Raw genomic sequence first — 44290 nt, 5'->3', positions numbered from 1 at the left:
GCCTGCCGTCGCGCCCCAGGTGGTGCCGATGGTGCAAGGCGCCGATCTGGACGCTTTGGCCGGGTTCATCCAGGCCTGTCAGCAATGTGCCCGACACGAGCAGCGCCTGCGGGCCGTTCCGGGCGCCGGGCGGACGGAGCGCCCCTATTACCTGATCGTCGCGGAACAACCGGGCATCGACGACGAAGTCGCCGGCCAGCCTTTCCAGGGGGATTCCGGTCGCCTGCTGGCCGCTATGCTGACTGCCGCGCGCTTGCCGAATGCGGATGAACGCTATGGCACCTACGTGATGAAATGCCGGGCGCCGGGCGGACACGAACCCGATCCGGCGGAGATCGCCGCCTGCAGGCCGTATTTGCACCGGGAAATCGATCTGCTGCGACCGCGCTGGATCCTGGCGCTGGGGCGGGTGGCGGCGCAGGCCGTGCTGGGCGGATCCGCCGATCTGGAGGCCTTGCGCGGCGCCTCGCACCCGTATCAGCCGGCCAATGGCCCCGCCATCCCGGTCTGGGTCACACATCAGCCGGCATCGTTATTGGTCCGATCGGCCCTGAAGGCCGAGGCCTGGCGCGATCTGGTCGGTCTGGCGCAGGCGGTCCGGGCAGCGGCGGAAAAATCCGACGCCTGATCCCCGGCTAGCGCAAGGCCGTGCCGTGCCCCGTCTGCCCGATCTGGCTTTCCAGTTCGGGGTGGGCGCGGTGGTTCAGGCGGTTCCACTGGATGAACACCAGCATCAGGCAGGCGACCAGGATGCCGAACAGGGCGATGATGGCGTTGATGGGCAGACCCAGCCACAGCATCAGGCTATAGACGGCCAGCATCAGCAAAATATTCAGTTGTTCGTTGAAATTCTGCACGGCGATGGAATGGCCGGCTGACAGCAGAACGTGGCCCCGGTGTTGCAGCAGCGCATTCATGGGCACCACGAAATACCCCGACAGACCGCCGATCAGCAGCAGCAGACAGTAGACGGCGAAGGGTTCGTAGACCAGGGGCATCAGCAGCACGATCAGCCCCATCACCACCCCGACGGGCAGCACCGACAAGGCGCGGCGCAGGGGTACGCGGCCAGCCAGCATGGCGCCGACGACGGTGCCGAAAGCGGCCACCCCCATCAGGACGGATGCCTGATCCAAGCGGTAGCCCAGGTGCTGGGCGCCCCATTCGATGACGATGAATTGCAGAGTGGCGCCGGCCCCCCAGAACAGGGTGGTGACCGCCAGGGAAATCTGCCCGAGCTTGTCCGACCAGAGAATCCGCACATAGTTGGCGAAGTTGCGGATCAAGGCGACGGGGTGGGTTTGCTGGCGCGGGTAGTAGGCGTGCGTGTCGGGGATCAGCAGATTGCAGATGGCGGCGGCGATATAGACCAGCCCGATCATCAGGATGGCGCATTGCGCGGTATTGTCGACCAGGCTGTCCACCCAGTCGAGGGACATCAGCCAGGCCGAAATAGCGGGACTGATCAGCGCGCCGCCCAGCACCGTGCCGACGATGACGGACAGAACCGTCAGGCCTTCGATCCAGCTATTGCCTTTGACCAGCAGTTCGGGGGGCAGCATTTCTGTGACGATGCCGTATTTGGCCGGGGAATAGGCGGCTGCTCCGATGCCGACAATCGTGTAGGCAGCGAAGATCAGGATCAGTTGATGGTCGTGGCTGAATCCGAAAGCCCCATAGCTGAACATCAGCAGACATCCCCAGGTCTTGAGCGCGTTGGAGGCGAACATGACCCGGCCCTTGGGGAAGGAATCCGCAAAGGCGCCGACAAAGGCCGCCAGCACGACGTAGGCCAGGGCAAACCACCATTTCATCATGGGGGCCATCCAGTCCGGGCCACTGAGATCGGCGATCAGGCCGATGGCAGCGATCAGCAAGGCGTTGTCCGCGATGGACGACAGCGCTTGCGCCGCCATGACCATATAAAAGCCTTTGTTCAATCGCAGACCCCGAAGTGGTTGATGATGGGTCGGCACCACAGTGCGCAACGGTAAAATCGAGTTGCAGTATAGCGGGTAACGGGGGGAAGGTCGGTCTGGACCGCACAGGCGGGACGGCGGGGGTCTTATCCCGGTGCGTTATCATACGCTGTTGCGATTCACCTGAATTTTGCCCACCAGACTTCCGTGCGCCTCACGCAGATAAAACTTGCCGGATTCAAGTCCTTTGTGGATCCGACCGTGATTCCCACGCCCAGTGAACTGGTCGGCGTGGTGGGTCCCAACGGCTGCGGGAAATCCAACATCATCGACGCCGTACGCTGGGTGCTGGGGGAAACCAAGGCCTCGGAACTGCGCGGCGCGTCGATGCAGGACGTGATCTTCAATGGCTCGGGCCAGCGCAAGCCCGCCGCCAGGGCATCGGTCGAACTGGTCTTTGACAACGCTCAGGGGCGGGCCGCCGGCCAATGGTCCACCTTTGCGGAAATCGCGGTGCGTCGCGTCCTGACGCGCGACGGCGCCAGCAGCTATTTCGTCAATAATCAGCCGGTGCGCCGGCGCGACATCCACGATATCTTCCTGGGGACCGGCCTGGGCGCGCGTGGCTACGCCATCATCGGCCAGGGCATGATCAATCGCCTGATCGAGGCTCGCCCCGAGGAATTGCGCGTCTATCTCGAAGAAGCCGCCGGGGTGTCCCGCTACAAGGAACGCCGCCGGGAAACGGAAAACCGGCTGCAGGACACGCGCGAAAACCTGACGCGCCTGGACGATATCCTGCGCGAACTGGCGGCACAGCTGGAAAAACTGGAATCCCAGGCGCAGGTGGCAGCCGATTACCGGGCGCTGCAGGCCGATGGCGAACTCAAGCAGCACGCTTTGTGGCTGCTGCGCGAGGAAGCCGCCCGCGCCAGCCGCCAGACTCTGGCGGTGGACACCGAACGCGCTCAGGCCGAACTGGAATCCGCCGTGGCCGGCTTGCGGTCCTTGGAAACCGACCTGGAATCCCGGCGCGAGGGGCATTTTTCCGCCAGCGAGGCGGTGCATCAGGCTCAGGGCCGGCTGTTCGAGGCCGGTGCTCAGGTCAGTCGTCTGGAAGCCGAGATCCGGCACGTGGTGGACTCTCGCCACCGCTTGCAGGCGCGTCGCACCCAGCTGCAGGCTCAGATGCAGGAATGGGGCGATCAGCAGACCCATAGCCAGGGCGCCATCGAAGACGTTCAGGAACAGATCGACGAAGCCCTGGCACGGGCTGAAATACTGGCTATCCAGGCGCAGTCGGCCCAGGACGGCCTGCCCGAACTGGATGCGCAGCTACGGGCCTTGAACCTGCAGCGCGATGAATGGCGGCGTGGCCTGTCGCGCACGGAACAAGATCTGGCGCTGGCTGCCCAGGCGCAGCGCGAAGCCGATCATCAGTGGCGTAGCCTGGATGACCGCCGTCAGCGCCTGCAAGCCGAACGCCAGGCGCTGGGCGCCCCCGATCCTGCCGAATTGCAGCGCTGGGAAGGCGAATGCAAGGTGGCCGATGCGCGCCTCGAAGAAGCCCAGGCCCGATTGCTGGAATTGGAAGCCCGCCAGCCGGATCTGGAAACGGCGCTGGCGCATACGCAGCAGGCCAGTCAGGCAGCGCGGCTGGATCTGGAAAGATTGGACGCACGCCGTCAGGCGCTGATCGCGCTGCAGGAAAAGATTCAATCCGAAGACGCGCTGGAACCCTGGCTGCAGCGCCAGGGGCTGCATCGTCTGGGCCGTCTGTGGCAGCAGTTGCAGGTGGATGCCGGCTGGGAATCCGCCCTGGAAGCCGTGCTGCATGAACGGATGAATGCGCTGGGTCTGCGCACGCTGGACCACGTGCAGGCCTTCGTGCAGGATGCTCCACCGTCCCGGCTGGCGTTTTACCAGACGCCTGATCAGGCGCCGGCGGCGCTGGCGGCGCCGAATGGCGCCGTGCCCTTGCTGGATCGGGTACGGACGCGGGATGCGGCCTTGCAGCCCTTGCTGGCCAGTTGGCTGCAGGGGGTGTTTGTCTCCGAAGGCTTGGGTCAGGCCCTGTCGCGTCGCCACGAATTGCCGCCTGCCGGCGTGTGGGTCGTCCAGGCCGGGCATCGGGTCGATGGCTGCAGCGTGCGTTTTTACGCCGCCGATTCCGAGCAGGCCGGCCTGCTGGCCCGCCAGCAGCAGATCGAAAATCTGGCGCGTGAGATCCGGGCGGCGCAGCTGATCGCCGACCAGGCGCTGGATGCCCATGCGCAGGCCGATGCCGAGCGCCGCGCCCTGGAACAGGCGCTGCAGCCGGCGCGTGTGCAGATTGCCGAGCGCATGCGGGCCCAGCACGACGCCAGGCTGCAGCATCACCAGATCAGCCAGCAGATGGCCCGCTCGGAAGAGCAAACCAACCGCCTGGATCGCGATCTGCAGGAAATCACGGCCCAGCAGATGGAACTGGCCAGCCGCCGCGACGAGGCCGAAGCGCGCTTTGAATCCTTGGATGCCGTGCTGGCCGAACAGCAGGAACGCCAGGCGGATCTGGATCTGCAGATCGAATCCCTGGCGCATCGGGCCGAACAGAGCCGTCAGCAGGGGCGAGACCAGGAACGTGCCGCCCAGGAAGCCGATTACGCGGTGCGGTCTTTGCGCCATCGTCTGGATGAGTTGCATCGCACCATGCAGCTGGCGTCCGAGCAAGCCCGGCGGTCCGGGGCCGAATTGGAATCCCTGCAAGGCGAATTGTTCGAGCTGGATGAGTCCGTCGCCCAGGCAGGTTTGCAGGACGCTCTGGAATCGCAGGCGGCCTGCGAAGAAGCCCTGCGCCAGGCGCGCCAGCAGCAGGACCACGCTGCCGCCGCCTTGCGCGAGGCCGACGAGGGCCGCCTGACGAGGGAACGTGCGCTGGACCCTTTGCGGGCGCGGATCACCGAACTGCAGTTGAAAGAACAGGCGTCGCGCCTGTCGGTGGAACAGTTCGCCGAACAGCTCGATGCCCGGCAGGTCGACCGCGCCGCTTTGCGGCGCCACTTGGCCGAACAGCCACCGCAATGGCAGCGGCTGGACTGGCTGCAATCCGAAGTCCAGCGGATTTCACGGCGTATCGAATCGCTGGGCGCCGTCAACCTGGCCGCGCTGGACGAACTGACCGCCGCCCGGGATCGCAAGGGCTTTCTGGACACCCAGCGGGCCGATTTGATGCTGGCCATCGACACCCTGGAAAATGCGATTCGCAAGATCGACCGGGAAACCCGCGAGTTGCTGTCTCAGACCTTTCAGCAGGTGAACCAGCATTTCGGTGAGCTGTTTCCGCAATTGTTCGGGGGCGGAGAAGCCCGCCTGACCATGACCGGTGACGAAATCCTGGATGCCGGGGTGCAGGTCATGGCGCAGCCGCCCGGAAAACGCAACAGCACGATTCACCTGCTGTCAGGGGGAGAAAAGGCCCTGACGGCAACGGCGCTGGTGTTCGCCCTGTTCAAGCTCAATCCGGCGCCATTCTGTTTGCTGGACGAGGTCGATGCGCCGCTGGATGATGCCAATACGGAACGCTATGCCAATCTGGTGCGGGGAATGAGCGGTCAGACGCAGTTCCTGTTTATCTCACATAATAAAATCGCCATGCAGATGGCGCGGCAACTGGTCGGTGTGACGATGCAGGAACAAGGTGTGTCGCGAATCGTGGCGGTGGATATGGATTCAGCCTTGCAGTGGGTCGCCGAGGCGGTCTGAACAGGATAACGAGGTCTTTATGAGCGACTTGCAGATTTTGCTGATTTCGATAGGGGCAGCCCTGATTGTCATTGTCCTGCTGTACAACGGCTGGCAGGAATGGCGGGCGCGACGCAGCATGCGGACGACGCTGCCTGAATCCGAACAAGATGTGCTCATGCAGGACATCCAGCCCAGGCGGGAACCCAGCCTTTGGGAATCTGCCCGCGCCGTTGCGGTGGACGAGTCCCCCGAAATCGACCCGGCCTGTGAAGCCGTGATCGATATCGCTCTGGTGCATCCGGTCTCGGGGGAATCCTTGAACGAGGCGGTGCAGTCCATCGTGCGAGTGGGCAAGAAGCCCGTGCGCGTCTTTGCCGAGCGCGAGGGCGGCGGTCATCGCACCCGGCTGCGACCTGAAGAATCCTACGTGGCGCTGCAGCTGGCCGTCGTGATGGCCAATCGGGGCGGCGCCCTGACGGCCATCGAATGGTCGAACCTGTGGACATTGGCCCAGAATCTGGCCGAGCGCTTCGATGGCCAGATCGAGGCCCCGGAACAGGACGTCGTCCTGAACCAGGCCGCCGAGCTGGATGCCCGATGCGCGGCCATGGATGCTCAGGTCGGCCTGATTTTGCAGTTGGCGGTGCCGCGTGCCCCCGCCGCCATTACCGCCGCCGCCGCCGAGGCCGGTTTTGTGCAGGCGCGCGGACAGTGGGCCTGGATGGCTGAAAATGGCTTGCCACGCTTTGTACTGCAGGTCGATCAGTCAGCTGGCGATCTCAGCCATCGGGCCGATCTGATTCTGGACGTGCCCAACAGCATTCCGGATGATCAGGCCTTCAGCCGCATGGTTGCCGTGGGGCGCGATCTGGCGCAGCGCCTGGAGGCCCACGTGCTGGATGATCAGGGCCGTACCTTTCAGGATGCCTCGGCGCCCGCCATCGACAAGCAGATCAGCGCGCTGTACGATCAGTTGGATCAGGCCGGTTTTCTGGCGGGCACCGAACGCACGGCCCGGGTGTTTTCGTGACCGATGATGCGCTGCGCCAGCGCCTGCTGGCCTTGCGGACCGAGATCGAGGCCCACAACCATCGTTATTACGTGCTGGATGATCCCTCGGTGTCGGATGCGCACTATGACCGCCTGATGGCGGACTTGCAAGCCATCGAACATGACCATCCCGATTGGGTGACCCCGGATTCTCCGACCCAGCGGGTCGGCGCGGCACCTGCCGGGCATTTTGCGCCGGTGCGGCACGCCGTGCGCATGCTGTCCTTGGGCAATGCCTTCGAAGATCAGGACATTCTGGCGTTTGATGAACGGGTGACGGGGATTTTGCTGGAATCCGGCCTGTTGACCCCGACCGGGCAGGTGGATCAGGCCGATGGGCCGCAGCATGAACTGTTCCCGGCGCCGGGCGCCGGCAAGCAGCCCGCGCACGGCGTGGCCTATGTGGCGGAATACAAATTCGACGGCCTGGCGGTCAGCCTGCGCTACGAGCAGGGCCGGCTGACGCAGGCGGCGACCCGGGGTGATGGCTCGGAAGGCGAGGACATCACCGCCAATATCCGCACGCTGCGATCCGTGCCGCTGCGTTTGCACGGCGACGCTGCGCCTGCGGTGCTGGAAGTGCGCGGCGAAGTCCTGATGGCGCGGGCGGATTTTGCCCGCCTGAACGAACAGCAGCTGGCGCGGCGAGAAAAGCCGTTCGTCAATCCGCGCAATGCCGCAGCCGGTAGCTTGCGTCAGTTGGACCCCCAGGTGACCGCACAGCGGCCTCTGCGGTTTTATGCGTACGGCTGGGGCCAGATTCAGGATGCTGCCGGTCATGATTTGCGGCCTCGGGCCACGCAGGCCGCCATGCTGGATTGGTTGGCGGGTTTTGGTTTTGCCGTCAGCCCCGGGCGGCAGCACTGTCGGGGGGCTGCGGAACTGCTGCGCTTTTATGCCGCCGTCGGCGCCGCGCGGGCCAGTCTGCCTTACGACATCGACGGGGTGGTCTACAAGGTCGATGATCTGCGGGCGCAGGAAGTCCTGGGTTTTGTCGCGCGCGCGCCGCGCTTTGCCATTGCCCACAAATTTCCCGCCCAGGAAGAAACCACCCGCTTGCTGGGCATCGATGTTCAGGTCGGACGCACCGGAGCGCTGACGCCGGTAGCCCGGTTGCAGCCGGTATTCGTCGGCGGCGTGACCGTGACGAATGCGACTTTGCACAACGAGGATGAAATCCATCGTAAAGACGTGCGCATCGGCGATACCGTCATCGTGCGTCGCGCCGGCGACGTGATCCCCGAGGTCGTCGGTCCGGTGCTGGAACTGCGCCCGGCGGACGCGCTGCCCTTTGATCTGCTGGCGGTCTGTCCCGTTTGCCCGGTCTGTGGTTCGGCCATCGAAAGGCTGGAAGGCGAGGCGATCACCCGTTGCACCGGCGGCTTGTTCTGCCCCGCGCAGCGCAAACAGACGCTGTGGCATGCCGCCAGCCGCAAGGCCCTGGACATCGACGGTCTGGGCGACAAATTGATTGAACAACTGGTGGATGGGGGGCGTGTCAGCACCCTGGCGGATCTGTATGGGCTGGGCGAACTGGAATTGTCCACTTACCCGCGCATGGGGCAGAAATCCGCGCAGAATCTGGTGCAGGCCATAGACCAGAGCCGCCGCCCGCCGCTCTCGCGGCTGCTGTATGCCTTGGGCATCCGCCATGTGGGCGACACCACTGCGCGCGATGTCGCCCGCCATTTCGGGTCCATGCAGGCCATCATGGATGCCTCCGAAGACGATCTGCTGCAGGTGCCGGACGTGGGGCCGGTGGTTGCGGCTTCCATCCGCCGCTTTTTCGCCGAAGCGCATAACCGCGAAGTGGTCGCTGCGCTGCAGGCAGCGGGGGTCGAACCGCAGGCCGATGTCGCCCCGGCTGGCGCCAAACCCCTGGCCGGTAAAACGCTGGTCTTGACCGGTACGATGCCCACCCTGACGCGCGACGAAGCCACGCGCCGGATCCTCGCGGCAGGCGGCAAGGTCAGCGGTTCGGTATCGCGCAAAACCGCCTGGGTGGTCGCCGGCGATGAAGCCGGCAGCAAGCTGGCCAAGGCAGAAGAGCTGGGTGTCCCGGTGCTGGACGAGGCCGGCCTGCTGGCGCTGCTGAGCGGGTGATCGGATTTCGTCCCGGACGGGGGCAATCATGAAAAAAGCGGCTTTCCGTGAAGGAAAGCCGCTCTGTCGGTGAGCCGAATGGGCCCTGGCGTGATTATTTCTCAGCGCTCTTGTCTACGATCTTGGCGTCCTTTATCAGGCCCTTCTGGTATTCGCTCAGGGCTTGCTGGCGCATCATTTCTTCCAGCTGAGGCTTGGCTTCGTCAAAGGATGGGAAAGTGACAGGCCGCTCGTCTTCGACCTGGATCACATGCCAGCCGAACTGGGTCTGGACCGGCGCGCTGCTGATCTGGCCTTTCTTCATGCTTTCCACTGCCTGGGCGAATTCGGGCACGTAGTTGCTGGTCGGGCCCCAGCCCAGTTCGCCGCCGTTCTTGCCGCTGCCGGTGTCGATGGAGTCTTTTTTCGCTGCGGCTTCAAAGGTGACCTTTTTCGCCTTGATGGACTTGATCAGGGCTTTGGCCTGGTCTTCTTCCTTGACCAGAATGTGACGCAGCTTGTATTCCTTGCGGTCGCCCTGGTCGGCCTTGATGGTGTCGTATTCTTTTTTCAGATCGGCTTCGGTGACGGGGTTGTCCTTCAGGTGCTTGGCCATCAGGGCGCGCACCAGGATGCTTTGCGAAGCCAGTTCGGTTTCCTGCTGGACGGCGGGGTCTTTTTGCAGCCCGGCCTTTTCGGCGGCCTGGACGGCGACCAAGCGGTTGATCATTTCCTGCTTGACCTGCGCGCGCAGCTGCGGGGAGTCCTGCGCGCCCTGGCTGACGAGCAGGCTGACGAACTGGTCGAATTTGGCTTGGGAAATCCCCTGGCCGTTGACTGTGACGAGATCCTTGGCATAGACCGGCAGCGCCAGAGAGCAGGCCAGAGCCACAACAGCAATACGTTTCATGAAAGTCCTTGGTTGGGGGGAATGCTGGCCTCAATGGCCAATGCGTGAATCGGATGAGGCATCAGGTCCCGCACGCAATCATACACAAGGCGATGGCGTGCCAGGGTTCCCAGCCCCTCGAACTGTTTGGACACGATTTTCACTCGAAAGTGCCGTGCACCGCCTTGGGCGCCCGCATGCCCGACATGCAGATGGGATTCGTCGATCAGATCGAGCGAGTCCGGCGCCAACTGCTGCAGCCGGTCCAGCAGTTGGCGGCGAAGGTCGTCAGCATCCGAAACGGGCGGCGTTCCGGCTGTCATGAGGGATCCGTGGGTTTGGCGGGGGGCGTGTCGGTCGAGGCATCGGCCTGAATGTGCCGACCCAGCCATACCGACTGCACGACCACGAAAAGCAGCAGCAGGATCATCAGGCCGAAGACCTTGAAATTGACCCATTGCGATTCCGTGAACCGCCCGGAAAAGGCGACATACAGGTTCAGCGCCCCGGAGGCGATGAAAAATCCTGCCCAACTGTCGTTCAGACGATTCCAGGCCTGGTCGGGCAGCGCGACTTTGTCGCCCATCAGGCGGCGCATCAGATTGCGACCGGTGAACAGACGCGCGCCCAGAAGAATCACGGCGAACAGCCAGTACAGGACCGTGGGCTTCCATTTGATGAAGGTGTCGTCGTGCAACAGCAGCGTCGCGCCGCCGAATACGACGATGACCGTCAGATTGATCCAGTGCGTGCCTTCGATGGTGCGGCGCGTCAGGCGCAGCCACAGGATCTGGGCGATGGATGCCGCCATGGCGACGCCTGTGGCGACGTAGATGTCGGCAAAGCGGAAGGCCAGGAAAAACAGGATCAGAGGGAAAAGGTCGAAAAGAAGCTTTTTCATTCGGCCGGAGTGAAGGTCAGTGAAAGGGAATTGATGCAGTAGCGCAGACCGGTCGGCGCGGGGCCGTCGGGAAATACATGGCCCAGATGCGCGCCGCAGGCGGCGCACAGGGTTTCGATGCGGATCATACCGTGGCTGGTGTCGCGTTCTTCGCGGATGCGGTCCGGGGCGATCGGTTCGAAATAGCTGGGCCAGCCGCAACCGGCGTCGAATTTGGCGTCGGAAACGAACAAAGGCGTACCGCAGCACACGCAAGCGTAGGTGCCCGCCTGAGAATGATCCCAATAGCGACCGGTGAACGGACGTTCGGTATGTTTGAGACGCGTGACGGCGAACTCGTCCGGCGTCAGCTGTTCACGCCATTGGGCGTCGGTGCGTGTGACCTTATCCACGGAAAGCCAGTATTCGGTCTCTAAATCAGTAACTTGCTTATCTTAAACGACTTTTCCGGCGCTGTCCCTGGCTTGTCATCTTGGGTTTCATTTTGGCGGCCGTCGGGTTTTTTGCCGATATTCAGCAGCAAATTGCGTGTGCCTGAGATAATATGGCGCGCAGTTATGATTCATGCTGAAAACGGGCGGATTTGTCATCAGGGATTGCATAAAACCACCCGATAGAAAATTTTGATCCGCTATTGCAGCGCTCAACTACACGGAGACCACCATGATATCTACCCGTTCCTTTCGGCTGACTGTGGGGGTTGCCGCCCTGCTGGCTGCCTTGCCGCTGGCCGCCACTGCTCAGATCAAGGTCGGCGTGACCGTATCGGCCACCGGGCCGGCGGCTTCACTGGGGATCCCGGAACGGGACACGGTTGCGCTGCTGCCCACGCAGATCGGCGGCGAATCCGTGCAGTACATCATCCTGGACGATGCCACGGATACCACGCAGGCGGTCAAGAACATCCGTAAGTTCACGGCGGATGATCAGGTGGACGTGGTGCTCGGCACCTCGGTGACGCCCGCCTCGTTGGCCATGTCGGACGTGGCGGCGGAAACCGGGACGCCCATGATCAGCGTGGCGGCCAATGCCAAGCTGGTCGAGCCGGTGGAAGGCCCGCGCAAATGGATTTTCAAGACTCCGCAAAACGATGCGCTGATGGCCGGCGCCTTGGCCGACGCGATGGTCAAACAGAACGTGAAAACGCTGGGCTTTATTGGCTTTAGCGATGCCTACGGCGATGGTTGGCTGCAGGAAATGAAGGCTGCGGCAGAAGCCAAGGGCATTAAAGTCGTGGCTGCGGAACGCTTCGCCCGACCCGACACCAGCGTGACGGGCCAGGTGCTGAAGCTGCTGTCCGCCAAACCGGATGGCATTCTGATTGCTGCGTCGGGCACGCCGGTGGCGCTGCCGCAGCGCGAACTGGTCGAGCGTGGCTACAAGGGCCAGATCTACCAGACCCACGGCGCAGCCAACAGCGACGTGCTGCGGGTCTGCGGCAAGGCCTGCAACGGCATGATCCTGCCCGCCGGCCCGCTGCTGGTGGCGGAACAGCTGCCCGACAGCAATCCCGTGAAAAAGAGCGCCCTGGTGTACGTGCAGGCCTACGAGGGCAAGTACGGCGCCGGGACCACGAACACCTTCGGCGGCCACATGTGGGATGCGGGCCAGCTGATCAACGACGCGATCCCGCGCGCCCTGAAGACCGGGGCCAAGCCGGGTACGGCGGAATTCCGCGCAGCGCTGCGCGACGCCTTGGAACAGGTCAAGGAACTGCCGGCTTCCCAGGGGATCTTCACCATGAGCCCGACCGACCACGCAGGCCTGGACACGCGTGGCCGGGTCATGGTCAAAGTCGTCGATGGCAAATGGACCTATCAGCCGGATCTGTGAACATGATGATGGTTGGCTGCAAGCGCACGGAGCTGGCGTGGATCTGACGATTGCCCTGATTCTGCTGCAGGACGGCATCCTGAATGGCGCCATCTATGCCTTGCTCGGGCTGGCGCTGGTGCTGGTGTTCCTGGTGACCAGAGTGATTCTGATCCCGCAAGGAGAATTCGTCACGTTCGGGGCGCTGTCGCTGGCTTTCCTGGCCAATGGCAGGGTACCCGGCACGGCGTATTTGCTGGTGTTGCTGGGCGGTCTGGTCTGTCTGGCCGAGGCTGTCTCAGCCTGGCGCGCGCATCAGTGGCGCGGGTATGGGCGCACCTTGGCCTGGGCCTTGGCCTTGCCGCTGGTCTTGCTGGCGCTGGCTCCCCAGGTGGCCGGGGCAGGGGTGCCTTTGCCGGTGCAGGTCTTGTTTGCCCTGATGCTGGTCATTCCCATGGGGCCGATGATCTATCGCCTGGTCTATCAGTCGGTGGAGCAGGCCAGCGTACTGGTGCTGCTCATCATTTCCGTGGCGGTGCATTTTGCGCTGACCGGCCTGGGCCTGCTGTTTTTCGGCGCCGAGGGCTGGCGCGTGCCGGCGCTGGTCGAGGGCAGCGTGCAGATCGGTCCGGTGGAATGGACTGCCCAGACCTTTGTCGTGCTGGGGCTGTGCGCTGTATTGATTCTTGCGCTGTGGCTGTTTTTCAGCCGCACTCTGTATGGCCGCGCTCTGCGGGCCACCGCCGTCAACCGCCGAGGCGCCCGGCTGGTCGGTATCAGCACGCGGGTGGCGGGCAGTCTGACGTTCACGTTGGCGGCTGCGATCGGCGCGCTGTCCGGCATGCTGATCGCCGCCATGACGACCATTTACTACGACACCGGTTTTCTGATCGGCCTGAAAGGCTTTGTCGCCGCCATTTTCGGCGGCTTGGCCAGCTACCCCGTGGCAGCGGCAGGCGCTCTGTTCGTCGGTGTGCTGGAAGCATTCTCTTCGTTCTGGGCCAGCCCCTTCAAGGAAGCGATCGTGTTCACGCTGATCATTCCGGTGCTGCTGTGGCGCTCGTTCGGCAGTGTGCAGCTGGACGAGGAGGACTGATTCCATGCATCGTTTCTGGATAAAGGGGCTGGCGCTGCTGGTCCTGGCGCTGCTGCCCTGGATACCGGGGGTGCCGGCGTTCTGGATCACGCAGATGAATTACATCGGGCTGTACAGTCTGGTGGTCCTGGGGCTGGTCCTGCTGACCGGTGTGGGCGGGCTGACGTCCTTCGGACAGTCCGCTTTTGTCGGCTTGGGCGCGTATGCCACCGCCTGGCTGACGACGGCCATGGGGGTCTCGCCCTGGCTGGGCCTGCTGGCCGGCCTGCTGCTGACCTGTCTGGTGGCCTATGGGCTGGGCGTCATCACCTTGCGTCTGTCCGGGCACTATCTGCCGCTGTGCACGCTGGCCTGGTGTCTGGCCTTGTACTACCTGTACGGCAATCTGGATTTTCTGGGACGCTATGACGGGATCGCCGGCATTCCGCCGCTGATGCTGGGCGGCTGGTCGCTGGCGGCCAGCGAGTCCATGTACCTGCTGATCTGGCTGGTGCTGCTGCTGGCGCTGTGGGCCACGCATAATCTGCTGGATTCCCGTGCGGGGCGTGCCATCCGCGCCTTGCGCAGCGGCTCGATGGCGGAATCCTTTGGCGTCGATCTGGCGCATTACAAGGTGGTGATCTTTGTCTATGCCGCCTTGCTGGGCAGTGTGTCCGGCTGGTTGTATGCGCATATGCAGCGGGCCGTCAGCCCCAGCCCCTTTGGCCTGGGTTATGGCATCGAATACCTGTTCATGGCGGTGGTGGGCGGCGCCGGCAGCGTCTGGGGGGCGGTCGCCGGCACGGCGGCGGTGCTGATCCTGAAGGACCAACTGCAGAACGTGCTGCCCAAACTGGTCGGCACCGGCGTCAACCTGGAACTGCTGGCATTTGGCGTGCTGATGATTCTGGTGCTGCAATATGCTCGCGACGGCCTGTGGCCGGTGCTGGCGCGGATTGGGCAATGGCTGGGCAGGTGGCTGCCTGCCGGAGTGCCGGATCGGCAGCAGCCGGGCAGGGCAGCCGATCTGCCGCGGCGCGCCTTGCCGCCGTCCGGGCAGCTTGTGCTGGACGTCGACCGGGTGCGCAAGGAATTCGGCGGACTGGTCGCGGTGAACGACATCAGCTTTCAGTTGCGGGCCGGCGAGATCATGGGGCTGATCGGCCCCAATGGCGCGGGCAAGAGCACGACCTTCAATCTGCTCAGCGGGGTGACGCCGCTGAGCGGCGGTCAGGTGCGGTTCATGGGCGACCGCATTGACGGTCGCCCGGCCCATGACATCGCCCGCCGGGGCCTGGCGCGCAGCTTTCAGCACGTGCAGTTGCTGCCGGACATGACGGTGCTGGACAACGTCGCCTTGGGCGCGCATTTGCGCAGCCGGGCCGGCGTGCTCGCAGCCGCCTTGCGGCTGGATCGGGCGAGCGAAGCGTCGCTGCTGCAAGAGGCCGCGCGTCAGCTGGAACGGGTCGGCCTGGGCGATGTCATGCATCAGCCTGCCGGCAGCCTGCCGCTGGGCCGCCAGCGCATCGTGGAAATCGCCCGCGCCCTGTGCGGCGATCCCCTGCTGCTGTTGCTGGATGAACCGGCTGCCGGTCTGCGTTATCAGGAAAAGCAGGCGCTGGCCGCCGTGCTGGATCAACTGCGCCGCGAGGGCATGAGCCTGCTGCTGGTGGAACACGATATGGATTTCGTTATGAAATTGACCGATCATCTGCTGGTCATGGATTTCGGCACCCAGTTGGCGGAAGGCGTGCCGGCGGACATCCAGACCAATCCCGCCGTGCTGGAAGCCTATCTGGGCGGTCTCGACGATGACTGGGATGTCGCCGTGCCGGCGGCGGATTCCGCCGTCGGCCTGCCTCGGGAGGCCGTGTCGTGACGGTGGATTCAGAGACCATTCTGTCGGTCCAGGGGCTGTCGGCGCAGTACGGCAAGGTCGCCGCGCTGGATCCGCTGGATCTGACGGTCGGGCGGGGCCAGATCGTGACGGTCATCGGCGCCAACGGAGCCGGGAAATCGACTCTGCTCAATGCCCTGATGGGAGCTTTGCCGCAGCGCGGACATAGCCAGGGCCAGGTGCTGTTCCAGGGGCAGGCCATCCAGGATTGGGACATCGAACGCCGGGTAGGCTTGGGGCTGACCCTGGTGCCCGAACGGCGTGAACTTTTCGCCAGCATGTCGGTGCACGACAATCTGCTGCTGGGCGGGTTCCGCCTGTATCGGGCGGGTGTGCGCGGGTGGCGGGATACGCTGGACGAGGTCTACGCCTTGTTTCCGCGCTTGCGCGAACGGGCCGACCAGGCGGCGGGAACCCTGTCCGGGGGCGAGCGGCAGATGCTGGCGGTGGGCCGCGCCCTGATGGCCCGGCCATCCTTGTTGATGCTGGACGAACCCAGCCTGGGACTCGCGCCCCGCGTCGTGCGGGAAATCTTCCAGATCATCGCTAAGCTGCGCCGCACCGGGGTTTCCATCCTGCTGGTCGAACAGAACGCGCGGGCAGCCCTGCACGTGGCCGACGCCGGCTACGTCCTGGAAACCGGGTCTGTCGTTTTGCATGGCGCCGCCTCGATGCTGGCCGGCCACCCCCGAGTCATAGAAAGCTATCTAGGGCTTTCTGGAGCGCCACAGAAATCTTGAGGGTTCTATCGCATTGACGCGCCCGCAGCACCGGCGATACGCTCGAAGGGCAGCCCGCTCGGGGTATCCTGATCCTGTGTCCAGGGCTACGCAACACACAAGCATAATCAAGGGAGGCATTCCATGAAAATGAAGAAGCTGTTGCTGTGTCTGGCGATTTCTGCGGCGATTCCCCAGTTCGCCGGTGCAGCCGAGCCCCTGCGCATCGGCATCCTGAACGATCAGTCCGGTCTGTATTCGGATTTTGGCGGCGCCACATCGGTGACGGCGGCCCGGATGGCGGTGGATGACTTCGGCGGCGAGGTGCTGGGCCGCAAAATCGAGGTGTTGTCCGCCGACCACCAGAACAAGACCGACATCGCCACGTCTGTCGCTCGCAAATGGTTCGATCTGGACCATGTCGAGATGATCGGCGATCTGACCAATTCGGCGGTGGCTCTGGCGGTGCAGGGGCTGGCCCAGGAAAAGGGCAAGATCACGATTGCCTCCGGACCGTTTTCGGCTGCCCTGACCGGCAAGGCATGTTCTCCGACCGGCTTTCACTGGACGTTCGACACGTATGCCTCATCGGTGGGAACCGCCACCGGCCTGGTCAAGGAAGGCGCCAAGACCTGGTTCATCCTGGGGGCTGACTACGCCTATGGCAAGCAACTGGCGGCGGACCTGACCAAGGTCGTGACCAAAAATGGCGGCCAGGTCGTCGGCGAAGTCTTCCATCCGGTGGGTGCGTCGGATTTCGCCTCTTTCCTGTTGCAGGCCCAATCCTCTGATGCCCAGGCCGTCGCCCTGGCCAATGCAGGGTCCGATACCAGCAACAGCATCAAGCAGGCAGCCGAATTCGGCCTGACCAAAGGGGGGCAGAAACTGGTGGCCTTGGGCATCGTGATCAGCGATGTGCATGCGCTGGGTTTGGAAAAGGCGCAGGGCCTGGTGGCGACCACCCCGTTCTACTGGGACAGGGACGATGTCAGCCGCGCATTTTCCGCAAAATTTGAAAAACTGACGGAACGCAAACCCGGGATGGTGCAGGCCGGTGTGTATTCATCCACGCTGCATTACCTGAAAGCGGTCAAGGCGGCGGGCACGACGGACGGCAAGGCGGTGGCGGAAAAGATGCGCGAACTGCCGGTCGAAGACTTCTTTGCGCATCACGGAGAGGTCCGCAAGGACGGCTGGATGGCCCACGATATGTATCTGGTCCAGGTCAAGACCCCGGCGGAATCCAAAGGGCCGTGGGATTACTACCGGATCCTGCGTACCCTGCCAGCCGAACTGGTCTCGGTGCCTTTGTCCGAAAGCGCCTGCCCGCTGGTGAAGGGCTGACTCTCTGGGCCGCCGCCAGCCTGGCCTGGCGGCGGACACCCCCGGCAGGTTGGGCTGGCGGCGGAAACGGTTCCAGATTTGCGAGCGCTTGGGATGCCCTCGGCAGAATCAGGTCTTGGCTTTGAGCAGCTGCCGCCGGTGCAGCCATTCGCCGATGATGCCCCGGCGGAAAGTCAGTACGCAGATGACGAAGATCAGGCCGATCACGATGGTGACGGATTCGCCCAGCACGCGAAACCAGGTCATGCCGGTTTCCTGCATCAGAAAGCGTCCGACGTCGCCCACCTTGTTTTCCAGCGCCACGACAATGACGGCGCCCAGCACCGGCCCCGTCAGGGTACCCATGCCGCCGATCAGCGTCATCAGGATCACCATGCCCGACATCTGCCAGGTGGCGTCCGACAGCGTGGCAGAGACGAAGACCAGGGATTTGGTGGCGCCGGCCAGGCCGGATAGCGCCGCCGACAGCACAAAGGCCAGAAGCTTGAAGCGGTCGACGTGATACCCCAGAGAGGTCATGCGGGCTTCGTTTTCGCGGATGGCTTTCAGCGCCTGGCCAAATGGCGAATGCACTGTGCGCCAGATCAGCGCATAGCCCAGTACGAAGATCGCCATCACCACGTAGTACAGATTGATGTCCTGGCTGAGATCCAGGCCCAGGATGCTGCCGCGCGGAATGCCCTGCAGGCCGTCTTCGCCGCCGGTGAAGGGCGCCTGCAGGAAATAGAAGAACAGCATCTGCGCCAGGGCCAGCGTGATCATGGCGAAATAGATGCCGCTGCGTCGGATGGACAGCAGCCCGAACACCAGGCCCAGCAGGGCGGCGCTGGCCGTGCCGAACAGCAGGCCGCTGAAGGTCGACCAGCCCCAGACGCTGAGCGCCTGGCCGCAGGCGTAGCCGGCCAGGCCCAGGAAGGCCGCATGCCCGAAGGACAGCAGGCCTGTATAGCCCAGCAACAGGTTGAAGGCGCAGGCGAACAGGGCATAGCACATGACCTTCATGATGAAGATCGGGTAGGCGCCCAGTTCGGGCAGCGCGGCGAGCAGTGCGATGGCGATCAGATAGGCAAGCAGTTGTCGATTCATGATTCTTTCCCGAACAGCCCCGCCGGGCGCAGCAACAGCACGATCACCATGATGATGAAGACCACGGTGCTGGAGGCTTCAGGCCAGAAGACTTTCGTGAAGCCTTCGATGATGCCCAGCCCCAGACCGGTGATGATGGACCCCAGGATCGAGCCCATGCCGCCAATGACCACCACCGCAAACACGACGATGATCAGATTGGACCCCATCAGCGGCGACACTTGCAGGATGGGAGCGGCCAGCACCCCCGCAAAGGCAGCCAGGCCCACCCCCAAGCCGAAGGTCAGAGAGATCATCAAGGGGACGTTGACGCCGAAGGCCTCGACGAGCTTGGCGTTTTCGGTGCCGGCCCGCAGCAGCGCGCCCAGGTGGGTCTTTTCAATCAGGAACCAGGTCAGCATGCAGGCCAGCACGGATGCCACCACGACCCAGGCGCGGTAGATCGGCAGGTACATGAAACCCAGATTGACGCCGCCGGAGAGCAGGGCGGGGGTGGAATACGGCTGGCCGGACACGCCATAGATGCTGCGGAACAGCCCTTCGATGATCAGTGCCAGGCCGAAGGTCAGCAGCAGGCCGTATAAGGGGTCCAGCTTGTACAGGCGTCGCAGCAGCAGGCGTTCCAGCAAAATGCCGAATATCCCGACCACAATGGGCGAGAGAATCAGCATCACCCAGTAGTTCAGTCCCAGGTATTGCAGGCCGAGCCAGGCGACGAAGGCCCCCAGCATATAGAGGGCGCCGTGGGTGAAGTTGATGATGTTGAGCAGGCCGAAAATAATGGCCAGCCCGAGCGACAACACGGCATAAAAAGAGCCGTTGACCAAGCCGAGCAGCAGTTGCCCGAGCAAGGCTTGGATGGGAACACCGAAAAGTTCTGTCATAGGGCTGCGGCAAAGGCGGGTGACTGGGGCGCCGAGGGACGCATGACCTGGCTCAGAGAGACGAGGTCATGCGTGTCGGGTGTCAAAATTAGCCCTTGAGCAGGGGGCAAGTGGAGGTCGATTCTGCGCCATAGACAGATTCGGCCGGCAAGTCGCGGATGATGTTGTAGTAATCCCAAGGCGCCTTGGACTGATCCGGACGTTTGACTTGTGCCAGGTACATATCGTGCATGAACAGGCCGTCCTTGCGGATATAGGCGTCCTTGGCGAACATGTCGTTGATCTTGTTGGACTTCAGCTGCTGCATGACGGTGTCGCCGTCATCCGTGCCGGTGGCTTTGACGGCCTTCAGGTAGTTCAGGGCAGCGGAGTAATCCGCCGCCTGGACAAAGGACGGCGCCCGGCCCAGCTTGTCGAAGAAGCGCTTGGCCCAGGTGCGGGCGTCGTCGGATTGGTTCCAGTACCAGGGGGTCGTCAGATACAGGCCGGCGGTGTTGTCCAGGCCCAGCGCATGGACGTCGTTGATGAACACCAGCAGGCCGGCCAGTTTCATGGTCTTGGTGATGCCGAATTCTTTGGCGGCCTTGACGGAATTGATGAAGTCTCCGCCCGCATTGGCCAGTCCCAGCACCTGGGCGCCGGAACTTTGCGCCTGCAGCAGGAAAGACGAGAAATCCGTCGTCGACAGCGGGGCGCGGACTTCGCCCAGCACCGTGCCGCCGTCCTTTTTCACGACCTTGGCGGTGTCTTGTTCCAGCGAATGGCCAAAGGCGTAATCGGCTGTCAGGAAGAACCAGCTCTTGCCGCCTTCGCGGATCACCGCCGACCCGGTGCCGTTGGCGAGCGCTGTGGTGTTATAGGCGTAGTGCACGGTATAGGGCGTGCATTTTTCATTGGTGAGCAGCGATGAACCCGCCCCGATGGCGATAAAGGGCTTTTTCTTTTCAGCCGCCACGCCGGCCATGGCCAGGGCCGTGGCGGAATTCGTGCCGCCCACCAGCATGTCCATGTGCTGGGTGTCGAACCAGTCGCGGGCCCGCGCCGAGGCGATGTCGGCCTTGTTCTGGTGGTCGGCGGTCAGCAGTTCGATTTTTTTCCCATTGATCTCGCCCCCCATGTCGGCGATGGCCATGCGGATGGCATCGGCCCCCCCGTTGCCATCGATGTCGGCGTATACCCCTGACATGTCCGTGATGAAACCGATGCGGATGACATCGTCGGAGATGCCGGCGGCGTGGGCGGAAAGACCGAGACCCATGCCAGCGATGGAAAGTGCTGCGGATAGGGTACGCAATTTCATGGGAAGTCTCCTGAGAAAGCCGGTTGTGCCGGCAATGTATGACGGGATCGGCCTTAGACGCCCAGCAAGCTGTCGAGCGTGGTTTGTTTTTCCGACAATCGTGCCGCCGGGAACTCTTCGACGATCTGGCCGTGTTCCATGATGTAGAAGTGATCGGCCAGCGGGGCGGCGAAACGGAAGTTCTGCTCGACCATGACAATGGTGTAGCCCTTGGATTTGAGCGTGGTGATCATGCGGGCCAGTGCCTGGACTATGACGGGAGCCAGGCCTTCGGAGATTTCATCGAGCAGGAGCAGGTTGGCGCCCGTGCGCAGGATGCGGGCGACCGCCAGCATCTGCTGTTCGCCGCCGGACAGACGGGTGCCCGGTGAATGCCGGCGTTCTAGCAGGTTGGGGAACATATCGTAGATTTCTGCCAGCGACATGCCCCCGCCCAGCGTGTTGCCCACGGTGGGCGGCAGCAGCAGGTTTTCCTCGCAGGACAGCGAGGCGAAGATGCCGCGCTCTTCGGGGCAGTAACCGATGCCCAGGTGGGCGATGCGGTAGGTGGGAAAGTGGATGGATTCTGTCCCCTGGATGCGGATGGAACCCGTGCGACGGCTGGTCAGCCCCAGCAGCGCGCGCAGCGTGGTGGTGCGTCCTGCGCCGTTGCGCCCCAGCAGCGTGACGACCTGGCCAGGCTCGACGCGCATGTTGACCCCGTGCAGCACGTGGGATTCGCCATACCACGCTTGCAGGTTGGAGATTTCGAGGGCAGGTGTGTTCGTGCTCATGCCTGTGCTCCTTCGAGTTCGCCTTGGGTGGTGCCCATATAGGCTTCCATGACGGCGGGATTGTTCGACACGGCGGCGTAGTCGCCTTCGGCCAGCACGGCGCCTCGGGCCAGGACCGTGATCCGGTCGGCGATGGAGGAGACGACCTTCATGTTGTGCTCGACCATCAGAATGGTGCGCCCCGCGCTGACCTGCTTGATCAGCTGAGTGACACGGTCGACGTCTTCGTGACCCATGCCCTGAGTGGGTTCGTCCAGCAGCATCAGGCTGGGTTCCATGGCCAGCGTCGTGGCGATTTCCAGGGCGCGCTTGCGGCCATAGGGCAGGTTCACGGTCAGTTCGTCGGCGAAATCGGCCAGGCCGACCTCGTCCAGCAATTCCAGCGCGCGGGCATCCAGGTGGCGCAGGCTGGTCTCGCCGCGCCAGAAATGAAAGGACAGACCGGTGTTGCGCTGCAAGGCGATGCGCACGTTGTCGCGGACGGACAATTGGGGAAAGACGGCGGAAATCTGGAATGAGCGGATGATGCCCTTGCGCGCGATGCCGGCGGGCCTGTCGCGCGTGATTTCCTGGCCGTTAAAGAAGATCTGGCCTTGGGTGGGTGTCAGAAATTTGCTGAGCAGATTGAAGCAGGTGGTCTTGCCGGCCCCGTTGGGGCCGATGAGGGCGTGGATGTGACCCCGTTGGACAGAAAGACTGACGTCATCGACGGCGATGAATCCCCGGAAGGCTTTGCTGAGGTGTCGGGTTTCGAGAATGACGGATTGATTCGTGTCCATAGTACCCAGGGGTCCTGTTGCAATGCACCGCTGCTTGATGGCTCAAGTATGAGACGGATCGACAGAGGCCTCTATAGGGGTTTCTCAGAGTTTCCCCGGCGTCAGATGAAAATGCCGCGCCGCAGCAATTCAGCCTAATCGGGCCGGGTCTTGTCCGGGTAGTCGCACAGATCGCTGATCGGACATTGCGGGCATTTCGGCTTGCGGGCCACACAGACATAGCGGCCATGCAGGATCAGCCAGTGGTGGGCATCCAGCAAATAGGCTTTCGGCACCCGCTTCAGCAGGGCCTGCTCGACGGCCAGCACGGTCTTGCCTGGTGCGATGCCGGTGCGATTGGAGACGCGGAAGATGTGGGTGTCCACCGCCATGGCAATCTGGCGGAACGCCGTATTCAGCACGACATTGGCGGTTTTTCGTCCGACGCCGGGCAGGGCCTCCAGGTCTTCGCGACGGTCGGGTACTTGGCCGCCGTGGCGTTCCAGCAGCAGCTCACAGGTACGGATGACGTTGCGGGCCTTGGTCTTGTACAGCCCGATGGTGCGGATGGCATCCAGCAGGCCATCCTCGCCCAGGGTCAGCAGACCTTCCGGGGTGCCGTGCTTGGGAAAGAACTTGCGGGTGGCCAGATTGACCGAACGGTCGGTGGCCTGGGCCGACAGCATCACGGCGATCAGCAGCTGAAACGTGTCGCCGTATTCCAGCTCGGTCTGGGGGCGGGGGTTAGCTTCCTGAAAGCGGCGGAAGCATTCCTCGATGGCGGCACGTTTCATGAGCGTCTGGCCCGCGCCCTGGCCAGGGCCTGGGCGATGCGGTCTTGTTTGTCGTGGGTGGTGGATGGCGTCGCCAGGGCTGGCTTGTTGGCCAGTGTGCGGGCCGCCAGCCCCGCCGATTCGGCGTGACGGGCGCTCAATCGCGCATTGCGCGATTGGTAGCGTTGACGGGCTGCCTGGGCGTCGGCGCGTGTCCAGTCGCGGTCGGCGGGCACCATGGTGATGCAGTCGACTGGACAGGGGGCAACGCACAGTTCACAGCCCGTGCAGTCGGCCTCGATGACGGTGTGCATGGACTGATTGGCCCCCAGGATGGCGTCCACGGGACAGGCCTGGATGCACAGGGTGCAGCCGATACAGTGTTCTTCGTCGATCAGCGCGATGCGAAATGGCTGGTGGACGCCGCAGGCCGGGTCCAGCGGTCTGGCCGGACGGTCCAGTCGTTGCGCCAGGGCGGCGATGGTCTGCGGGCCGCCGGGCGGGCAGCGATTGACGTCCGCCCGACCGTCGGCCATGGCTTGCGCATAGGGGCGGCAGCCGTCAAAGCCGCATTGCCCGCACTGCGTCTGCGGCAGCAGGGTGTCCAGATCGTCAACGAGAGAGGCCATGAGAAGAACGGATTGCGCTGAAAACACCGCTGCCTGGCTGCATTCAGCGCGGAGCAGGCCTGCGCCCGGGCCGAGGCCCGGGTGTGGCAGGCGGACGCGATGAATCAGGCGTGGGCGCGGATGAACGCCGAAATTTTAGGACAGATCTGCGAACGCCACCGGCGTCCGGAGAAAATCCCATAGTGGCCGCAGTCTTTGGCGGTGTGGATTTCCCGTTTTGAGGGCGACAGGTTGGCGCACAGGTGATGGGCCGCGTGGGTCTGACCAGAGCCTGAAATGTCATCGAGTTCGCCCTCGATGGTCATCAGGGCGGTCTTGCGGATGGCGGCGGGTTCGACCAGATGGCCATCAATGGTCCAGGTGCCCTGAGGCAGGCGGAATTCCTGGAACACGGTGCGGATGGTGTCCAGGTAGAAGCGCGCCGGCATGTCCAGCACGGCGTTGTATTCGTCGTAGAAGCGGCGGTGGGCCTCGGCGTCGTTGTCGTCGCCGCGCAGCAGATCCAGGTAGAACTCGTAGTGGGACTTCAGGTGGCGGTCGGGATTCATGGCGACGAAGCCCGCATGCTGCAGGAAGCCGGGATACACAAAGCGCCCGGCGCCGGGGTAGCGGGACGGCACGCGGTGGATCAGGTTGTCTTCGAACCAGGCATAGGGTTTGGTGGTGGCCAGGCGGTTGACTTGCGTGGGGGATTTGCGCGTGTCGATCGGGCCGCCCATCATGATCATGCTGCGGGGCTGGCAGGGGTCTTCGGCGCTGGCCAGCAAAGAAATAGCCGCCAGCACCGGCACCGTGGGCTGGCAGACCGAGATCACATGCGTATCCGGCCCCAGGTGGCGCAGAAAGGCCTGGATGTAGTGCACATAATCGTCCAGTCCGAACGTGCCGTCGGCGGCGGGCACCATGCGGGCGTCGATCCAGTCGGTGACGTAAATGTCGTGGTTGGGCAGCAGGGCGCGCACGGTGTCGCGCAGCAGCGTACTGTGATGGCCCGACAGGGGCGCCACCAGCAGGACACAGGGGCCCTGCCGTTTGGTGTCGCGCCGGAAATGCATCAGACGGCAAAAAGGCAGCGCCAGGGCGAGGTCTTCGGTGACGGCGACCTCGCGCTTGTTGATCATCGTGACGGGCAGGTTCCAGGCCGGTTTTTCGTAGTCTTTGCCCACGCGGTGGGCGAGTTCGTAGGTGGCGGCGAACTGCCGGGACAGCGGTGTGTAGGCAAGAGGGCTGTAGGGGTTGGAAAACAGCTGGGAACCCGTTTCCGTGAAAGCGGTGAAGGGAGCCAGAAGAGAGCGTTGCAGCTCGTGGAGGTCGTACAGCATGGATGGATGCTTCCGGTGGTCGGCGGCAGCGCAGATCGTGCGCTGCAATATCGATAGGATGGACTTAAAGTACCGTCAATCGTTACGATGCGCTACGGGAATTACCCGATGTGAGCGATTCCCCCTGGTGTATGTGGGGTTTTGCAAACAGATGCGCCGGCGCCGCTGATCAGGGGCGTTCCAGATATTTGAGTTTGTCGGCCACGCCGTTCCAGTCGTCTGCGCCGTCCAGCGGGGAAATCGACCGGTTGATGGGGCCGAAGATGGGGGACAGTTCGGCATTCAAGGGGATGTAATCCACCTGGTCCTGGGGCACGTCTTCTTCGGCGAAGATGGCATTGGCGGGGCATTCGGGCACACAGACCGCGCAGTCGATGCATTCTTCGGGGTCGATGACCAGGAAGTTCGGCCCTTCACGAAAGCAGTCCACCGGACAGACGTCGACGCAGTCGGTATATTTACATTTGATACAGTTTTCGGTAACGACGTGGGTCATGAACGGTACTCCGGCAGGCAAACGGGGGCCAACAAAGGCCAGGGGGGATTTTACCGAATTTATCAGGGAGAACCCGGGGAGCCCGATATGGGTATAGGGGTGAGCCATATCGAATGGTGATAAGGCGGCTGCGGGCGGGTGATGGCGTCCGCAGAGCGGGGGACTCAAGGTAGTATAGAGGGGTGGCCCGTTCGGGCTGTTTTCCTCGTCTGTCCTTGCCATGAGCGCTTCCTCGCAAACCTTCCTGACCGATCCCTTCGACCCTGCCTGGTTCCAGGCTGCGGTCCAGGGCCTGGATGCCGAGGGGGCCGCCCTGTTGCGCCAGGCGGTGGATTGGGTCAGCGAACCGTTGCGCCAGGTCAGAGCCAGCACGGGCGAGCCGCTGGATGCGCATTGCGCGGCGGTCGTGTTGATCCTGCGGGATCTGGGGTCCGATGCGGCCACGCGGGCCGGCGCCTTGCTGGCGGTCCAGCCGGTGCCTGCCGGCGAATTGTCGCGCACCGATCCTTTGCGCAAGGCCTTCGGGCCGGAAGTCGCCACGCTGGTGCAGGGCACCCGTGCTTTGTTGCATCTGGGCGCGGTCACCGGACGGGCGACGGACTCCTCCGGGGCCGACCAAAAGGAAATGCAGCGCAAGATGCTGCTGGCGATGGCGGCCGATTTGCGCATTGTCTTGATGCGGCTGGCCTCGCGCCTGCAGTCGCTGCGCTGGTTTGCGGCGACGCGCACGCCCTGCCCGCGTGAATTCGCGCAGGAAACGATGGCCTTGTATACCCCGCTGGCCAATCGTCTGGGCATCTGGCAGTTGAAATGGGAAATGGAAGACCTGGCCTTTCGCTTTCTGCAGCCCGATGTCTACAAATCCATCGCCAGCCAGCTGGAAGAAAAACGCGCCGAGCGCGAAGCGTTCATCGACGATGTGGTCGAGCGCTTGCAGGCGGCGCTGAACGATGCGCGTATCCAGGCCGAGATCAGCGGTCGCCCCAAGCACATCTACAGCATCTGGAACAAGATGCGCATGAAGCATCTGGAATTTCAGCAGTTGTTCGATTTGCGGGCCCTGCGTGTGATCGTGGATGACGAGCGCACCTGCTATGCGGTGCTGGCGCTGGTGCATGCCATGTGGACCCCCGTGCCGGAAGAATTCGACGATTACATCGCGCGGCCCAAACCCAATGGGTATCGTTCTTTGCATACGGTGGTGGCCGACGAGCAGGGCCGGGCCTTCGAGGTGCAAATCCGCACCCAGGACATGCACCGTTTCGCCGAATTCGGGATGGCGGCGCACTGGCGCTACAAAGAAGCGGGCGCGCGCGGCGGGCAGGTCGCCGCAGCGGGGGACTACGACCAGAAAGTCTCCTGGATGCGCCAATTGCTGGCCTGGAAGGAAGACGGCGGGGACGCCCCCGCCCCCGAAGCCCCGGCCAGCGAGCGGCGTATTTACGTGATGACGCCGCAGGCGCGGGTGCTGGAATTGCCGGAAGGCTCCACTGCGGTCGACTTCGCCTATCTGCTGCATACCGATCTGGGACACCGGTGCCGGGGCGCCCGCGTGGATGGCCAGATGGTGCCTTTGTCCACGCCGCTGCGTACCGGGCAGACGGTTGAAATCATCGCGGCCAAATCCGGCGGACCGTCACGAGACTGGCTCAACCCGCAGCTGGGCTACCTGGCCAGTCCGCGCGCGCGCTCCAAAGTCCGGGCCTGGTTCAATGCGGTGGAATTGCAGCAGCGTATCGCCCAGGGACAAGCGCTGGTCGAAAAAGAACTGCAGCGGCTGGGCAAAACCGCCATCAACCAGGAACAGTTGGCCCAGCAGCTGGGGTTCGCTCGCGCCGACGATCTGTATGTGGCTGCCGCCAAAGAAGAATTCAGTTTGCGGCAGATCGATCATGTGTTCCGTGAACCCGAACCCGCCCCCATTGATTCGGATGGCGCACGTGTCTATGCCAGCGATGCCGGCAGTGTGGCGCGCACCGGGAAAAGCGGGGTGCTGGTGGTGGGGGTCGATTCCCTGCTGACGCAGCTGGCCCGTTGCTGCCGGCCCGCACCGCCCGACGCCATCCAGGGTTTCGTCACCCGCGGGCGGGGAGTATCCATACACCGGCAGGATTGCGCATCCTGGGCCGCTTTGGCGCAGCGGCACCCCGAACGCTGCATCCAGGTAGCCTGGGGAGAAACCGGCCAGGCGCTGTATCCGGTCGACCTGAGCATTCATGCTCAGGATCGGCCCAATCTGCTGCGCGACCTGTCGGAAATCTTTGCTCGCCTGCGCTTGCGGGTGGTGCGAGTCACCACCCACAGCCGCCGGTCACTGGCCCATATGGTGTTCACCATCGAAGTGCGCGACGGCACGCAGATCCGCCAGGCGCTGGATGCCGTCAACGAGCTGCCGGGCGTCCAGGCCAGCCGCCAGTAGCCGTGCAGAACAGGGCGGCTGCAGCCGTCGGGCGCTGTCGTCGGCCTGCGCTGCTAAAATGCAGGATTGGCTGGCCGCGGTGGTCCGCCTGCCCGGATCGGGCACCTTACAAGCGAGTCTGGATGTGAAGCCCTATCATTTGCCGGATGCCCAGGGGCATTTTGGCCAGTTTGGCGGTTCGTTCGTGGCCGAGACCCTGGTGCACGCCCTGGATGCCTTGCAAAAGGCTTACCAGCAGTACCGGGACGATCCTGAATTCCTGCGCGAATTCGCCGACGAACTGGAACACTTCGTCGGGCGCCCCAGCCCGGTCTACCATGCGCGCCGCTGGTCGCAGCAGTTGGGCGGGGCCCAGATCTGGTTCAAGCGCGAAGACCTGAACCACACCGGCGCACATAAGGTCAATAATTGCATCGGCCAGGCGTTGCTGGCGCGCCGCATGGGCAAGCCGCGCGTCATTGCCGAAACCGGCGCAGGCCAGCATGGCGTGGCGACTGCGACCGTCGCCGCCCGTTATGGCCTGGAATGCGTCGTCTACATGGGCAGCGAAGACGTGCGCCGCCAGGCATCGAACGTCTACCGCATGAAGCTGCTGGGCGCCACGGTGGTGCCGGTGGAATCCGGTTCCCGCACCCTGAAGGACGCCCTGAACGAAGCCATGCGCGATTGGGTCACGAACGTCGAAGACACGTTCTACATCATCGGCACGGTGGCGGGGCCGCATCCGTATCCGCAAATGGTGCGTGATTTCCAGACCGTCATCGGTCGCGAATGCCTGGAACAGATGCCGCGCGATGCGGGTCGCCAGCCCGATTACGTGGTCGCGTCCGTCGGCGGCGGGTCCAATGCCATCGGTATTTTCCATCCCTACATCGAACACGAATCCGTGCGTCTGATCGGCGTCGAAGCCGCCGGGCGGGGCCTGGATAGCGGCCATCATGCGGCCTCGCTGAGCCGGGGCGTGGTGGGTGTGCTGCACGGCAACCGCACCTATCTGCTGCAAGACGCCAACGGCCAGATCACCGAAACCCATTCCATTTCAGCCGGCCTGGATTATCCGGGCGTCGGGCCGGAACACGCCTGGCTGAAGGATTCCGGTCGGGCCCAATACGAGGGCATCACCGACCAGGAAGCGCTGGCCGCCTTCCATCACTGCTGCCGCATCGAAGGCATCATGCCGGCCCTGGAATCCGCCCATGCCATCGCCTATGCGGCAAAGCTCGCGCCCACGCTGCCCAGGGACCAGATCATTCTGGTCAATCTGTCGGGGCGCGGCGACAAGGACATGCATACCGTGGCGGAAGCCGGCGGCATCGCGCTTTAGGAGTCTTCCTTGACTGTATCCAATCAACGTCTGGCCGCCGTGTTTGGCGCCCTGTCGGGGCGCACGGCGCTGATTCCCTATATCACCGCGGGCGATCCGCTGGTCACGTCCACGCCTGCCCTGATGCACGCTTTGGCGGCAGCCGGCGCCAATGTCATCGAACTCGGGGTGCCGTTTTCCGATCCCATGGCCGACGGCCCGGTCATCCAGAAGGCCGGAGAACGTGCCATCGCTGCAGGCGCCAGTCTGGCCCGCGTGCTGGAATTGGTGGCGGACTTCCGCCGCCAGGATGACCGGACCCCCGTCGTGCTGATGGGCTATGCCAATCCGATCGAATGCATGGGGCAGAAGGCATTCGTGCAACGGGCCGCCCAGGCAGGCGTCGACGGCGTGCTGGTGGTGGACTACACCCCCGAGGAATCCGCCGATTTTGCCGCCCGCCTGTCGGCTGCCGGCATTGACCCGATCTATCTGCTGGCGCCGACCTCCACCGAGGAGCGGATGGCCGAGGTGGCCCGCTTGGCCCGGGGCTATGTGTACTACGTGTCCCTCAAGGGCGTCACCGGCGCCGGTTATCTGGATACCGATGACGTCGCCCGACACTTGGCCACCATCCGTCGTCATATCACTATTCCCGTCGGTGTTGGCTTCGGCATCCGGGATGCTGCCAGCGCCGCCCGCCTGGCGCCGCATGCCGATGCTGTCGTGATCGGCAGCAAGCTGATTCAAATCATCGAGGAAGCGTCGCTGAGCGATGGCCCTCAGGCGGCGGTCGGCGCCGCCGCCGCATGGCTGGCCGACGTTCGGCAGGCCCTTGATCACATTCAGAAAGGTTGACCATGAGCTGGTTCGAAAAAATCCTGCCTCCGCGCATCAATCGTCAAAGCGATTCCGCCTCTAAACGGGTTCCCGAAGGGCTGTGGGTGAAATGCCCATCCTGCGAATCCGTTCTGTACAAAGAAGATCTGCTGGCGACTCTGAATGTCTGCCCGAAATGCAGTCATCACATGCGTATCGGCGCGCGCGCGCGTATCGACGCACTGCTGGACCCCGAAGGCCGGGTCGAAATCGGCAGCCAGACGCGCCCTATGGATCCCCTGAAATTCAAGGACTCGCGCAAATACCCGGAACGGGTGTCCGAAGCGGTCAAACAGACCGGCGAGTCCGAGGCCATGGTCGTCATGAGCGGCACGATTCTGTCGGTGCCGGCGGTGCTGGCCTGCTTTGAGTTCTCTTTCATGGGCGGGTCGATGGGTTCGGTAGTGGGCGAACGCTTTTCGCGCGGCGTCCAGGAAGCCATCGATCGTCGCATGCCCTTTATCTGCGTGTCGTCCTCCGGGGGCGCCCGCATGCAGGAATCCCTGTTTTCGCTGCTGCAGATGGCCAAGACGAATGCCATGCTGCATCAGTTGTCCGAAGCCGGTCTGCCGTTCATCAGCATCCTGACCGATCCCACCATGGGCGGTGTGTCCGCGTCCTTCGCCTTCATGGGCGATGTCGTCATAGCCGAACCCAATGCCTTGATCGGCTTTGCGGGCCCGCGCGTGATCGAGCAGACCGTGCGCGAGAAACTGCCGGAAGGCTTCCAGCGGGCCGAATTCCTGCTGACCAAAGGCGCCATCGATTGCGTGGTGGACCGCCGTGAGATGCAGGCCGAATTGGCGCACTTGCTGGCTTTGTTCACCCGCCAGCCGATCGAGGTCGTGAACAAGGCGGCGTAATCACCCGCCAGGGTGGCTGCCCTAGGGCAGCCACCCCTTTTGATTGCCGACGCCCATCAGGGCAGCTCTCGCATCAGTTCCGCAAAACGCGTCTGAACCCATTGCGCCGTGTCGCCCAGCGGGCGGCCCAGCGGCCAGAGCATGCGCACAGGCAGCGGCGGCAGGGCCAGCGACGGGCAGGACACCTGCCGTAGCGGACGCGGATAGTCATCGTAGGCGGCAATGTGTACCGGCAGGACGGCCCAGCCCAACTTGGCCGCCACCATCTCTGCGATCGTATAAAAGCTGTCAGAGCGCCAGATTCTGGGGCTGTAGGCGATGGCGTCGAGGTCCTCGGCGCACATCAGCAGCTGCCGGTAGCGTGCCAGGTCTCGCCGTTGGACGGTGTCGCCCTGCAGCAGAGGATGGCCGCCGGCGACAAAGACGCCCTGGGGGAGCGCCCCCAGGTGGCGTTGATCGAAACCATCGTGCAGCGGCCCGCGGGCAAAGTGAAAAGCAATATCGGCGCGGTCTTGTTCGACGTATTCCGTGACTTCCGTGGCGGTGCCATTCAGCAAGGTCAGTTCCAGTTCGGGGAAGCGCTCGGACAGCTCTCCGAGCAGGGCATTGAGCGCGGTGTAGGGCAGCGCCTCGTCGAATGCCAGAGACAGCCTGGGTTCGCTGCCCCGTGTGAGCGCCCGTGCCCGTTGGTCCAGTTCGTGCGCCTGGCGCAATAATTCCTGTGCTTCCCTGAGCAGCAACTGCCCGGCGTCGGACAGGATGGCGCGATGTCCGCTGCGGTCGAACAGCATCACCCCCAGGTCGGCTTCGAGCAGGCCGATGGCCGTGCTGACGGCGGACTGCGCTTTGCCCAATTGCCGCGAGGCCGCGCTGATAGAACCCTGTTCGGCTGTGGCGACAAACTGGCGCAGTTGATCGAGATTCCATTGCATTTCGCCACTCTATCTATAAATAAGATGGATATCAACTTTTGAAATCCATTAAATAGAATGAAAATGACCTCCAGTGCTCTATTTTTATGCAAAGAGGTTCATTGTGTTTTTGCGTCCTTGGTTGTTCTTGCTGGCGGCGGTGGCGGTCGAAGTCATTGGCGTCACCGTCATGAAGCGCGTCTCGCTGTCCGGTTCCGCCCCTGCCTTGCTGCTCATGTACGTCATGATCGGTCTGTCCTTCGTGTTTCTGGCGACGGCAGTCAAATACCTGCCCTTGGCCCTGGCCTATGCGGCCTGGGAGAGCATAGGCCTGATTTGCATCACCCTGATCGGCCTGCACTATTTCGGCGAATCCCTGGATCTGTTCAAGCTGCTGGGTCTGGGGGCGCTGCTGGCGGGGGTGGTACTGATCAATCTGGGCGCCTCCGGTTCAGCTGCTGACGATTCCGGCGGCGCAACAGCCGCTGTCGGGGAGTGCTGAGCCATGCAGCATGCCGAATGGATTCATTACGCTTTCATGGCGGTCGCCATCGTGCTGGAAGTCGCCGCCAACGTCCTTATCAAGTATTCCGACGGGTTTCGTCGCCGCGGCATGGGGATGCTGGGCATCGTCAGCATCCTGGCCTCGTTCACTGCGCTGTCGCAGGCGGTCAAAGGCATCGACCTGTCCGTCGCTTATGCCTTGTGGGGAGGCATGGGCATTTTGTTGACCGCCATTTCCGGCCTGGTGTTGTTCCGGCAGCGGCTGGGTCGTCTGGGCTGGTTGGGGATCGGCAGCATCGTGTCCGGCGTGGTGCTGTTAAAGCTCTCGCACTAAAACAAAAATCCCGGTATCTGTCAGACACCGGGATTTTTGTTTCCAGCGCGCTCGTCAAGAGCGGCTGGGCCGCACATTCATCAGTGCGTCGTTTCTACTTGCTGCAGGGGGTCGTCCTGTACGCGGGGAGTGGTCTTGCGCGCGCGGCCCAGAGGCTTGGGCGGTGCGCTGGGCAGGGCCGTGGCGGCGCTGGCCTGCGTTTCGATCAACTGCATGCCGGCGGCGCGCAGAGAATCATCGATGGACGGCAGGACGATGGGGGCGCTGTGAGGCGTTTGCTCGACCGCAGGCGTCGGTACGACGGGCGCGGCGGCTGCCGGCGGGACCTGCTCTGCAGCGACTTGAACAGGTTCCGTCACCACCTGGACGGCTTCCGTGACGACAGGGGCAGGCTCCGCCGCCACGTGGACGGGTTCCGCTGCCGTGTGGACGGGTTCCGCCGTGACCGGAACCGGCTCGACAGCGACCGGCGCCGGTGCAGCGTCGGTGTCTTCCATTGCGGCAGGCGCTTCTGCAGCGGGCTGGGAGACTTCGCGGATTTCGGGAGTGACGGGCGTATCGATCACCACCGGCGCCGGGACAGGGATCACGACGGGAGGCGCTTTCTGGACGGCGGCAGGGGATTCCTGCTGCACGGGCTGTTCCGCACCCAGGACTTCGGGGTCGAAGCGGGGCGTTTCGTGCGTTTCGATGTCGAAGGCGTCGGTGTCGGCGTCACCGGTATCCGGCGTGTCGATGCTGTTTGCGGATTCTGCGCCTTCTCCGGTGCGGCGGCCGCGACGACCGCGACGGCGGCGGCGCTTGCGTTCCGGGTCCGGGCTGTCCAGGTTGGCATCGCCTTCTGTGTCGACCGCAGGGCCGGCCACGGCGACATCCGCATCTGCGTCCGCATGGGTGACGCGCGCATCGTCGTCCGCGGGCGTCGGGGCGGGGGCGTCAAAGGATGCCTGAACCGGCGGGGCAACTGCCGCAGCGGCGGTCGTCAGTTCCACCGTATCGGTGACGGCTTGGTCCAGAGTGTCCTCGGTGCGGCTGCGGCCACGGCCTCGGCGGCTGCGGCTGCGGCGCGGTTCTGCCGTATCCTGGGGCGCGTCGACGGTCTGAGCCGGCGCCTGCTTGGCGGATTGGGCGGCGCGGTCCTCGGTATTGCGGTCGCGGCGCTGAGACGTCCGACCGTCATTGGGTTTTTCGCTGCGTTCCGCACGATCCGGGGAGTCGGCCTTATCGGCACGGCCCTGACGGTCGTTGCGGCCATTGGCGCGCGATTCCGGGCGACGGCCGCCATTGCGATTGGAGGAACCCCCGCGGCGGCGGCCTTCGTCTTCGCGGCGGGTCGGGCTGGCGGGCTTGGATTGCGTCGCGGCAGCCGGGGTAGTGCCGGCACCGGAGAGCCAGGCCAGGATGCGCTTGAACAGTCCGCCCGACGGGGCGGCTGCGGCAGCAGGCGCAGGTGCGGCGGTCTTGGCGGGGCGCTCGACATGGTGCGGTGCAGGCTGAGCGGGCTGGATGCCCTTGACCAGGGCTTCCGGCCGGGACTTGGTTTCCTGGGCCTTGTTGGGCTGCCAGACTACCTTGTCTTCCGGTTCCTGGGCCAGTTCGAAGCTGGTCTTGTTGTCGTCCAGGCGGGGATCGTCGTGGCGCAGCCGCTCGATGTGGTGGTGCGGCGTTTCCAGTGATTTGTTGGGAATCAGGACCAGATTGACCTTCAGGCGGGATTCGATCTGGCTGATGTCGTGGCGTTTTTCGTTCAGCAGGAAAGTTGCCACATCGACCGGCACCTGGGCGTGCAGGGCGGCGGTGCCTTCCTTCATGGCTTCTTCTTGCAGCAGACGCAACACATGCAGGGCGCTGGATTCGGCATCGCGGATCACGCCGGTACCGGTGCAGCGCGGGCAGGTGACGTGAGAACCCTCGTTCAGGGCCGGACGCAGCCGCTGGCGGGACAGTTCCATCAGGCCGAAGCGCGAGATCTTGCCCATCTGGACGCGGGCGCGGTCGAAGTGCAGGGCATCGCGCAGGCGCTGTTCGACGGCGCGCTGGTTCTTGCCTTCTTCCATGTCGATGAAGTCGATCACGATCAGGCCGCCCAGGTCGCGCAGGCGTAGCTGGCGGGCGACTTCGTCGGCGGCCTCCACGTTGGTGCGCAGCGCGGTTTCCTCGATGTCGGAGCCGCGGGTGGAACGGGCCGAGTTGACGTCCACGGCCACCAGCGCTTCGGTGTGATCGATGACGATGGCGCCGCCCGAGGGCAGCGTGACCGTGCGCGAATAGGCGGTCTCGATCTGATGTTCGATCTGGAAGCGGGAAAACAGCGGCACGTCGTCGCGATAGCGTTTCACGCGATTGACGTTGTCCGGCATGACCACGCTCATGAAAGCCAGAGCCTGGTCGTAGATGTCGTCGGTGTCGATCAGGATTTCACCGATTTCCGGCGAAAAATAATCACGGATGGCGCGAATGACCAGGCTGGATTCCAGATAAATCAGGATCGGCGCCTTGTTTTCGCGGGCAGCCCCGTCGATGGCGGTCCAGAGCTGCATCAGGTAGTTCAGATCCCATTGCAGTTCTTCGACGCTGCGACCGATGCCGGCGGTGCGGGCGATCATGCTCATGCCGGCAGGTATGTCCAGCTGGTCCATGGCGTCGCGCAGTTCCTGGCGATCTTCGCCTTCGACCCGGCGCGAGACGCCGCCGCCGCGCGGGTTATTGGGCATCAGGACCAGATAGCGGCCCGCCAGGGAGATGAAGGTGGTCAGGGCGGCGCCTTTATTGCCGCGTTCTTCCTTTTCGACCTGGATGATGAGTTCCTGGCCTTCGGTCAGGGCGTCCTGGATGCGCGCCGTGCGCACGTCCACACCTTCTTTGAAGTAGGTGCGCGCGACTTCTTTAAAGGGCAAGAAGCCGTGGCGTTCTTCGCCGTAGCTGACGAAGCAGGCTTCCAGGCCCGGTTCGATGCGGGTGATGACCCCTTTGTAGATATTGCCTTTGCGCTGTTCGCGCCCGGCGGTTTCGATGTCCAGGTCGATGAGTTTCTGTCCATCGACAATGGCGACGCGTAGTTCTTCTTGGTGCGTCGCATTGAACAGCATGCGTTTCATGAGTGGGTTTCTCCGTTGTCAGGGTGCGCCGGATTCGGCGCACGACCACGGGTCACTCGGTTGCGATGCGGCAGTCTGCGAGGAGGGTGGCTGCGGGCGTGATTAGACCGCGCCAGTCTCCGGTAAGAGAGGCACGGCGCGCTGGTAGGCGCGAGGTTCTGGCAGCAGGGAGGTCAAGGGCACGATCGTGGTTGACAAAGAGTTGCTGGGAACGGCGAACGTGCACTGGGCGGCGTTCGGTGCGGAAGAGCGAGCAGAATCTGCGGCGTCGCACGCGGCTTGTCGATTTTCCTGTCTGGCATGCAAAAGCGGACAGGGCAACCTGGACAAAACCGGCGACCAAGGACCCAGAAACCGAAACCCAGGCAGTACAATGGTGTCCCTGCAGCCGGGCGGAGCGCAGCCTTTGCGTCTCTACGTCCGGCGGTTATCGGCCTCTATAGGCTGTTGTGATTATATGCCGCTTTTCCCTATGCGCAAAATAGATGTTTCACCCGACCGTCAGCCTGCCGTGCGTCAGGTGCTTGTCGATGGCGAATCGGCAGGGCAGCGGCTGGACAATTTTTTGTTGCGGCTGGCCAAAGGCGTACCCAAAAGCCATCTTTACAAGGCGATCCGCGACGGGCAGGTGCGTATCAACAAGGGCCGCTGCCGGGCGGATACCCGGCTGCAGAGTGGCGACGTCGTGCGTGTGCCGCCCTTCAGGATGCCCGATCCGGCGGCCAAGCCTCTTGCGCCGGCGGCGACGTTCCCGATCTTGTACGAAGACGCCCACCTGTTGGTCATCGACAAGCCCGCCGGGGTCGCCGTGCATGGTGGCAGCGGCGTGTCCTTCGGTGTGATCGAGCAATTGCGCTCGGCGAGACCGGACGAACGCCTGCTGGAACTGGCGCACCGGCTGGACCGTGAAACGTCCGGCGCGCTGATGATCGCCCGCAGCCGCAAGGCGCTGCTGGCCCTGCATGACATGATGCGTAACGGCCAGGGCCGCAAGCATTATCTGGCGCTGGTGGTGGGGGATTGGGTCAATGACCGCCAGCACATTCGCCTGCCGCTGCTGAAATACCTGACCCCCGGCGGCGAGCGCCGCGTCCGGGTCGATGCGCTGGGCAAGTCCGCGCATACCATCATCACCCTGAAGCGCCGCTACGGCGGCGCCTATTCCCTGCTGGATGCGGAACTGCGCACCGGTCGCACCCACCAGATCCGGGTGCATCTGGCATCCCAGGGGCATCCCATCGCGGGCGACGAGAAATACGGGTCCGATGATGTCCGCGCCGCCTTGTTCGCCCAGGGCTTTCGGCGCATGTTTTTGCATGCCTGCCGGCTGGAAATTCCTCATCCCGTCACAGGCGAACCGCTGGTGCTGGAGGCGCCCCTGCCGCCCGCCTGCCAACAGGTGCTGGATCGCCTGGACGGCAAGATATGATCTTTATATGGACGATATGACACAGAATTCTCCCCTGGCGGCCTCGCCCGCCGCCTCGCCTGCCGTTGTGGTCAACCCGTACCAGGCTGTGGTTTTCGATTGGGATGGCACCCTGCTGGATTCCACGCATCATATCGTCGGTGCGCTGCTGGCCGCTTGCCGCGACCTGGGGCTGCGCGAGCCGACCCGTGAGCAGGCCGGCTGGGTCATCGGCCTGTCCTTGCAGACGGCCTTGCGGCAACTGGTGCCCGATCTGCGCGCCGATCAGGCCGATGCCTTCGCAGAGCGCTATAAGGCGCACTTCATGCATTTGCTGGGCGAGATGCATTTGTTCGACGGGCAGGCGCAGTTGCTGCGCGATCTGCATGCTCGTGGCATCGTGTTGGCCGTCGCGACCGGCAAAAGCCGCCAGGGCTTGAACACCTCGATTGAGCGCCTGGGTCTGCAGGGTTTGTTCCAGGCCACCCGCACGGTCGACGAGGCGCGCGGCAAGCCCGATCCCGACATGCTGGAACAATTGTTGATGGAATTGGATCTGGCCCCGGAAACCGTTCTGATGGTGGGCGATACCACGCACGATGTGCTGATGGCCAAAGCTGCCGGTATCGACAGCCTGGCGGTGTCCTATGGCGCCCATCGCGCGTCGTTGCTGGAATCGTCGCAGCCGACCGCCCTGGTCGGCACCGTTCCCGATATGCAGGCCTGGATTCTCGCTCGGGTAGCGGCTGGCGATGCTGTGCAGCCGGTTGCCGCGCGCGGCGGCGAGGCGTGACGGCGCAATCGGGCCTTTTCAGCTGGCCAGAAACAGAAACAGCGTCGGCTTTTTGTCGAAATCCGGCGCCCCTGCCTTGCGCCATTGGGCTACCGTGCGCGTCTGGATGGACTCGTCCGGGCAGGTCAGTGCGCTGGCGATGCACACGCGCGTCGTGTCCCGCAGAGTTTGCAGCAGGGCGTCGAACATCGCCTGGTTGCGGTAGGGGGTTTCGATCAGAATTTGCGTCTGTTGTTGCTTATGGGATACCGATTCCCAGGCCCGTAGCTGTGTATCGCGCTCGTGGGCCTTCACCGGGGCGTAGCCGTGGAAGGCGAAACGTTGGCCCTGCAGACCGCTGGCCATCAGTCCCAGCATGATCGAGGACGGCCCCGTCCAGGGCAGCACTCTCATGCCGCGCGCATGGGCCTGGGCCACCACCAGGGACCCTGGGTCCGCCACGGCAGGGCAGCCGGCTTCGGACACCAGGCCCAGATCCTGGTCGGCAGGTACGGCATCCAGCCATGCGCGGATGTCTTGCGGGGTGCTGTCGGCCTTCAAGGTATGGATCGTGATGTCCTGCAGCGGCACCTGTGTGCCGATCAGTTTCAGGAACGCCCGCGCCGATTTGGCGTTTTCAGCAATGAAGTAGCGCAGCTGCGCGGTGATTTCCTGGGCGGCCTGGGGCAGCCAGCGATCCGGGGCGGAATCGCCCAGACCGACGGGGATCAAATGCAGGGTGGTGGTCATGCGTGCGGTCATGATTGAATGTCAGAGTGTCCAGGAGGGGCGGCCAAGGGCTCCAGGCCGAAGGCCCGCAGCATGCGGCACAGCGCGATCAGGGGCAGGCCGATCAGGGCGGTGGGGTCGTCGCTGCGCATCCGTTCCATCAGCGCGACGCCCAGTTGCTCGGCTTTGGCGCTGCCGGCGGTGTCAAAGGGTTGTTCGACATGCAGATATTGTTCGATCCGGGCGTCGTCCAGGGCCAGAAAGCGGCATTCGGTCGGCACCTGTTCCAGCAGATGCTCTTGCCCATTGGTGACGCACAGCGCGGTGTGGAACAGAACCTCGTGACCGCCGAAACGACGCAGCTGGGCGCGGGCGGCTTCAAAGGAACCCGGCTTGCCGATGGGTTCGCCCTCGAAGACAGCGACCTGATCTGATCCGATCACCAGCGCGCCGGGGTGACGCGCGGCGATCACGACGGCCTTTTCCTGCGCCAGACGCAGGGACAGGGCCAGCGGCGCTTCGCCGGGCAGCGGACTTTCGTCGATGTCCGGGGCTTCGACGGAAAAGGGTAGATTCAGCCGCTGCAGCAGGGCGCGGCGGTAGGGCGAACTGGAAGCCAGAATCAGGCGCATAGCAAGAGCCGGGGGGTAAACTCCGCAGTTTACAGCGCGGTCATTCGCTCTTGCGCATGACGCGCTTGACGCGGTACGCGCCCATCGAGCCGTTCATCGCGCAGCATGGGGGCTTGGTGGCCGGTGATTGACCTTACCCCCCGCCATCCAGTAAAATCTAGAGTTTTCCTGGAAGTCAGAATTCATGGTCGTCGATGCCCTGGCGTTTTCTTATGCAGGCCGGGTGCTGGAAGGCAGCCGGAAAGCAGGGGAATTCGCACGTCTGTGCCAAGGTCTGTCGGCGCCTCAGGATGCTGACATTAGCTGGCGCGTGGCAGGTCGGCAGGATGCCGGCACAGGCCGCCTGTGGCTGGATATCCAGGCCCAGGGGACGGTGACGCTGACCTGTCAGCGGTGCCTTGGGCCTTTCGTGATGTCTTTGCAGGTGAGCAACACGATCGGGCTGGTGAAAGATCAGGCCCAATTGGATGCCCTGGACGCACTGGAAGTCACCGGCGAAGGTTCTGACATTGAATATTTGGTCGCCGACCGGCAGCTGGACATCCTGGCGCTGGTCGAAGACGAACTGATTCTGGGCTTGCCTTATGCTCCCCGGCACGATGTTTGCCCTGGGGCGGCGGCTGATCCGGAACACCAGGATGTCGCCAAACCCTCGCCCTTTGCCGTTCTCGAACAGCTCAGGAAATAACTGAACCATCATTTAACACGCGGGTTCGCGCTTACCTTAAAATAGGCGGTCCCGAACACAGGAGTCACCATGGCTGTCCAGCAAAACAAAAAGAGTCCGTCCAAGCGCGGCATGCATCGCTCGCACGATTTCCTGACGGCGCCGGCGACGGCCATCGAGCCGACCACCGGTGAACTGCATCTGCGTCACCACATCAGCCCCAATGGCGTGTATCGTGGCCGCAAGGTCCTGAAGACCAAGAACGACGAGTAATCCGGCGCCCCGACCACCCGCGCTCAATGCCCGAATACGCTCTTACCGTCGCCATCGATTGCATGGGCGGCGATCATGGCCTGCCCGTTACTGTTCCGGCAGCGATAGCGTTCGCCCAGGCTCATTCTGATACCCGCTGTTTGCTGGTCGGGGACGAATCCCAGATTCGCCCACTGCTGGCGCAGCACGTGGTGTCCGCCGGGCAGTTCGATATCGTGCATGCGTCCGAAGTCGTCACCATGCACGACTCGGTCGAGATTGCCTTGCGCCGCAAAAAGGATTCGTCCATGCGGGTGGCGGCCCAGGCGGTCAAGGACGGGCGCGCCGACGCCGCCGTGTCCGCCGGCAATACCGGCGCCTGGATGGCGATTTCCCGCTATGTGCTGAAAACGCTGGACGGCATTGACCGACCCGCTATCGCGACCGCTTTGCCCAATCAAAAGGGCGGGGCGACCACCGTGCTGGATCTGGGGGCCAATGTCGACTGTACCGCCGACCATCTGCTGCAGTTCGGCTTGATGGGGGCGGCGCTGGTGTCGGCGGTCGACCGCCAGGCCCAGCCGTCGGTGGGTCTGCTCAATATCGGTGAAGAACTCATCAAGGGCAATGAAGTCGTCAAACAGGCGGCTGAGTTGTTGCGCGCCAGCGGCTTGAACTTCTACGGCAACGTAGAAGGCGACGATATTTTCAAGGGCACGGTGGATGTGGTCGTCTGCGACGGCTTCGTCGGCAATGTCGTGTTGAAATCGGTCGAAGGTCTGGCGCGGATGATCGGCACCATGATGCGCGAAGAATTTCGTCGCACGCCCTTGACCATGGCCGCCGGCCTGGTCGCCACGCCCGTGTTGCGGCGCTTCCGTTCACGGGTCGACAATCGTCGCTACAATGGCGCAGCACTGCTGGGCTTGCGTGGCATTGTCATCAAGAGCCACGGCTCGGCGGATATTTATGCCTATGGGCAGGCCTTGCAGCGCGCCCGCGAGGCCGTGTTGAACGGCTTGCTCCAGGGCACCATCCAGCGGCTGGATGCCTTGCGCAGTCGGGCAAGCTTGCCGCCGAGCGACACCGCTCAAACTGCCTAGTCTCTTTTTTCGGAATCGATATGCCTTACGCCAGGATTACCGGAACGGGCGGCTATTTGCCCCCTCGTGTCGTCACCAACGATGATCTGGCTGCCGATCTGGCCACTCGCGGCGTGGAAACGTCCGATGCCTGGATCACGGAACGCACCGGCATCCGCCAGCGCCATATCGCCGATCCCGGCACCAAGACCAGCACGCTGGCGACTGCCGCAGCTCGTGCCGCGCTGGACAATGCCGGTCTGCAGGCCGACGATCTGGACCTGATCATCGTCGCGACCTCTACGCCTGATTTCATCTTTCCCAGCACGGCCTGTCTCGTGCAAGCCAATCTGGGCGTCGGCGGCGCCGCCGCCTTTGACGTGCAGGCCGTGTGCAGCGGTTTTGTCTATGCCTTGGCCACGGCGGATGCCATGATTCGCGCGGGTCGTGCCCGTCACGCTCTGGTGATCGGCGCCGAGGTCTTCTCCGGCATCCTGGATTGGAACGACCGACGCACCTGCGTGCTGTTTGGCGATGGGGCGGGCGCCATGGTGCTGAGCGCCTCGGACGAACCCGGCATCCTGGCAGTTCGGCTCAATGCCGATGGCCGCCAGCAGCATATCCTGTGCGCCGCTGGCAATGTGGCCGGCGGCCAGGTGACGGGCGATCCCTTCCTCAGGATGGACGGCCAAGCCGTCTTCAAACTGGCGGTCAATTCCCTGGTGCGCTCGGCTCACGAAGTCTGTGACGAAGCCGGGATTGAACTGTCATCCCTGGACTGGATGGTGCCGCACCAGGCCAATGTCCGCATCCTGAATTTCATCGGTCGCAAGCTCAATCTGCCTGATGACAAGATCATCGTGACGCTGGACAAACATGCCAATACCTCGGCAGCCAGCGTGCCCCTGGCATTCGACGTTGCCTGGCGCGACGGGCGTCTGCGCCCTGGGCAACTGGCATTGCTGCAAGGCGTGGGCGGCGGCTTTACCTGGGGCTCCGTCCTCGTCAGACTGTAAGGTTTCCTACTACTACACACATGAAAATAGCATTCGTATTTCCAGGCCAGGGTTCCCAGGCCGTGGGCATGATGGACGCCTGGGCGGATCATGCCGGCGTGCAGGCGGTGTTGCAACAGGGCGACGCAGCCCTGGGCGAAGACCTGACGCGCCTGATCGCCCAAGGTCCCGCCGAATCGCTGAACCTGACCACCAATACCCAGCCGGCCATGCTACTGTGTTCGGTCGCCATGTACCGCGCCTGGCAACAGGCAGGCGGTGCCGCGCCGGCCATCGTGGCCGGCCACAGCCTGGGCGAATATTCCGCTTTGGTGGCTGCCGATGCGCTGGATCTGGCCGATGCCGTGCGCACCGTGCGGGTGCGGGCGCAGGCCATGCAGTCGGCAGTGCCCGTCGGCGAGGGCGGCATGGCCGCCATCCTGGGCCTGGACGACGAAGCCGTGCGCCAGGCGTGCGCTCAGGCCGCCGGCGACCAGGTCGTCGAGGCCGTCAACTACAACGCGCCGGCTCAGGTCGTGATTGCCGGTCATGCAACCGCTGTGGAACGGGCGTGCGAACTGGCCAAGGCTGCCGGCGCCAAGCGTGCCGTCACCCTGCCGGTGTCCGCGCCTTTTCATTCCCGCCTGCTGAAACCAGCGGCGGACGCCTTGGAACAGGCGTTGGCCGGGATCGATGTGCGTGCGCCCGCCGTGCCGCTGATCAATAATGTGGATGTCGCCCAGCCGACCGACCCTGCCGCGATTCGCGATGCGCTGGTGCGCCAGGCATGGCATCCCGTGCGCTGGGTGGAAACGATTCAGGCGATGAGGCGCGACGGCGTCACCCACTTGGTCGAGTGCGGCCCGGGCAAGGTCCTGACCGGCCTGGTCAAGCGCATCGATCGCGATCTGACAACCTTCAACATCACCGATCCGGCGTCATTGCAACAGACGCTGGACGTCTTGAGAGGCTGATATGACAGAACCCATTCTGGCGGGCAAGATTGCCCTGGTGACAGGCGCTTCGCGCGGCATCGGTCGGGCAGTCGCCCTGGAACTCGCCGCCGCCGGCGCCACGGTGGTCGGCACCGCTACCTCGCAGGCCGGTGCTGACGGCATCACCGAAGCGCTGGCCCCTCAGGGCGGTCGCGGCGCCGTGCTGAATGTCGATGACGCTGCCGCGTGCGATGCGCTGCTGGCAGAACTGGCAGGGCAGGGCGGCCCGCACATCCTGGTGAATAACGCCGGCATCACTCGTGACGGGCTGATCCTGCGCATGAAAGACGAAGACTGGGCTTGCGTGCTGAACACCAATCTGTCGGCGGTGTTCCGGCTGTGCCGCGGCGTAGCCAAAACAATGATGAAGGCCCGTTGGGGCCGCATCGTCAACATCACGTCGGTGGTGGGCTACAGCGGCAATCCCGGTCAGGCCAACTATGCGGCGGCCAAGGCCGGTGTGGCGGGCATGTCGCGCGCCCTGGCCCAGGAACTGGGCAGCCGCGGCATCACGGTCAATTGCGTGGCGCCCGGTTTCATCGATACGGACATGACGCGTGCGCTCAACGAGAACCAGACGGCGGCGATTCTGCAGCAGATTCCCCTGGGTCGTCTGGGCTCGGCTGCCGAGATCGCGCATGCGGTCGGCTACCTGGCCAGCCCGCAGGCCGGCTACGTAACAGGCACGACCTTGCACGTCAATGGTGGTATGTACATGTAGGTAAAGCAGAACGGATGGCGCCCGTCTAAGGTAAAATCCGTTCAAACTCAGTAGGCAGGTCTCGGTGTTTTCACTGTCCGGCGCATGGTCGTCTGATTCCGAGCTGCTTTTTTTTGACTAAGACCCGCAGCCCAGCAGTCCTCATTTGGCTATAATTCGCGGGATTTTTTCCTAACTGGAGATATGCATGGAAAGCATCGAACAGCGCGTCAAGAAGATCGTCGCTGAACAGCTCGGCGTCAACGAAGCCGAGATCAAAAACGAATCTTCCTTCCTTGACGACCTCGGTGCCGA

At 63.7% G+C, this 44290-nt stretch carries 41 protein-coding genes and 1 pseudogene; 24 read left to right on the top strand and 18 right to left on the bottom strand.

Annotation, left to right across the window (positions count from 1 at the left end):
- Positions 1-628 (top strand): uracil-DNA glycosylase (locus tag WBF69_RS11735; RefSeq protein WP_424264327.1); only part of this gene is annotated, 628 nt, incomplete at its 5' end.
- A 7-nt stretch (positions 629-635) separates the two neighbouring features.
- Here WBF69_RS11735 and lplT read toward each other — a convergent pair.
- Entirely contained in the window at positions 636-1940 is a 1305-nt protein-coding gene (gene lplT / locus WBF69_RS11730) for a lysophospholipid transporter LplT (RefSeq protein WP_424264326.1), read from the bottom strand.
- Positions 1941-2126: 186 nt separating this feature from the next.
- On the opposite strand from lplT, the gene smc reads away from it, so the two are divergent.
- The 3 genes from smc to ligA are packed head-to-tail and all read left to right on the top strand — an operon-like array spanning position 2127 to position 8795.
- On the top strand, positions 2127-5660 hold the full coding sequence (smc, locus tag WBF69_RS11725; RefSeq protein WP_424264325.1) for a chromosome segregation protein SMC: 3534 nt from the start codon (positions 2127-2129) through the stop codon (positions 5658-5660).
- A gap of 19 nt (positions 5661-5679) precedes the next feature.
- Positions 5680-6672, top strand: a complete 993-nt coding sequence (locus tag WBF69_RS11720) for a cell division protein ZipA C-terminal FtsZ-binding domain-containing protein (protein ID WP_424264324.1) — start codon at positions 5680-5682, stop codon at positions 6670-6672.
- On the top strand, positions 6669-8795 hold the full coding sequence (gene ligA / locus WBF69_RS11715) for an NAD-dependent DNA ligase LigA (RefSeq protein ID WP_424264323.1): 2127 nt from the start codon (positions 6669-6671) through the stop codon (positions 8793-8795). Before WBF69_RS11720 ends, ligA begins: the two co-directional genes overlap by 4 nt.
- A 94-nt stretch (positions 8796-8889) precedes the next feature.
- On the opposite strand, the gene WBF69_RS11710 is transcribed toward ligA, so the two are convergent.
- The 4 genes from WBF69_RS11710 to msrB are packed head-to-tail and all read right to left on the bottom strand — an operon-like array spanning position 8890 to position 10956.
- Positions 8890-9684, bottom strand: coding sequence for a peptidylprolyl isomerase (locus WBF69_RS11710; RefSeq protein ID WP_424264322.1), 795 nt, complete (start codon positions 9682-9684; stop codon positions 8890-8892).
- Complete coding sequence (locus tag WBF69_RS11705; RefSeq protein ID WP_424264321.1) at positions 9681-9986, bottom strand: BolA family protein; 306 nt, start codon at positions 9984-9986, stop codon at positions 9681-9683. Before WBF69_RS11705 ends, WBF69_RS11710 begins: the two co-directional genes overlap by 4 nt.
- Positions 9983-10564, bottom strand: a complete 582-nt coding sequence (locus WBF69_RS11700; protein WP_424264320.1) for a septation protein A — start codon at positions 10562-10564, stop codon at positions 9983-9985. The genes WBF69_RS11705 and WBF69_RS11700 overlap by 4 nt, the downstream gene beginning before the upstream one ends.
- Positions 10561-10956, bottom strand: coding sequence for a peptide-methionine (R)-S-oxide reductase MsrB (msrB, locus tag WBF69_RS11695; protein ID WP_424264319.1), 396 nt, complete (start codon positions 10954-10956; stop codon positions 10561-10563). Before msrB ends, WBF69_RS11700 begins: the two co-directional genes overlap by 4 nt.
- A 271-nt stretch (positions 10957-11227) precedes the next feature.
- Between msrB and WBF69_RS11690 the strand changes: the two genes are divergently transcribed.
- The 5 genes from WBF69_RS11690 to WBF69_RS11670 all read left to right on the top strand — a co-directional run bounded on the left by WBF69_RS11690 (position 11228) and on the right by WBF69_RS11670 (position 17411).
- Positions 11228-12397: an ABC transporter substrate-binding protein gene (locus WBF69_RS11690; RefSeq protein ID WP_424264318.1), complete on the top strand. Its 1170-nt coding sequence runs from the start codon at positions 11228-11230 to the stop codon at positions 12395-12397.
- Between the two features lie 37 nt (positions 12398-12434).
- A complete protein-coding gene (locus WBF69_RS11685; RefSeq protein ID WP_424264317.1) occupies positions 12435-13472 on the top strand; it encodes a branched-chain amino acid ABC transporter permease in 1038 nt (345 codons plus the stop codon).
- 4 nt (positions 13473-13476) lie between these two features.
- The gene (locus WBF69_RS11680) at positions 13477-15330 is read left to right on the top strand and encodes an ABC transporter permease subunit (protein WP_424264316.1); all 1854 of its coding nucleotides are present in this window, start codon (positions 13477-13479) and stop codon (positions 15328-15330) included.
- Entirely contained in the window at positions 15327-16088 is a 762-nt protein-coding gene (locus tag WBF69_RS11675) for an ABC transporter ATP-binding protein (RefSeq protein ID WP_424264315.1), read from the top strand. The genes WBF69_RS11680 and WBF69_RS11675 overlap by 4 nt, the downstream gene beginning before the upstream one ends.
- Before the next feature lie 123 nt (positions 16089-16211).
- Entirely contained in the window at positions 16212-17411 is a 1200-nt protein-coding gene (locus WBF69_RS11670) for an ABC transporter substrate-binding protein (protein ID WP_424264314.1), read from the top strand.
- Positions 17412-17519: 108 nt separating this feature from the next.
- Here the strand turns inward: WBF69_RS11670 and WBF69_RS11665 are convergent, their stop codons facing one another.
- The 9 genes from WBF69_RS11665 to fdxA all read right to left on the bottom strand — a co-directional run bounded on the left by WBF69_RS11665 (position 17520) and on the right by fdxA (position 25432).
- On the bottom strand, positions 17520-18497 hold the full coding sequence (locus WBF69_RS11665; RefSeq protein ID WP_424264313.1) for a branched-chain amino acid ABC transporter permease: 978 nt from the start codon (positions 18495-18497) through the stop codon (positions 17520-17522).
- Entirely contained in the window at positions 18494-19381 is an 888-nt protein-coding gene (locus WBF69_RS11660) for a branched-chain amino acid ABC transporter permease (protein ID WP_424264312.1), read from the bottom strand. The genes WBF69_RS11665 and WBF69_RS11660 overlap by 4 nt, the downstream gene beginning before the upstream one ends.
- 88 nt (positions 19382-19469) lie before the next feature.
- Positions 19470-20681, bottom strand: a complete 1212-nt coding sequence (locus WBF69_RS11655; RefSeq protein ID WP_424264311.1) for an ABC transporter substrate-binding protein — start codon at positions 20679-20681, stop codon at positions 19470-19472.
- 53 nt (positions 20682-20734) lie between these two features.
- Complete coding sequence (locus WBF69_RS11650) at positions 20735-21454, bottom strand: ABC transporter ATP-binding protein (protein WP_424264310.1); 720 nt, start codon at positions 21452-21454, stop codon at positions 20735-20737.
- Positions 21451-22233: an ABC transporter ATP-binding protein gene (locus WBF69_RS11645; protein WP_424264309.1), complete on the bottom strand. Its 783-nt coding sequence runs from the start codon at positions 22231-22233 to the stop codon at positions 21451-21453. The genes WBF69_RS11650 and WBF69_RS11645 overlap by 4 nt, the downstream gene beginning before the upstream one ends.
- A gap of 134 nt (positions 22234-22367) precedes the next feature.
- Positions 22368-23006 (bottom strand): endonuclease III, encoded by a 639-nt coding sequence (gene nth / locus WBF69_RS11640; protein WP_424264307.1) that lies wholly within the window; start codon positions 23004-23006, stop codon positions 22368-22370.
- Entirely contained in the window at positions 23003-23614 is a 612-nt protein-coding gene (locus tag WBF69_RS11635; protein ID WP_424264306.1) for an RnfABCDGE type electron transport complex subunit B, read from the bottom strand. The genes nth and WBF69_RS11635 overlap by 4 nt, the downstream gene beginning before the upstream one ends.
- Positions 23615-23718: 104 nt before the next feature.
- Positions 23719-24936: a polyhydroxyalkanoate depolymerase gene (locus WBF69_RS11630; protein WP_424264305.1), complete on the bottom strand. Its 1218-nt coding sequence runs from the start codon at positions 24934-24936 to the stop codon at positions 23719-23721.
- A gap of 169 nt (positions 24937-25105) precedes the next feature.
- A complete protein-coding gene (gene fdxA, locus WBF69_RS11625) occupies positions 25106-25432 on the bottom strand; it encodes a ferredoxin FdxA (RefSeq protein WP_424264304.1) in 327 nt (108 codons plus the stop codon).
- 220 nt (positions 25433-25652) lie between these two features.
- Between fdxA and WBF69_RS11620 the strand changes: the two genes are divergently transcribed.
- The 4 genes from WBF69_RS11620 to accD all read left to right on the top strand — a co-directional run bounded on the left by WBF69_RS11620 (position 25653) and on the right by accD (position 30896).
- Positions 25653-27851 (top strand): RelA/SpoT family protein, encoded by a 2199-nt coding sequence (locus WBF69_RS11620; RefSeq protein ID WP_424264303.1) that lies wholly within the window; start codon positions 25653-25655, stop codon positions 27849-27851.
- 124 nt (positions 27852-27975) lie between these two features.
- Entirely contained in the window at positions 27976-29175 is a 1200-nt protein-coding gene (gene trpB / locus WBF69_RS11615) for a tryptophan synthase subunit beta (protein ID WP_424264302.1), read from the top strand.
- A 9-nt stretch (positions 29176-29184) separates the two neighbouring features.
- A complete protein-coding gene (gene trpA, locus WBF69_RS11610) occupies positions 29185-30012 on the top strand; it encodes a tryptophan synthase subunit alpha (RefSeq protein ID WP_424264301.1) in 828 nt (275 codons plus the stop codon).
- A 2-nt stretch (positions 30013-30014) separates the two neighbouring features.
- Entirely contained in the window at positions 30015-30896 is an 882-nt protein-coding gene (accD, locus tag WBF69_RS11605) for an acetyl-CoA carboxylase, carboxyltransferase subunit beta (protein ID WP_424264300.1), read from the top strand.
- A gap of 56 nt (positions 30897-30952) precedes the next feature.
- Here the strand turns inward: accD and WBF69_RS11600 are convergent, their stop codons facing one another.
- Complete coding sequence (locus tag WBF69_RS11600; protein WP_424264299.1) at positions 30953-31828, bottom strand: LysR family transcriptional regulator; 876 nt, start codon at positions 31826-31828, stop codon at positions 30953-30955.
- A gap of 103 nt (positions 31829-31931) precedes the next feature.
- Here WBF69_RS11600 and WBF69_RS11595 point away from each other — a divergent pair, with 103 nt between their 5' ends.
- Positions 31932-32309 carry an SMR family transporter gene (locus WBF69_RS11595; RefSeq protein ID WP_424264298.1) on the top strand — a complete coding sequence of 126 codons (378 nt, stop codon included), beginning with the start codon at positions 31932-31934 and terminating at the stop codon, positions 32307-32309.
- Between the two features lie 3 nt (positions 32310-32312).
- Positions 32313-32645 carry a multidrug/spermidine efflux SMR transporter subunit MdtI gene (mdtI, locus tag WBF69_RS11590; protein ID WP_424264297.1) on the top strand — a complete coding sequence of 111 codons (333 nt, stop codon included), beginning with the start codon at positions 32313-32315 and terminating at the stop codon, positions 32643-32645.
- A gap of 80 nt (positions 32646-32725) precedes the next feature.
- On the opposite strand, the gene WBF69_RS11585 is transcribed toward mdtI, so the two are convergent.
- A complete protein-coding gene (locus WBF69_RS11585) occupies positions 32726-35743 on the bottom strand; it encodes an Rne/Rng family ribonuclease (RefSeq protein WP_424264296.1) in 3018 nt (1005 codons plus the stop codon).
- 472 nt (positions 35744-36215) lie between these two features.
- On the opposite strand from WBF69_RS11585, the gene WBF69_RS11580 reads away from it, so the two are divergent.
- Together WBF69_RS11580 and WBF69_RS11575 are read left to right on the top strand one after the other, a co-directional pair.
- On the top strand, positions 36216-37172 hold the full coding sequence (locus WBF69_RS11580; RefSeq protein WP_424264294.1) for an RluA family pseudouridine synthase: 957 nt from the start codon (positions 36216-36218) through the stop codon (positions 37170-37172).
- 16 nt (positions 37173-37188) lie between these two features.
- Positions 37189-37944, top strand: a complete 756-nt coding sequence (locus WBF69_RS11575) for an HAD family hydrolase (protein ID WP_424264292.1) — start codon at positions 37189-37191, stop codon at positions 37942-37944.
- 18 nt (positions 37945-37962) lie between these two features.
- Here WBF69_RS11575 and WBF69_RS11570 read toward each other — a convergent pair whose 3' ends face one another.
- Complete coding sequence (locus WBF69_RS11570) at positions 37963-38673, bottom strand: SAM-dependent methyltransferase (RefSeq protein WP_424264291.1); 711 nt, start codon at positions 38671-38673, stop codon at positions 37963-37965.
- 8 nt (positions 38674-38681) lie between these two features.
- On the bottom strand, positions 38682-39284 hold the full coding sequence (locus tag WBF69_RS11565; RefSeq protein WP_424264289.1) for a Maf family nucleotide pyrophosphatase: 603 nt from the start codon (positions 39282-39284) through the stop codon (positions 38682-38684).
- Positions 39285-39468: 184 nt separating this feature from the next.
- Here WBF69_RS11565 and WBF69_RS11560 point away from each other — a divergent pair, with 184 nt between their 5' ends.
- From WBF69_RS11560 to WBF69_RS11530, 7 genes and pseudogenes are all read left to right on the top strand, one after another.
- On the top strand, positions 39469-39972 hold the full coding sequence (locus tag WBF69_RS11560) for a YceD family protein (protein WP_424264287.1): 504 nt from the start codon (positions 39469-39471) through the stop codon (positions 39970-39972).
- A 69-nt stretch (positions 39973-40041) separates the two neighbouring features.
- The gene (gene rpmF, locus WBF69_RS11555; protein ID WP_424264285.1) at positions 40042-40224 is read left to right on the top strand and encodes a 50S ribosomal protein L32; all 183 of its coding nucleotides are present in this window, start codon (positions 40042-40044) and stop codon (positions 40222-40224) included.
- Positions 40225-40250: 26 nt separating this feature from the next.
- Positions 40251-41306, top strand: coding sequence for a phosphate acyltransferase PlsX (gene plsX / locus WBF69_RS11550; RefSeq protein ID WP_424264283.1), 1056 nt, complete (start codon positions 40251-40253; stop codon positions 41304-41306).
- A 20-nt stretch (positions 41307-41326) separates the two neighbouring features.
- Positions 41327-42301, top strand: a complete 975-nt coding sequence (locus WBF69_RS11545; RefSeq protein WP_424264281.1) for a beta-ketoacyl-ACP synthase III — start codon at positions 41327-41329, stop codon at positions 42299-42301.
- 20 nt (positions 42302-42321) lie between these two features.
- The gene (gene fabD / locus WBF69_RS11540) at positions 42322-43254 is read left to right on the top strand and encodes an ACP S-malonyltransferase (RefSeq protein WP_424264279.1); all 933 of its coding nucleotides are present in this window, start codon (positions 42322-42324) and stop codon (positions 43252-43254) included.
- A gap of 1 nt (position 43255) precedes the next feature.
- Entirely contained in the window at positions 43256-43996 is a 741-nt protein-coding gene (fabG, locus tag WBF69_RS11535) for a 3-oxoacyl-ACP reductase FabG (protein ID WP_424264277.1), read from the top strand.
- 187 nt (positions 43997-44183) lie between these two features.
- A pseudogene (locus tag WBF69_RS11530) lies at positions 44184-44290 on the top strand (acyl carrier protein); the annotation flags it as partial.

This window comes from Castellaniella sp. (assembly GCF_049673105.1).
In the GTDB taxonomy this organism is placed as follows: domain Bacteria; phylum Pseudomonadota; class Gammaproteobacteria; order Burkholderiales; family Burkholderiaceae_B; genus Castellaniella.
This window is presented reverse-complemented; position numbering and strand designations above follow the sequence as displayed.

Bases quoted from the DNA above. Each gene is read 5' to 3' on its own strand.
- WBF69_RS11720 (WP_424264324.1), top strand. From the start codon at position 5,680: ATGAGCGACTTGCAGATTTTGCTGATTTCGATAGGGGCAGCCCTGATT.
- WBF69_RS11710 (WP_424264322.1), bottom strand. From the start codon at position 9,684: ATGAAACGTATTGCTGTTGTGGCTCTGGCCTGCTCTCTGGCGCTGCCG.
- WBF69_RS11705 (WP_424264321.1), bottom strand. From the start codon at position 9,986: ATGACAGCCGGAACGCCGCCCGTTTCGGATGCTGACGACCTTCGCCGC.
- WBF69_RS11700 (WP_424264320.1), bottom strand. From the start codon at position 10,564: ATGAAAAAGCTTCTTTTCGACCTTTTCCCTCTGATCCTGTTTTTCCTG.
- WBF69_RS11690 (WP_424264318.1), top strand. From the start codon at position 11,228: ATGATATCTACCCGTTCCTTTCGGCTGACTGTGGGGGTTGCCGCCCTG.
- WBF69_RS11680 (WP_424264316.1), top strand. From the start codon at position 13,477: ATGCATCGTTTCTGGATAAAGGGGCTGGCGCTGCTGGTCCTGGCGCTG.
- WBF69_RS11670 (WP_424264314.1), top strand. From the start codon at position 16,212: ATGAAAATGAAGAAGCTGTTGCTGTGTCTGGCGATTTCTGCGGCGATT.
- WBF69_RS11665 (WP_424264313.1), bottom strand. From the start codon at position 18,497: ATGAATCGACAACTGCTTGCCTATCTGATCGCCATCGCACTGCTCGCC.
- WBF69_RS11660 (WP_424264312.1), bottom strand. From the start codon at position 19,381: ATGACAGAACTTTTCGGTGTTCCCATCCAAGCCTTGCTCGGGCAACTG.
- WBF69_RS11655 (WP_424264311.1), bottom strand. From the start codon at position 20,681: ATGAAATTGCGTACCCTATCCGCAGCACTTTCCATCGCTGGCATGGGT.
- WBF69_RS11650 (WP_424264310.1), bottom strand. From the start codon at position 21,454: ATGAGCACGAACACACCTGCCCTCGAAATCTCCAACCTGCAAGCGTGG.
- WBF69_RS11645 (WP_424264309.1), bottom strand. From the start codon at position 22,233: ATGGACACGAATCAATCCGTCATTCTCGAAACCCGACACCTCAGCAAA.
- nth (WP_424264307.1), bottom strand. From the start codon at position 23,006: ATGAAACGTGCCGCCATCGAGGAATGCTTCCGCCGCTTTCAGGAAGCT.
- WBF69_RS11635 (WP_424264306.1), bottom strand. From the start codon at position 23,614: ATGGCCTCTCTCGTTGACGATCTGGACACCCTGCTGCCGCAGACGCAG.
- WBF69_RS11630 (WP_424264305.1), bottom strand. From the start codon at position 24,936: ATGCTGTACGACCTCCACGAGCTGCAACGCTCTCTTCTGGCTCCCTTC.
- fdxA (WP_424264304.1), bottom strand. From the start codon at position 25,432: ATGACCCACGTCGTTACCGAAAACTGTATCAAATGTAAATATACCGAC.
- WBF69_RS11620 (WP_424264303.1), top strand. From the start codon at position 25,653: ATGAGCGCTTCCTCGCAAACCTTCCTGACCGATCCCTTCGACCCTGCC.
- accD (WP_424264300.1), top strand. From the start codon at position 30,015: ATGAGCTGGTTCGAAAAAATCCTGCCTCCGCGCATCAATCGTCAAAGC.
- WBF69_RS11600 (WP_424264299.1), bottom strand. From the start codon at position 31,828: ATGCAATGGAATCTCGATCAACTGCGCCAGTTTGTCGCCACAGCCGAA.
- mdtI (WP_424264297.1), top strand. From the start codon at position 32,313: ATGCAGCATGCCGAATGGATTCATTACGCTTTCATGGCGGTCGCCATC.
- WBF69_RS11585 (WP_424264296.1), bottom strand. From the start codon at position 35,743: ATGAAACGCATGCTGTTCAATGCGACGCACCAAGAAGAACTACGCGTC.
- WBF69_RS11580 (WP_424264294.1), top strand. From the start codon at position 36,216: ATGCGCAAAATAGATGTTTCACCCGACCGTCAGCCTGCCGTGCGTCAG.
- WBF69_RS11575 (WP_424264292.1), top strand. From the start codon at position 37,189: ATGACACAGAATTCTCCCCTGGCGGCCTCGCCCGCCGCCTCGCCTGCC.
- WBF69_RS11570 (WP_424264291.1), bottom strand. From the start codon at position 38,673: ATGACCACCACCCTGCATTTGATCCCCGTCGGTCTGGGCGATTCCGCC.
- WBF69_RS11565 (WP_424264289.1), bottom strand. From the start codon at position 39,284: ATGCGCCTGATTCTGGCTTCCAGTTCGCCCTACCGCCGCGCCCTGCTG.
- WBF69_RS11560 (WP_424264287.1), top strand. From the start codon at position 39,469: ATGGTCGTCGATGCCCTGGCGTTTTCTTATGCAGGCCGGGTGCTGGAA.
- rpmF (WP_424264285.1), top strand. From the start codon at position 40,042: ATGGCTGTCCAGCAAAACAAAAAGAGTCCGTCCAAGCGCGGCATGCAT.
- plsX (WP_424264283.1), top strand. From the start codon at position 40,251: ATGCCCGAATACGCTCTTACCGTCGCCATCGATTGCATGGGCGGCGAT.
- WBF69_RS11545 (WP_424264281.1), top strand. From the start codon at position 41,327: ATGCCTTACGCCAGGATTACCGGAACGGGCGGCTATTTGCCCCCTCGT.
- fabD (WP_424264279.1), top strand. From the start codon at position 42,322: ATGAAAATAGCATTCGTATTTCCAGGCCAGGGTTCCCAGGCCGTGGGC.
- fabG (WP_424264277.1), top strand. From the start codon at position 43,256: ATGACAGAACCCATTCTGGCGGGCAAGATTGCCCTGGTGACAGGCGCT.